At 62.7% G+C, this 57671-nt stretch carries 47 protein-coding genes, 1 other RNA gene and 9 pseudogenes (2 of these 57 only partly in view); 34 read left to right on the top strand and 23 right to left on the bottom strand.

Going from position 1 to position 57671, the window contains the following annotated elements:
• The 14 genes and pseudogenes from ABIC03_RS29155 to ABIC03_RS29085 all read left to right on the top strand — a co-directional run.
• Positions 1–570, top strand: the 3' portion of a protein-coding gene (locus ABIC03_RS29155; protein ID WP_354063146.1) for a SctD/MshK family protein. Its footprint begins 324 nt before the window's first position; only the last 570 of its 894 coding nucleotides appear in the window; the start codon falls outside the window, past its left edge; the stop codon is at positions 568–570.
• A 33-nt stretch (positions 571–603) separates the two neighbouring features.
• Positions 604–1143, top strand: a complete 540-nt coding sequence (locus ABIC03_RS29150) for a hypothetical protein (protein ID WP_354063144.1) — start codon at positions 604–606, stop codon at positions 1141–1143.
• A gap of 2 nt (positions 1144–1145) precedes the next feature.
• A complete protein-coding gene (locus ABIC03_RS29145; protein ID WP_354063142.1) occupies positions 1146–1574 on the top strand; it encodes a histidine kinase in 429 nt (142 codons plus the stop codon).
• 9 nt (positions 1575–1583) lie between these two features.
• Positions 1584–3671 carry a type III secretion system export apparatus subunit SctV gene (gene sctV / locus ABIC03_RS29140; RefSeq protein WP_354063140.1) on the top strand — a complete coding sequence of 696 codons (2088 nt, stop codon included), beginning with the start codon at positions 1584–1586 and terminating at the stop codon, positions 3669–3671.
• A 102-nt stretch (positions 3672–3773) separates the two neighbouring features.
• The gene (locus tag ABIC03_RS29135) at positions 3774–4289 is read left to right on the top strand and encodes a tetratricopeptide repeat protein (RefSeq protein ID WP_354063138.1); all 516 of its coding nucleotides are present in this window, start codon (positions 3774–3776) and stop codon (positions 4287–4289) included.
• Positions 4290–4589: 300 nt separating this feature from the next.
• Positions 4590–4745: pseudogene (locus tag ABIC03_RS29130) on the top strand (phage integrase N-terminal SAM-like domain-containing protein); the annotation flags it as partial.
• A gap of 77 nt (positions 4746–4822) precedes the next feature.
• The gene (gene tnpA, locus ABIC03_RS29125; RefSeq protein ID WP_354063136.1) at positions 4823–5245 is read left to right on the top strand and encodes an IS66-like element accessory protein TnpA; all 423 of its coding nucleotides are present in this window, start codon (positions 4823–4825) and stop codon (positions 5243–5245) included.
• Positions 5242–5595 carry an IS66 family insertion sequence element accessory protein TnpB gene (gene tnpB / locus ABIC03_RS29120; RefSeq protein WP_354063134.1) on the top strand — a complete coding sequence of 118 codons (354 nt, stop codon included), beginning with the start codon at positions 5242–5244 and terminating at the stop codon, positions 5593–5595. The genes tnpA and tnpB overlap by 4 nt, the downstream gene beginning before the upstream one ends.
• 125 nt (positions 5596–5720) lie before the next feature.
• Positions 5721–7263: pseudogene (gene tnpC, locus ABIC03_RS39315) on the top strand (IS66 family transposase).
• 155 nt (positions 7264–7418) lie between these two features.
• Positions 7419–7821: pseudogene (locus ABIC03_RS29105) on the top strand (helix-turn-helix domain-containing protein); the annotation flags it as partial.
• Between the two features lie 822 nt (positions 7822–8643).
• A complete protein-coding gene (locus ABIC03_RS29100) occupies positions 8644–11385 on the top strand; it encodes a Ulp1 family isopeptidase (protein ID WP_354063130.1) in 2742 nt (913 codons plus the stop codon).
• Between the two features lie 644 nt (positions 11386–12029).
• Entirely contained in the window at positions 12030–12524 is a 495-nt protein-coding gene (locus tag ABIC03_RS29095) for a DUF5695 domain-containing protein (protein ID WP_354063128.1), read from the top strand.
• A 229-nt stretch (positions 12525–12753) separates the two neighbouring features.
• Positions 12754–13296 (top strand): annotated as a pseudogene (locus ABIC03_RS29090) (IS630 family transposase); the annotation flags it as partial.
• Positions 13297–13307: 11 nt separating this feature from the next.
• Positions 13308–13541, top strand: a pseudogene (locus ABIC03_RS29085) (IS110 family RNA-guided transposase); the annotation flags it as partial.
• A 367-nt stretch (positions 13542–13908) separates the two neighbouring features.
• On the opposite strand, the pseudogene ABIC03_RS29080 reads toward ABIC03_RS29085, so the two are convergent.
• Positions 13909–14489: pseudogene (locus ABIC03_RS29080) on the bottom strand (DUF932 domain-containing protein); the annotation flags it as partial.
• Between ABIC03_RS29080 and ABIC03_RS29075 the strand changes: the two are divergent.
• A pseudogene (locus ABIC03_RS29075) lies at positions 14476–15047 on the top strand (recombinase family protein); the annotation flags it as partial. The pseudogenes ABIC03_RS29080 and ABIC03_RS29075 overlap by 14 nt on opposite strands.
• Positions 15048–15062: 15 nt before the next feature.
• Here the strand turns inward: ABIC03_RS29075 and ABIC03_RS29070 are convergent.
• The 3 genes and pseudogenes from ABIC03_RS29070 to ybgC all read right to left on the bottom strand — a co-directional run.
• A pseudogene (locus tag ABIC03_RS29070) lies at positions 15063–15290 on the bottom strand (thiaminase II/PqqC family protein); the annotation flags it as partial.
• Between the two features lie 355 nt (positions 15291–15645).
• On the bottom strand, positions 15646–15846 hold the full coding sequence (locus ABIC03_RS29065) for a hypothetical protein (protein WP_057848204.1): 201 nt from the start codon (positions 15844–15846) through the stop codon (positions 15646–15648).
• A 477-nt stretch (positions 15847–16323) separates the two neighbouring features.
• Positions 16324–16767 carry a tol-pal system-associated acyl-CoA thioesterase gene (gene ybgC, locus ABIC03_RS29060; RefSeq protein ID WP_354063217.1) on the bottom strand — a complete coding sequence of 148 codons (444 nt, stop codon included), beginning with the start codon at positions 16765–16767 and terminating at the stop codon, positions 16324–16326.
• A 1024-nt stretch (positions 16768–17791) separates the two neighbouring features.
• On the opposite strand from ybgC, the gene ABIC03_RS29055 reads away from it, so the two are divergent.
• On the top strand, positions 17792–19495 hold the full coding sequence (locus ABIC03_RS29055; RefSeq protein ID WP_354063126.1) for a recombinase family protein: 1704 nt from the start codon (positions 17792–17794) through the stop codon (positions 19493–19495).
• On the opposite strand, the pseudogene ABIC03_RS39310 reads toward ABIC03_RS29055, so the two are convergent.
• From ABIC03_RS39310 to ABIC03_RS29020, 8 genes and pseudogenes are all read right to left on the bottom strand, one after another.
• Positions 19474–19554 (bottom strand): annotated as a pseudogene (locus tag ABIC03_RS39310) (acyl-CoA thioester hydrolase); the annotation flags it as partial. The gene ABIC03_RS29055 and the pseudogene ABIC03_RS39310 overlap by 22 nt on opposite strands.
• Before the next feature lie 21 nt (positions 19555–19575).
• Positions 19576–19764: a type II toxin-antitoxin system VapB family antitoxin gene (locus tag ABIC03_RS29050; RefSeq protein ID WP_354063124.1), complete on the bottom strand. Its 189-nt coding sequence runs from the start codon at positions 19762–19764 to the stop codon at positions 19576–19578.
• A gap of 56 nt (positions 19765–19820) precedes the next feature.
• The gene (locus ABIC03_RS29045) at positions 19821–20738 is read right to left on the bottom strand and encodes a metallophosphoesterase (protein ID WP_354063122.1); all 918 of its coding nucleotides are present in this window, start codon (positions 20736–20738) and stop codon (positions 19821–19823) included.
• A 128-nt stretch (positions 20739–20866) separates the two neighbouring features.
• Positions 20867–21919 (bottom strand): Holliday junction branch migration DNA helicase RuvB, encoded by a 1053-nt coding sequence (gene ruvB, locus ABIC03_RS29040; protein WP_354063120.1) that lies wholly within the window; start codon positions 21917–21919, stop codon positions 20867–20869.
• Positions 21916–22392 (bottom strand): hypothetical protein, encoded by a 477-nt coding sequence (locus tag ABIC03_RS29035; protein WP_354063118.1) that lies wholly within the window; start codon positions 22390–22392, stop codon positions 21916–21918. The genes ruvB and ABIC03_RS29035 overlap by 4 nt, the downstream gene beginning before the upstream one ends.
• Before the next feature lie 50 nt (positions 22393–22442).
• A complete protein-coding gene (gene ruvA / locus ABIC03_RS29030; protein WP_275174274.1) occupies positions 22443–23060 on the bottom strand; it encodes a Holliday junction branch migration protein RuvA in 618 nt (205 codons plus the stop codon).
• The gene (ruvC, locus tag ABIC03_RS29025; protein WP_354063116.1) at positions 23057–23584 is read right to left on the bottom strand and encodes a crossover junction endodeoxyribonuclease RuvC; all 528 of its coding nucleotides are present in this window, start codon (positions 23582–23584) and stop codon (positions 23057–23059) included. Before ruvC ends, ruvA begins: the two co-directional genes overlap by 4 nt.
• A gap of 73 nt (positions 23585–23657) precedes the next feature.
• Positions 23658–24404, bottom strand: a complete 747-nt coding sequence (locus tag ABIC03_RS29020) for a YebC/PmpR family DNA-binding transcriptional regulator (protein WP_275174278.1) — start codon at positions 24402–24404, stop codon at positions 23658–23660.
• Positions 24405–24609: 205 nt separating this feature from the next.
• Here ABIC03_RS29020 and ABIC03_RS29015 point away from each other — a divergent pair, with 205 nt between their 5' ends.
• From ABIC03_RS29015 to ABIC03_RS29000, 4 genes are all read left to right on the top strand, one after another.
• Positions 24610–26358, top strand: a complete 1749-nt coding sequence (locus ABIC03_RS29015) for a methyl-accepting chemotaxis protein (protein ID WP_354063114.1) — start codon at positions 24610–24612, stop codon at positions 26356–26358.
• A gap of 109 nt (positions 26359–26467) precedes the next feature.
• Positions 26468–27892, top strand: a complete 1425-nt coding sequence (locus ABIC03_RS29010) for a methyl-accepting chemotaxis protein (RefSeq protein WP_354063112.1) — start codon at positions 26468–26470, stop codon at positions 27890–27892.
• Between the two features lie 274 nt (positions 27893–28166).
• Entirely contained in the window at positions 28167–28520 is a 354-nt protein-coding gene (locus ABIC03_RS29005) for a hypothetical protein (protein WP_354063110.1), read from the top strand.
• Between the two features lie 59 nt (positions 28521–28579).
• Entirely contained in the window at positions 28580–28723 is a 144-nt protein-coding gene (locus ABIC03_RS29000; RefSeq protein ID WP_354063108.1) for a hypothetical protein, read from the top strand.
• 534 nt (positions 28724–29257) lie between these two features.
• On the opposite strand, the gene ABIC03_RS28995 is transcribed toward ABIC03_RS29000, so the two are convergent.
• Both ABIC03_RS28995 and ABIC03_RS28990 read right to left on the bottom strand, forming a co-directional pair.
• Positions 29258–29506 carry a hypothetical protein gene (locus tag ABIC03_RS28995; protein ID WP_275174284.1) on the bottom strand — a complete coding sequence of 83 codons (249 nt, stop codon included), beginning with the start codon at positions 29504–29506 and terminating at the stop codon, positions 29258–29260.
• 108 nt (positions 29507–29614) lie between these two features.
• The gene (locus tag ABIC03_RS28990) at positions 29615–29878 is read right to left on the bottom strand and encodes a hypothetical protein (RefSeq protein ID WP_354063106.1); all 264 of its coding nucleotides are present in this window, start codon (positions 29876–29878) and stop codon (positions 29615–29617) included.
• A gap of 177 nt (positions 29879–30055) precedes the next feature.
• On the opposite strand from ABIC03_RS28990, the gene ABIC03_RS28985 reads away from it, so the two are divergent.
• From ABIC03_RS28985 to ABIC03_RS28965, 5 genes are all read left to right on the top strand, one after another.
• Positions 30056–30391 carry a hypothetical protein gene (locus ABIC03_RS28985; protein ID WP_354063104.1) on the top strand — a complete coding sequence of 112 codons (336 nt, stop codon included), beginning with the start codon at positions 30056–30058 and terminating at the stop codon, positions 30389–30391.
• A 295-nt stretch (positions 30392–30686) separates the two neighbouring features.
• Positions 30687–32507 carry a sensor histidine kinase gene (locus ABIC03_RS28980; protein ID WP_354063102.1) on the top strand — a complete coding sequence of 607 codons (1821 nt, stop codon included), beginning with the start codon at positions 30687–30689 and terminating at the stop codon, positions 32505–32507.
• Positions 32508–32809: 302 nt separating this feature from the next.
• Entirely contained in the window at positions 32810–33274 is a 465-nt protein-coding gene (locus ABIC03_RS28975; protein ID WP_275174292.1) for a (2Fe-2S)-binding protein, read from the top strand.
• An 8-nt stretch (positions 33275–33282) separates the two neighbouring features.
• Positions 33283–35460: a xanthine dehydrogenase family protein molybdopterin-binding subunit gene (locus ABIC03_RS28970; RefSeq protein ID WP_354063100.1), complete on the top strand. Its 2178-nt coding sequence runs from the start codon at positions 33283–33285 to the stop codon at positions 35458–35460.
• Positions 35457–36800, top strand: coding sequence for a c-type cytochrome (locus tag ABIC03_RS28965; protein WP_354063098.1), 1344 nt, complete (start codon positions 35457–35459; stop codon positions 36798–36800). The genes ABIC03_RS28970 and ABIC03_RS28965 overlap by 4 nt, the downstream gene beginning before the upstream one ends.
• Positions 36801–37018: 218 nt before the next feature.
• Here the strand turns inward: ABIC03_RS28965 and ABIC03_RS28960 are convergent, their stop codons facing one another.
• The 5 genes from ABIC03_RS28960 to ABIC03_RS28940 form a co-directional block, all read right to left on the bottom strand.
• Entirely contained in the window at positions 37019–37843 is an 825-nt protein-coding gene (locus ABIC03_RS28960; protein WP_275174298.1) for a TIGR00282 family metallophosphoesterase, read from the bottom strand.
• Positions 37821–38417, bottom strand: coding sequence for a 5-formyltetrahydrofolate cyclo-ligase (locus tag ABIC03_RS28955; protein ID WP_354063095.1), 597 nt, complete (start codon positions 38415–38417; stop codon positions 37821–37823). The genes ABIC03_RS28960 and ABIC03_RS28955 overlap by 23 nt, the downstream gene beginning before the upstream one ends.
• Positions 38418–38609: 192 nt before the next feature.
• Positions 38610–38769: non-coding RNA, 6S RNA (gene ssrS, locus ABIC03_RS28950), on the bottom strand.
• A 48-nt stretch (positions 38770–38817) separates the two neighbouring features.
• Positions 38818–39201, bottom strand: a complete 384-nt coding sequence (locus tag ABIC03_RS28945) for a cell division protein ZapA (RefSeq protein WP_007599950.1) — start codon at positions 39199–39201, stop codon at positions 38818–38820.
• Positions 39198–39518, bottom strand: coding sequence for a DUF4164 domain-containing protein (locus ABIC03_RS28940; RefSeq protein ID WP_026232773.1), 321 nt, complete (start codon positions 39516–39518; stop codon positions 39198–39200). Before ABIC03_RS28940 ends, ABIC03_RS28945 begins: the two co-directional genes overlap by 4 nt.
• A gap of 402 nt (positions 39519–39920) precedes the next feature.
• On the opposite strand from ABIC03_RS28940, the gene tkt reads away from it, so the two are divergent.
• From tkt to ABIC03_RS28900, 8 genes are all read left to right on the top strand, one after another.
• Entirely contained in the window at positions 39921–41906 is a 1986-nt protein-coding gene (tkt, locus tag ABIC03_RS28935) for a transketolase (protein ID WP_275174301.1), read from the top strand.
• 146 nt (positions 41907–42052) lie between these two features.
• On the top strand, positions 42053–43060 hold the full coding sequence (gene gap, locus ABIC03_RS28930) for a type I glyceraldehyde-3-phosphate dehydrogenase (RefSeq protein ID WP_027515515.1): 1008 nt from the start codon (positions 42053–42055) through the stop codon (positions 43058–43060).
• Positions 43061–43186: 126 nt separating this feature from the next.
• Positions 43187–44383 (top strand): phosphoglycerate kinase, encoded by a 1197-nt coding sequence (locus ABIC03_RS28925; RefSeq protein ID WP_354063092.1) that lies wholly within the window; start codon positions 43187–43189, stop codon positions 44381–44383.
• A 67-nt stretch (positions 44384–44450) separates the two neighbouring features.
• Positions 44451–45518: a class II fructose-bisphosphate aldolase gene (gene fba / locus ABIC03_RS28920; RefSeq protein ID WP_354063090.1), complete on the top strand. Its 1068-nt coding sequence runs from the start codon at positions 44451–44453 to the stop codon at positions 45516–45518.
• Positions 45519–45730: 212 nt separating this feature from the next.
• A complete protein-coding gene (locus tag ABIC03_RS28915; RefSeq protein ID WP_354063088.1) occupies positions 45731–46756 on the top strand; it encodes a class I fructose-bisphosphate aldolase in 1026 nt (341 codons plus the stop codon).
• 3 nt (positions 46757–46759) lie between these two features.
• Positions 46760–47449 (top strand): thiamine phosphate synthase, encoded by a 690-nt coding sequence (locus ABIC03_RS28910; RefSeq protein ID WP_354063086.1) that lies wholly within the window; start codon positions 46760–46762, stop codon positions 47447–47449.
• Between the two features lie 8 nt (positions 47450–47457).
• Positions 47458–48555, top strand: coding sequence for a tetratricopeptide repeat protein (locus tag ABIC03_RS28905; protein WP_354063084.1), 1098 nt, complete (start codon positions 47458–47460; stop codon positions 48553–48555).
• A gap of 112 nt (positions 48556–48667) precedes the next feature.
• Positions 48668–49453: an inositol monophosphatase family protein gene (locus tag ABIC03_RS28900; protein ID WP_354063082.1), complete on the top strand. Its 786-nt coding sequence runs from the start codon at positions 48668–48670 to the stop codon at positions 49451–49453.
• 33 nt (positions 49454–49486) lie between these two features.
• On the opposite strand, the gene ABIC03_RS28895 is transcribed toward ABIC03_RS28900, so the two are convergent.
• The 4 genes from ABIC03_RS28895 to ABIC03_RS28880 form a co-directional block, all read right to left on the bottom strand.
• On the bottom strand, positions 49487–50614 hold the full coding sequence (locus ABIC03_RS28895) for an AAA family ATPase (protein ID WP_354063215.1): 1128 nt from the start codon (positions 50612–50614) through the stop codon (positions 49487–49489).
• A 261-nt stretch (positions 50615–50875) separates the two neighbouring features.
• Entirely contained in the window at positions 50876–54028 is a 3153-nt protein-coding gene (locus ABIC03_RS28890) for a multidrug efflux RND transporter permease subunit (RefSeq protein WP_354063080.1), read from the bottom strand.
• A gap of 6 nt (positions 54029–54034) precedes the next feature.
• Positions 54035–55228, bottom strand: coding sequence for an efflux RND transporter periplasmic adaptor subunit (locus tag ABIC03_RS28885; protein ID WP_354063078.1), 1194 nt, complete (start codon positions 55226–55228; stop codon positions 54035–54037).
• Positions 55229–55459: 231 nt separating this feature from the next.
• Positions 55460–56479 carry an SAM-dependent methyltransferase gene (locus ABIC03_RS28880; RefSeq protein WP_354063076.1) on the bottom strand — a complete coding sequence of 340 codons (1020 nt, stop codon included), beginning with the start codon at positions 56477–56479 and terminating at the stop codon, positions 55460–55462.
• Between the two features lie 219 nt (positions 56480–56698).
• On the opposite strand from ABIC03_RS28880, the gene ABIC03_RS28875 reads away from it, so the two are divergent.
• A protein-coding gene (locus ABIC03_RS28875) for a flagellar motor protein MotA (protein WP_354063074.1) crosses the window boundary here: on the top strand, positions 56699–57671 show its 5' portion. 50 nt of this gene lie beyond the right edge of the window; only the first 973 of its 1023 coding nucleotides appear in the window; its start codon is at positions 56699–56701; the stop codon falls past the right edge of the window.

The raw sequence follows: 57671 nt of genomic DNA, 5'->3' as shown, positions 1-57671 counted from the left end.
TCTATCGACGGCTGGCGTGTACCGATTGCGGTACTTGCGATCGTCCTCATAAGCTCCGTCGCGATCGGCACAGTCTCAACTCTTTTCGTCCACACCGACACCGCTGCGGCGCTCAGCACCGATTCGCTCCCGGCCGTAGAAGTTGCGCCCAAACCGGCGTTCGGCGCTCCTGATGCTCTGACGACCGATGCAGCTGCCGAACGGCTGCAAGAGGAGGTTGATAGAGCGGGCCTTCTCAACATCAAAGTCGGTTCTCGGCCGGATGTTGTCACCGTTCATGGCACCATTACGCCCGCCTCTGTTACAAAATGGCAGGACGTCCAGCAACGGTTCGATCACCATAGTGGTGGCGCTTATACGCTCCTCAACACAGTAGCGGTCAAGGAGGAGAAGATGCCCTCCTCAATTGCCGTTCAGGCTGTATGGCGCGGAAAGGATCCTTATCTCGTCATTGGCGATCAAAAGTACTTCTCGGGCGCGCTGTTGAATAATGGATGGACCGTTGATCGGATCGAGGAGGGACGCGTGCTGCTGAGCCGTAATGGCCAGCTTGCTGCCCTCCCCTACTAGAGTGTCACCCTCGCAGGTAAGAAGGAATTTATCATGACTAGGCTGCCCCGGCATTCTGTAGAGCTTGGCACCTCTTTTCAGAGGGTCGACCTCGGCGATCATACACCTGCCGCTCAGCCGACCATCTCTCAAGCCGATGGCATCGAGATCGAGGCGGCGCAAGTAGATGATGGCAAGAGGCACGCGCCATCTTTTCGGGATAGGCCGTCGCAGGATCTGCCGGTTGGGGCCACAATCGAGCCCGCGGTGGAGCTTGACTCTGTCGATCCAGTCTCGCGCGTCAATTTCAACATGACGCGCGGCCAAGTAGGTGAGACCGCGCCATGTTCAGAACTGGCTCGGTTAAATGGCCCCAATCTCGCAGGCAACCTGCTCTCGTTCGTCACACCTCGCTTACGTCATTGGGACGTCCTGCGTGCAGACAAACATGGCCTTCTTCTCCAAACTCTGGCTGTTGCGCTGTCGGCGGCGCCAGAGGATTCGGTGTCACCTGAAGGGATAGGTGTGCTGCAGCAGGAGCTGCGGCGGCTAGTTCTGCTCCGGCAGAATCAGAACGGCTTAATCAAAGGCTAGCAATGGTCGAGGTTGACCGGGGGCAACACCTCACGCGTATTCCACCGCCAAACGTGTCCAAAGACCGTGAGGTGCCGCTGATCTCCGAACAGGAGCTTGAGTTGCTCTGCGCGCTTTCCTATGTCCACCTCGCTTGCGGGAACAGCGCCGAAAGCTTGGCTCTGCTGCGATTCGTAGCTCACGAGCGCTCTCAGAACGTCGACCTGCTGCGCATTCTGGCCTACGCTCTGGTCTCAGAGGGCAGCGGCCATGAAGCTCTGACGGTATTGGAAAGGCTGGACAGTGTTGACGGCCAGCCGTCTTCGCGCCTGCCTCTGATGCTCTTGCGCAGTCACGCCCTGCGCAAGAGTGGCCGCATGGCTGAGGCGCGAGCCACCTTTGCACGCTATGTTTCGTTGCGGGGCAGCGCAACTCGGTTCGAACAACAATAGGGGCTGCTCATGGCCAACGTCCTACGCAACCTTATTGCGCGCGCGCCGGCCCATCCGGACTTGATGGTCGCGTTGGTTCTGCTTCTGGCGATCGCCCTGATGATCATACCGATCCCGATCGTAGCGATCGACACGCTGATCGGCTTCAACCTTGGCTTGGCCATATTGCTGCTGATGGTCGCTCTGCATCTCAACACGCCAGTCGACTTTTCGTCCTTGCCGGGCGTGATCCTTATCTCTACCGTCTTTCGTCTTGCGCTTACTGTCGCAACGACGCGGCTGATTCTAGCTGAGGGTGATGCCGGTAGCATCATTCACACGTTCGGCGACTTCGTCATATCAGGCAACATCGCCGTCGGAATTGTCATATTCCTAATCGTGACGATGGTGCAGTTCGTGGTTCTCGCCAAGGGCGCCGAACGGGTCGCAGAAGTGTCGGCGCGCTTCACACTCGATGCGCTGCCCGGCAAGCAGATGGCGATCGACGCGGAGCTGCGCAACGGCCACATCGATCAGCACGAAGCCCGCAGCCGGCGCGCCGTGCTTGAGCAAGAAAGCCAGCTTCACGGCGCCATGGACGGCGCTATGAAATTCGTCAAAGGTGACGCCATCGCCGGGCTGATAGTCATCTGCATCAATATGCTAGGTGGGATCAGCATCGGCCTGCTTTCCAGGGGAATGTCGCTCGATGAGGCGCTGCATCAATATACGCTGCTGACCATTGGTGATGCGCTAATCTCACAAATTCCAGCACTGCTGCTGTCGATCACAGCCGCAACTATCGTCACCCGCGTCAACGGGCCCACCAGGCTCAAACTCGGTGCCGATATCGTCAACCAACTTACAGCGAGCACACAAGCACTACGGCTGGCCGCCTGCGTGTTGCTTGTGATGGGATTCGTGCCCGGTTTCCCCCTGCCTCCATTTGTTATCCTGGCCGCATTCTTTGCCGGCGCAAGCTATTTCAAGGTTGGTGCGCAAGGCGGGAAGATAGCCGCCAAAACGGACGCACAAGCCGAGAAGCAAACCGTCCCTACGGAGGCACTCCCGATCACGCTATTCCTCGCACCCAATCTGACACATGCAATCGATAAAGGGGAGCTCGAGCAATGCATTGGACGCGTTTCGGCGCTGGTCTCAGCCGATCTTGGCATCACCATTCCACGCATCCCCGCCCAACTCGATCAGCGCTTAGCCGAATCGGAATTTAGGGTGGATGTCGAAGGAGTCCCAGTTGAAGCGGATTTCGTTGATCCGGCGCAGCTCATGCTTAACGATGACGTGGCGAACATTGAATTGAGCGGGATCCCGTTTCGGCAGGAGCCGGACACAAACCGGATCTGGATCGAACAAGAGCATGCGCCGGCTCTCAAAGCCGCCGGAATAGGGTATCATAGTCCGAGCGAACTCGTCGGCTTACGCGTCCATTCGACATTGACACGGTACGCACAGCGCTTGCTGGGCATTCAGGAGACGCGTCAATTGCTCAACCAGATGGAGCAGGAGTACGCTGATCTGGTGAAGGAGGTGCTACGCACGACGCCGGTTCCCCGGATCGCCGACGTCCTGCGCCGCTTACTGGACGAGGGCATCCCCATTCGCAACACCCGCCTGGTGCTGGAGACGCTGGCCGAATGGAGCGAACGCGAGAAAAGTGTCGTGCTGCTCACCGAATATGTTCGCTCCGGTCTGAGGCGGCAGATCTGCCATCGCTATGCCAATGCCCACCGTGTGGTGGCCGCCTTTATCATCGAGCGGGAGACTGAGGAGATCGTGCGTGGTGCGCTGCGTGATACCGCTGTTGGCCCCTACCTCGTTTTAGAGGATTCGCAAACCGAGGAGCTGCTTTCCCAATTCCGTCGGATCAATGCAAGCATCGCATCGGGTCAGAGCCGGCCGGTCATTCTGGGTTCAATGGATATCCGGCGTTTCGTCCGCGGTTTTCTCACCCGCAACAGTATTGATCTACCTGTTCTGTCCTACCAGGATCTCGCCTCCGATTTCACGATCCAGCCGGTTGGATCCGTCACACTCACGGAAACCAGGGAGACGGTTCCGTCAGCGGAGCGTCGCGGCCCGGTGGCCGCGGCCGGTTGATAGAGCACAGCAGTTGATCGTGGGATGGACCTGATGAGACAACCACAAGCAGGGCAGCAGCAGCGCTCCGTTGGCGCGGGCTCGTGCTCTAGGCTCCTCGCAATGCTCGCTGTTCTGCTGGTCGGCGGTTGCACTAGCTCGAATAAATCAGCTATTGGAGTAGCGGAGGCGCCAGGACCAGAGTTATCAGCTACCAAGGATGTAGATCCTTCCGTGCGCGAGCGCGTTGCGCACGCATTTTACCAGGATGCTGGTGAGGACACTCTGCGCGCTGCTTTGAGCCAACGGCCCGGCAACGTTGATGTTGCGATCCCTCTTGCGCGGACCTTACTGGCGCGAAAGCACACGGATGAGGCGCTTCAGATACTGGACAGCGTTTTGATTGCCACACCCGGTGATCTGCGTGCACTGAACGCGAAAGCCGTGGTCCTCGACACCGAGGGACGCCACTCTGAGGCACAAGCGCTGTATCAACGTGCACTTGCAACGGAGCCAGACAACGAGATGTTGCGCAACAATCTGAACCTTTCGCTCGCACTCAATGGCAAAGCCGACAGCGGAAACGCCAGTTTGCGGGCGCCATCCGACGAGGCTCATCCGTTGATAGACTGGAAATAACCAGCGCCTCAGACATGCGCTGGCATCGCTAACCGCCGTGAGCAGCACGTCGGCTGCATCGTCTCCATCCTATTTGCCGAGCACGGGTTGCAGTGCCCTTAGTACGGATTGTCTGTTTTTCAGATGCGGAGGCATTTGAGATTGCAGGGATTTGGGGGTCGAGAACCCCAAACTTGCAATTTCGTTTTGTGGATTGAACGAAGCCGCTGCCGCGGCGTGAGGGGCAAGGTAGCGTAGATCGCCTCCTGGCTGAGAGGATGTGGGTGTTGGAGCCCATCCCCCTCAGACAGGAGTATCGAGATGGCCGATTTGAGCCCTCTTCGCCGCCGCATGATCGAAGACATGACCGTCCGCAATCTGTCGCCGGCGACGCAACGATCCTACATCAGCGCGGTTTCGAAGTTCAGCCGCTATTTTGGCCGATCGCCTGACCGGTTAGAGCTGGAAGACGTCCGTAAGCGCGAAGCCGATACCCTTGCTTCAGAATTCGAATGAACGTGCGAAGAAGCCTCCGACTTGGACGGAGGTTTGGGATGGGATTGGACAGCAAAAAGGACGTCCATTTGAACGGCTCGTCGGTAGGGCCGGTGAGCCGGCTGGAGGTCCTTGAAGGACCGTCGGGACGCCGCGTGCGTTCGGAGGCTGAGAGAGCTCGGATCGTCGCCGAGAGTCTGCTACCCGGTGCCCAGGTGTCAGAGGTGGCGCGCAAGCATGGAGCGACGCGCTGGCAGATCTACGATTGGCGACGGCGCTTTCGACAGCGAGGCATGTTGCCGCCGTGCGAGGCGTCGCAGCCGACATTCGCGCCGCTGGTCGTGGAAGGTGCGTTAGAGGAGCGTCACGTTCCGGCGATCAAGCTTGAGATAGCGATCGGCGATGTCGTGGTGCGGACGGACACGGCCATAGATGGCGAGCAGCTGTCTCGGGTGATCCGCGCGGTACGAGCGTCACGATGATCGCGCCCGGTGCTGATCTGAAGATTTACATGGCGACGCGGCCGATTGACTTCCGCTGTGGCCATGATGGGCTTGCTGCGAAGGTGCAGGAGATGCTTCGTCTCGATCCGTTCAGCGGTGCAGCCTTCGTGTTCCGATCGAAACGAGCGGACCGGATCAAGATTTTGGTCTGGGATCGAACGGGCCTGGTGTTGGTGCACAAGCGCCTCGAATGCTGCAAGTTCGTTTGGCCAACGATCGCAGACGGCGTGATGCGCATATCGCCGGCGATGTTCGCAGCCCTGTTCGAGGGGCTGGATTGGAGGTTGGTCCGCCCGCAAGAAGCGCGGCGTCCGCAGGCGGCGGGATAACTGCGGCAGAGTGACTCGGAAGGTATTTTGCACGTGACGCACGCGGCGGCGGTGTGCTCGAATTAGCACATGATCATCGCGGCGCTGCGCGACGAAAATGAACGACTGAAGGCGCTTTTGGCCTGATGCTCGCTCAAGGCCGCCTGCGTTTGCGGGGGGCGCTGGCGGCGTCGGAGGAAGCGCGGCGTCGGCTGGAGGTCATCCTCGGCGAATTGCGACGCGAGAAGTTCGGCGCGAAGTCCGAGAAGCTGCGGCCAGATCAGTATCACTTGCCGCTGGAAGACGTGGAGATCGCGCAAGGCATCCTGGACGCGGCGCAGGAGAGAGCCGAGGCTGTGATCCAGGGCCGATCGCGGAGTGTGCCGGATCAAGGTTCTCATCGCAATCGCGGCTGCTTGCCTGCCCATTTGCCTCGGGTGGAACGGATCATCGAGCCTGCGAGCACGCTCTGTCCGTGTGGTTGCGGCGCCATGACGAAGATCGGCGAGGACGTCAGCAAACGCCTCGACGTGATCCCGGCGCAATGGCGCGTGCTGGTCACGCGCCGCCCGAAATACATCTGCCGCCGCTGCTCGGGCCGTGTCGTGCAGGCCCACGCGCCGGAACACGTCGTGCCTGGTGGACTGCCGACCGAAGCGGCGATTGCGCACGTGATCGTCTCCAAGTTCGGCGACCATACGCCGTTTTACCGTCAGGCGGAGATCTATACGCGCCAGGGGATCCGACTTGATCGGGCGACACTGGGCAACTGGTCCGGCCGCGCTTGCTTCCATCTCCAACCCGTAGCGGACCACATGCGCCGCCATCTGGAGAGGGCAGATCGTCTGTTCATGGACGAAACCACGGCACCGGTGCTCGATCCCGGGCGTGGCCAAACGAAGAAAGGCTACTTCTGGGCGATCGTCTCCGACGACAGCGGCCACAGCGGCCCAAGTCCTCCGGTCGTGCTGTTCCGATATGCCCCGGTCGCAGCGGCGCCTTCGCGGAGCAGTTCCTGCATGGCTTTAACGGACGCTTCCTGCAATACGATGCCTATGACGGTTATGACCGGCTGACCGAAGTCGCTCGACCGCAGGGGCCGTGGACGCTTGGACGCTTGTGCATTGCTGGAGCCATTTGCGCCGGCGCTTCGTCAAATTGGCCCGCAACAGCAAATCGCCGATCGCCGAGGCTGCGGTTCGGCACATCGCACAGCTTTACGCCATCGAAGCCATGGTACGCGGTTCATCGCCGGACATCCGGCTGGCCGCGCGCAAGGAGCACTCGCTGCCTATCGTCGCCGCGTTAAAGCCGTGGTTCGAGAAACAGCTGTCGATGATCTCCAGTGGTTCGAAGCTCGCCGAGGACATCCGCTACGCGCTCAATCACTGGCAAGGGCTGACCCGCTTCCTCGAAGACGGGCGCCTCGAGCTCGACACGAACCCGGTCGAGAACGCCATCCGGCCAGTCTGCCTGACCAGAAAAAATGCGCTCTTCGCCGGTCATGAAGTCGGCGCGGAAAACTGGGCCTTGCTCGCGTCGATCGTCGCCACCTGCAAGCTCAACGACGTCAACCCGGCCGCCTACATCGCCGAAACACTCGAGGCGATCATCGACGGCCATCCCGATAGCAGGATCGAAGACCTCATGCCGTGGCGATTCCGCAAAACGTCAAGCCAGTCTCAATAGGGTTGCGGCTAAGCGCTTACGTTCAATCCGGCTTCAATGAGGTCGCACAACTGCACCTGCCGCATCGCGTGGGCGCGACCTCACAGAACCCTCCAGATTCCCCTGAGGGTCGGTTTGTGATTCAAGATGTTGGCTGGGTTGGGGGCCAGCATCTGATGAGCCGACCTCTTTCCAATGATCTACGTGAGCGTGTCGTTGCCGCGGTGACTGGTGGTGAGAGCTGCCGGGCGGCGGCGACCCGATTTGGCGTTGCAGTGTCCTCGGTGGTGAAGTGGTCGCAGCGCCATCGGGCGACTGGTTCGGTGGCACCGGGCAAGATGGGCGGGCACCGCAAGCCGTTGCTGGAACCCCATCGCGCGTTCATCAAGGAGCGGATCAGCCAGACGCCGCATCTGACGCTGCACAAGCTGAAGGACGAACTGGCCGCGCGTGGGGTTAAGGTCTCGCACAATGCGGTCTGGATGTTCCTGCGGCGCGAAGGACTGCGGTTCAAAAAAAACACTATTCGCCCTTGAGCAGGCGCGCTCTGACGTTGCGCGCCGGCGTCGCCGCTGGCGCCTGATGCTCGCTCAAGGCTGCCTGCGTTTGCGCCAAAGGCGCCTTCAGGCGTTCGTTTCGTTGCGCAGCGCCGCAATGCCCATTTGACGCGCTTAGCTGCAGATCATCAAAATGCAAGAAGCGAGGCGCTCTATCACATCCTGAAACGCGGATGCAACCCAACCAGCCTCGCCACGACGGCCGCCAGAAAGGACTTGAAGCCTACGTAGCGTCAGGTTGTACAGTCTAAATCATACAGGCGGTCATCGTCTCAGAAGTTTCGTGATCGCAAGCAGGGGTTTCAATGTCTCGAGTTCTAAGGTGCGCGCGAGTCTGTTGCTGCGCAGGCCTGAATCGAAGTCGGCTCGTACGGAATGTGGGGGCGGTCAATTGAAGCTGAAGCAGCACGTGCAGTTCGAGATCAAATCGGGGCGCCTTTCCGCAGCCGGGCGGCCGCAAGTTCAATCCCGATGTGCCGGATGCCGCGCTTTCGTGCAGGGAGCGCCAACGCTGTTGCTTTCCGATCGGGCAAATATCTGTCCTTCCCAGTCTCCGGCTGTTGCGAGTGCAAGCCGCGACGAGAATCCAGGCCTCTTTCATGATGGGATCGTCGTTTTTTTTGGCGCGCGCGGCCACCTGCTGCCCAGGAGGCCAAGCGGGTTCGTCTGCGGCAGCTAAGGCTGGCGCTGGTGTGAGTAATGCGCGAACTCGGAGCGGCGCGCGACGACAGTCCTCTTATTGTTCTGGTTGCTGGTCTCGGCAATCGGCTTTCTGAAGCTGGAGTCTTACCCGAGTTTGGCTCTGGGGCAGCTATGAAGAGTCATCTCATCTAGGGAGAGTGGTATGGAACCGAGCTATAACGGTCCGAACTATCGGACGCATTGGTACGCTGACCAGCAAGAGCTGCAGCGTGCGCGGCAAGAGTCGGATAATGAGCCTGCGGGTCAAGTTGGCTTTGAGCAGCAGTTGGGCGAGCTGCAACTCGGCTCCCCTGATGAGAGCTCGGCTGAGCTAAGTTCCCCAGCGTCAGTTGTGGTCTATTCAGAGCTTCGTATCGATTGCTACAAGCGCAGCCGCGCATCCGAAGAGGACGCGCCCCTCATTTCCGAGTTCGCGCGATGGGCTGCAGGCAAGTATGCTCCCAATAGCATTGAGAAGATGATGCAACATCTGGGCCGGTTCTGCGAGTTTTTAAAGTCCAACAACTTGACACTGGCTAGCCTGCTTGAAAACCCTATTCAGTTGAAGGCCCATGCGAATGAATTTGTGAATGCGGGGGGCACAAAGCGAGTGCATGCCGCATTGAAAGCGCTTCGGAAGTCCCGCGCCGGCGGTTCTCCTCCTTCTCCGCCGCCCCTTACCGGAGACGCGCTACTCATTCGCCAGTACGCGGCAGCAGCCCGGGCACATAATGTTCCCGACAGAACCTTCGGAAGGCATGCGGATGTTCTTACGCACTTTGCTGAGTGGCTCACAACCAAACAGAAGCCATCCCTGACTTCTCGGTTTCGAACTGACGAATTAGCCGAGGACATCATGGCCTACGGCGAGGAGAATGACCACAGGGACCGCCTCTTCGTTGCCCTGAATCATCTCCGAAGGCTTCAGCCTGACGGGGGAGGGTTCGAAACACTCGGACCGGGGCCACGCGTCATGGGGCGCCGTACTTTGGGTGCTGATGAGAGCGACGCCAGCATCATCGACGGCGCCACTGAAGTAGCCTTGGGCAAGCTTAGACCCGAAGCGACTGCCAAAGAGAGGGCGCCTATCCTCAACGTCGCCAGCGGTCAGCGCAGGCTTAGTGAGTGGCTGAAAAGAGAGGGCAAGGAGACTATAGCGAGCCGACTCAACGGCAGTGAGGAGCAGGAAAAACAATTGGAGAAAGATATCTCGGAGTTCAAGCGAGACATTGGCTATCCGAAAATCAGCTTGGGGATCAACGACCTTCGGGAGTACCTACGCGGCGAGCTCCAGCACGGGCTTCATCCTCTTCATCCTCGCCGGCTTCATCCTGATGCCGACGACGCCAGCATCATCGATGGCTTGGCCAAGGAACAGCTAAGCAAGCTCGGATCCGACCCGGCTTCCCAATCGAAAAAGATATATGTGCGGAATACTGCTTCGGCGCAACGTAGCTTCAGTGATTGGCTCCGAACCACGGGTAAAGAGAGCATAGTGAGTCGAATCAACGGCAATGATCAGCAGCAACGGTCGTTGAACGTAGATTACCGGGAATTCACTCAAGCCAAACGGAACATCCGCCTGAGTTTGAACAGGCTACTCAGCCAGCTTGGGCCGTACCTACGGCTCGTCGAAGCAAACAGAGCGCTGGGAGTGGCCTTCCCTGAGCGGCCGAGGCAGGAATCGCCGCTTGCGGGGTCGAGCTTATCGTGGCCGCGAGTGCCGTCCGACTTCGGCCCCAGTGAGTGGCTGCCGCTCGCGCCGGCTTGGTCGCCGCGAGGGCTGTCCCCGTCCGAATTCAGCCTCGGTGATTTGCCGACGCCGCCTGACTTCGGTCCAAGTGAGTGGCTGCCGCTGTCGTCCGACTATGGGGCGAGCATCCGGCCAATTCCGGCCGCGCCAGCTCGGTCGTCGGAGATCTACCGCGGTCTTGATTCCCTGGTTGATCTGCCGTCTACGCCGCAGGAGATGCGTGACGATGCTCAGTCTGCGCTGGCGCCTAGCTCCGGCGTCAGATCGCCGTTCTTCATCGGGCCATCAGGCGCACCTCAGGAACTAGAGGATATCGGACATCTCGTCGGTAGGGATTGGCAGCATGGTACCCAGCCCGTCCCGGATTTCCTGGTTGATGTGCTGGACAACAGAATGCTGTTGCCGAATTTGCGCATCGTTCCACAGCCGGTCTCTATCAACGGTGAGACCTACTCGATCATGTTGGGACCGCGAGGGCGCCTCGATTCTCAATTTATCCATCATCCTCGTCCATCCTTGGCTCCGGATGCTCAGATCGGCGCGTTGGCTACGGGTGCCTCTTCTTCCCGCGACCGCAGCGGACGGGTGCTCGACACCCAGCAGTGGCTGGGCGACGAGCATATCCAGCGGGATTACGAGCTCCTGGCGCAGGAGTTGCGGGGGAGTAATCCGGATCTCGCCACCCGGACACGGTTCGTGGATCCCCTGATCGCCTTTCAGCTGAGCCATGGCGCCGATAGCGACGCGCTACGCGCGCTCCATCGCCTTGTCGATGATCGGAATGGTAACGATATAGTCGATTTCCTGTTCTTGCCAGTTAGCGATGCCAGCCCTACGGACCGCGCTCGCCGCGGCGAACATTGGTCGCTGCTGCTGGTTGATCGCCGCGATCGGGAGAGGCCGGTCGCCTATCACTACGACTCCGCCCCGGGATTCAATGATTGGCCTGCACAACGGCTCGCAGAACGGCTGGGCGCCAACCTGCAAGCCGCCAGCATGCGCCGGCAGAATAACGGTTATGATTGCGGCGTCTTCGTAGTGGATGGGACCCGAGCGCTGGTGAGCCGGATGGCGGTAAGACGGCAGGTAAGCCTGAACCTCGACAATCTCGTCGTCGATCGGCGGGCACTACAAAATCGACTGAGGGGCTGACGCCGGCTTCGACTGATCGTGCGCGCCAGCTGGTTCGAGCGGCTTCTCGCCGGCCCGACCAGAACGCGCAATCACCGCCCTCGCAGAGCATCATGGTGGCTCGCAATGTGGAGCAGATACCGGACTAAGGGCCAGTCCGCGAACAAGTGAATCGTCGTCCGTGAACAAGGTTCTAAGCGATTGAGCGGGAGTCTGTTTTTCGGATTCGAGACGGTTTGAGATTGCAGGGAATGGGAGGTTGAGGCCGCCAAACCCTGCAATTTCGCTTTTGGATTGAACGAAGCCGCTGTCGTGGCGTGCGTGGCGCGGTGGCGTAGATCGCCTCCTGGCTGAGAGGATGTGGGCGTTGGATGTCACAGATCGCTGCTATCGCCCGGCCGTCTGTTCGGCAGAGTCCCGGATAGAAGTAAGCCATGTCTATTTAGGTGATCTGGAAAACTCAGACGGGATGCAGGGGTCTCCAACTGGCCAACAAGTAGCGTTCTATTTCCGAATTGGTCGGGGCTTCGGCCTTTGTTTGGGGTTCCGGAGATATTGATCCGCGTTTGCCGGAGTGGGTCGGCCGTCTGCAGGCGCGCCTTGGCTCAGCAGCCCGCGATGCCGGCGTCCTTCTCACGACCCGCCTCGCAGTCGACGAGGCTGGATTGACGATCATCTTCTGGATTCGTGGCAACAGCACCGGTCCCTTCCTCATGCTCTTACCGGAAGCGGAAACGTCACTGGAATATTGGAATGTCCACAAGGATTCGGCCGAAGCCAGTGGGACGTGGTGCGCCTACATCTTGGGCGGGGCGGCCGCCAGCGAGGCAGTCGCGGGCGGGACTCGCTGGCGACAGCCGACCCATTCCCTGTCCCTGTCGCCGGCCGAGGAACGGCGTTACCGTCTCCGCTTCCAGTGGGTTGCCGATTATGAGGCGGCGCGCAGGGCTGTCGCGGACGCCGGGCTGGTGGACGTGGAGGTAATGCCGGGCATGACGGTTCCCAACGACCTGCATGTCGACATCGCGCTCGCGTCCTCCATTCCGGTGGAGCGAATCGAGGCGGAATTTGCCAGAGACACGCTGGCGGAACGGTTGCCGGATCGGGCTGGCAGGCGATATGGCGGGTCCGGTTTTCGCGATTGGGCGAGAACCGGCTGACCCTGTGCTGATTCCGATGATCTCGCCCAGGTTTGATCTCGCCCAGGATTCCGAGATGATCTCGCCCACCGTTGCGATTTGATGTCGCCCGGGGCGCGAGGCGTTCTGGCTGTCTGGTTTCTGGCATCGGCGAAGCCGCGTGGTCAACCTTAAATCGCGGCTTGAAAGTCTTCTTCGTCTGCTGCTGTGGGCATGTGGGCAACGCTCTTGCGTTGTCCAAGCGCAGTCGTGGCAGGCCGGCCTGGATCCCCAGCGTCTCGTCTTCATCGACGAGACCTGGATCAAGACCAGCATGGCCCCACTACGTGGGTGGGGACCGAAGGGCGAGCGGGTGCGGGGTTTTGCCCCGCACGGCCATTGGCAGACGCTGACCTTTCTCGGCGCGCTGCGCTGTGACAGCCTCATCGCCCCTTGCGTCTTCGACGGGCCGATCAACGGCGAATGCTTCCGAGCCTATGTCGAACAGCAGCTCGTTCCAGTTCTCAGGCCCGGCGACATCGTCATCATGGACAATCTCGGCAGCCACAAGTCGGTTGCTCTGCGTCGCCTCATCCGCGGGGCCGGCGCCAGGCTCTGGTACTTGCCACCTTACTCACCCGACCTTAATCCGATCGAGCAGGCCTTCGCCAAGATCAAGCACTGGATGCGCATCGCTCAGAAGCGCACCCTCGAAGACACTTGGCGATATCTCGGTCACCTCGTCACCACCATCCAACCTTGCGAATGCAGCAACTACTTCCAAAATGCCGGATATGCTTCCGTCAAAATGTGAAACGCTCCAGTGGCAAGATATCCCGCTGGGGCGACAGGCTTCTCCGAACCTACCTGTTCGAGGCAGCGACCGTCCTTCTCTATCGAACCAAAAAATGGTCCTCCCTCAAGGCCTGGGGAATAAAGCTCGCGAAGCGGATCGGTATGAAAAAGGCAAAGGTCGCCATTGCGCGCAAGATCGCTGTGATCCTCCACTGCATTTGGGTCGATGGCACGGCGTTCGACTGGGGCCACGCGCCGGCCTAACCTTATTTTGCAAGTTCCGGTCCCGGTCCGCCGGGCCCGGTGATGTCCCGCCGGGACGGTGGTCGTGGTGACCTCGGTCAATCGGCTGGTGGCGGGCTCGCCCGCACGCCGTTGCAAACGATGAGGCACCCGATCCGGACATCATCATGAGGCGCTTGCGACCTCGGAAAGGACCATGACCCAGCGACGGGCAGCTGATCGCATTGAGATTTCTAATCGGCCTACGACTACCGAGCTGGCTATCGATCTACCAGCCGCGCTCGCCCCGTCTCCGCAACCCCGACCCGCTCCGACGGGTCGAGCGCTACCGTCTTTCCGAATGGCTTCAAAAAGAGAATTGACATCAATCCGCAATTAAAGGGCCGATTGACACCATGCCGAGCGTCTTCGCTCCCACCTCGGAATTCCAGCAGTAGAAGCCGCGAAAGTAGAGGTCCGGCGAGCCATCACGCAGCCGGCCAGCCTCGATCGGGTTAAGGTCGTCGACAGGAACAGAAAGACATCACGATCGGACGCGTAGAGCGTCGTCGTGTCCTGGGTGGTGTCGACGCGCGGGTTGTAGACGCCGGTCGTCCAGTCGAGCACGCCCGGCACCTTCCAGCGTGTATCGCCCGTGCCATTGCCGGCGATGCGCTACACGGCCGCCACCAAATCGTGGTCGAATATCCTGCCATAATCGGGACCCGTCACCTCTCGCAGTTCGAGGCGGCCGTTCTCTATCTCCAGCGTCTTGACTTGTTCGGCGGAATGTGAGGCCAGGCCGTATTGGAGATTGATGCCAGCGAGCGGCGCCGGGAGCTGACGCAGGTAGGCCGCCGGCGCTCCGACCAGACTGGCGAGTTGGCCGAAACTCCAATGGGTGGGCGCGACCGGCGCGTCGAAGCCGGGCAGCATTAGGGTTAGGTGCTCGGTGTTATCGCGGCTGGCTTCCACGCGGATCGTCACGCTGTCCGAAGGCGACGTGACACATCTGCATGTCGGTCTCAAGGGCACGATGAACGCCCTCTTCCTGAAAGATCTGGCCGACAAGACGCGCCGCGGGCTGCGCGGCCGCGTCGAGGACGGCAAGTCCGGTGGCGGGCTGTGCTTCGGTTATGATGTGGTGAAGCAGTTCGCGCCGAATGGCGAGCCGATCCGCCGCGATCGAACGATCAACGAGGCCGAGGCTACCGTCGTCCGCCGTGTCTTTGCTGACTACATTGCCGGCAAGTCGTCGCGCGCCATCGCCTTTGAGCTGAACAAGGAAGGCGTGCCTGGGCCGCAGGGCGCCGAATGGGGGCCCTCGACGATCCATGGCAATCCGAAGCGCAGCGTCGGCATCCTCAACAACGAACTTTATGTCGGCCGCCTCGTCTGGAACCGGCTCCGCTATCTGAAAGACCCGGATACAGGAAAGCGGGTGTCGCGTATCCTGAATCCGAGTGGGTGATTCAGCAAGTGCCGGAGATGCGCATCATCGACCAGGAAGTCTGGGATGCGGTGAAGGCACGCCAACAATCGCTCGCCTATGAGACGTCTGTCTGCGAGGCCGGCCGCCGCTTCATGCATATCGGCAAGCTTGGGCGACTTGCAGACCGAGAGCGCGTAGGCGCGAGCAAACTCGATGAGGAACAGGTAGTCCTGAGCGAGGTAGTGACGAAACGCCGCCTCGGGGAGCGAGCCGTCAGCCAACCCGTCCGTGAACGGATGCTCGGTGTAGGCCCGCCACTCAGCGGATTCTTTTGTCTTTAGACGCTCGAAGAAACTCACTATCTATTTCGCCTGACTAGCTTTCCCATGAACCCTTTTTGCTCGCTACCGATAGCGCAAGAACCGGGACGCTGACCTACAGGCGCGCGGGGATCAGCCGGCACGATGGCGTACGGAATTCGCTTGCCGTCGGTCGCCGGGACTGATTTGCGTTCTAACGTTATAGCTCGCCACTAGGCGTATCTCTTTTCTGCTGCCAAGGTGTTCTTCTAGCCAACCGCAACTGCGGCTGCCCAGCTGAAGTCATAATGAGCGCCCAACAACTTCATTGTGACAACAGCGACAAGAACGCAGATGATCTGCAACAACGTTTTGGTCGAGAACACTCTATTGAAGCGCGTCATGATGCCGCCTTCTAGCGCTGATGACCGAGCCGGATTCCAAGCTTGAGCGCCTTTTGGCGGAGTGAGCCTTCTGAGCGCTTTGTGAGCTTCGCAATTTTCGCAACCGGAGTCTTCGCTTTCGAATGAGCGCGCAGCTCCTTCACGTCAGCCTTCGTGTATTCACGACGCACAGGTTTCTTCTTCGTAGCCGTCTTCTTTGCCTTCTTCGCCACTCTTAGCTCCTCGATTCGAGAGTGGGCGTACTAGCACAGCTACATTGAGGCGCAACTCTCCATCAGTTGACACTATCCGCTGGTCCGATGCGTGAACTCGCTCATGATGTCAGTTTTGCCGGCGATTTGATGCCGGAGAGATTCGGTCTGTGCCCGAAGTTCAAGCACGCACTAATGCGCTGCGGGCGGCGGGTGCGACCACCGGTGCGGCCAAATTCATCCACGACGAAGCGCGGCATCCAGACGTTTGGAAAGGCCCCGGGCCGGGCGCTGGCGCGCCTTAACGCCGACCTTCGTCTTTTCTTTGCACACGGGGCCAAGTGAGCACGGGCACGGCGTGCTACGAGCTTGCCAACAGCGCATCCGGTCTGTCCGATTTGCACGCTACAGCGCACAGGAGTTATGCTCCTCCGATCCGCGGCGCGACGCACCTCTTCGTTTGTCGCCGGACGGCCAAGGCTTGAATGGGGAGCAGATTCATCTATGCCCTTCCATAGCAAACCGCAGCGCCTTCGGGATACGCTGCGCTTTTCCGCCTGAGATAAACGCCACACGTACACGCGCCGTGACCAAGAGATCTTCTGCGCGCCTGCATTCCTGCAGTAAGGTAATTGACGCGCCTCTCACCTCTTGCGGGAGAGTAACGACGTCAAGCACGTCGTCCAAGACCGCCGGCTTTAGAAAATCGATTGTCATCGACCGGACGACAAAGGTAAAGCCGGGCGCATCGTTCTGCGCCTCTTGGAGCAGCGCGTGCTGACTCGTTCCGAGCAGGCGCAAGTAATTCGTCCTGCCGCGTTCCATGAAGCGCAGAAAATTCGCGTGATACACAATTTGGCCGGAATCCGTATCTTCGAAATAGACGCGGACCTGCATCTGATGGCGTCCATCGCGAATTTCGCCGTCAAGAGAGGCTGTCAAGTGCGATTCCCCTTGTTGGGTTTTCGAGAACTCGTTCTCTTGCACGGACGCGCTCTTCCAAGCAATCGTCAAAATCTTGGGCATTGCAGCGCCTTGTTGTTCGCGCTGTGCGCGTCGGGCGGGCAAGCGCCGAAGGGGTTCTCGCCCGCAGTGCGGGTACGTTGTTCAATATGATATCTGGAAGGGGGTGGCAGGTCCAATAGCAGTCAGCTGCTTGGCGTCGTCTCCCGCAGGGCAGGTGACGGCTCCGATGCTTGCCAGGAGTTGGCATAGGATTGGCGTCGCAGGCGCGCGCAAGCAGTTAGATCCATCCGGTCGCGGAGTCGCACGCCAGTGGGTCGGTGCGACTCCGACGTGTCTTGCGTCCGGTTCAATGACGTTCGTCCTGTGATGACGCGAAAACGGCGTCGTCAAGCTATGAACGGGATCAATCGGATGTCTCGCACCCTCAGACACAAGTATTTCTACTCCGCTTTGCTCAGCAAATTCCCTCCGGCCTACGATTATCTTCGCAGCGACACGCTCGCGCCCGACATTCGAAGAATCTCATTTTCATTCACGACTGCAACCGTCAACATGAATAGACTCGCCATTGCCGATTGAGACTTCCATGAGCGCTGCAGGAGCAAAAGTCATCCGTCGCCCTGTCGTGACTCTTGTCAGGTCATGCCGCTTGCCGACCGAGGCTGCTGCTGGATGGCAATCCGCATCGGGCGAAAGCCGAATGCAGGGGCTTCGATCGAGCCTCCGAACGGAGCATGCGAACGCCGCACGTGATCCCTGTCGCTTATCCATAGCGCGCGCTGGAAATTTACGGTAGCTTGTGAAGGCTTTGCTGTAATGCGTACCCGAATCCGATCGCCTCAGGGCCAAAAGGCGATCATCCGACCGCTTGATCCTTCTCACCTGCAAAGTTGGGACAATCCCAACAATGAGGAAATTTGGCTCGAGCTGGCGCGTGCCATTGGACGGCAGCTTGCGCGGGATGAACAAGGCGTTTCGGGGCAGTCGATAGGGGAACGGGATGGCGACACCATCACAAAAAAAGAGGGCCGCGATATACGCCCGCTACTCGAGCGACATGCAAAGAGTGACCTCGATTGATGGTCAGCTATTACTCTGCCGGAAGGTCGCCGCACGCAATAGCCTCGATGTCGTTGGTGAATTTGTCGACGCGGCAAAGTCTGGCCTTACCGAAGACAAGCGCGATGGCTATCAGCGTTTGCTCGAAGGTGTGCGTAAGCAAGACTTCGACGTGATCATCGTCGAGCATTTCGACCGCTTGTCGCGCGACCCCGCCACAATCCAGCGGCTCAAGCAGGTGTTTGAGTTCAACCGCGTTGAGCTGATGGATCAGAAAGGCGTTTATGCGACGGCGACTGACATCAGCATCGCAAGTCTGTACAATACGATCTACAAGCCACAGCTCGCCGACAAGGTTCGGCGCGGGCACGATAACGCTGTCAGCAACGGAAGAATTCCCGGCTCATACGCCTATGGTTATCGGCCGAGGCCGGGCGCGCCTGGCGAGCGGATGATCGATGAGAGCGAAGCGAAGATCGTGCGCCGTATCTTCATCGAGTATACGTCGGGCCGTTCAACGCGAGATATCGCCGCCGATCTCACCCGCGAAGGCGTGCCCTCGCCTGGGGCCACTCGTCATAAGAACAAGGCTGGTCGTACCACCTGGAATCATCAGTGCATCACTGGCGGTCGCCATGGTCGCGGCATTATCGGCAACGAACTGTATATCGGCGAAATACATTGGAATGTTCGCTCAACAATTCTCAATCCGGAAACGCAGAAGAAGCAGAAGCGCCGCAATCCGGAAGAACGCCACATCATCGTCAAAAACGCCGAGCTGCGGATCGTTCCCCAAGCGCTCTGGGATAGAGCGCAGAAGGTTCGCAGTGAGCGCGCTATCCACATGTTCGGACCGACCGGCAAGCCGCGGCGCCGACCCGTGGTCCCGCGCAACAACGAGCATCCGCTTGCAGGAGTCCTTCGGTGCGGCGTTTGCCACGGCCATATGCGAATCGCTCAATCCTCCCGGAATGGCGGACCACGCGCCGCATGCGCCAACGCGCATCAGCGAAGCACCTGCGAGCATACCCGCAGCTTTGATATGGACGTTCTACTGAAGGATGTTGCGGAGAAAATGGAAGTAAGATTGCTTTCTCCGAAAGCCATTGACGAGGCGATGCGTGCCTGGAAGGAGGAGCGGAAGAGCGATCAGCAAAAGAACAGCGAACGCTCTAACCTAGAGCGTCGGCGCCATGTGCTGAACACTGAGATCGAACGCTTGTCATATGCGATCGCGAACAGCCGTCGCAAGCCGGAAGAGTTGGTCAAGCGGATAGATGAATGTGATGCGGAGCGGGAAACTGTCGAGGAGCGCCTGCGGTTGCTCGGCAACGGTGGCGAAAACGTGATCCCGTTCGACCATCCGAGGTTTGGTGACCGATATTGTTCGGAGGCAAAGATACTGGTCACCGCGCTCAAGACAAATCCGAAGGCGATCGAGACTCGTGTCGCTTTCCGTAACTTGGTCGACTGCATTATAGTGCATCCAGTGCGCAAGCGGATGCCCTACGAATACACCCCGTACTTGAACGCCGCAGCCCTTTTCAGCACGCAGCTTTTCCCAGAAAACTGTCCCAAAACAGGGAACATCAGCACGTTTATCTGTTACGACAACGTCCAGTCAGAGAAATCCGTGTCCTCGTAGTAGACGCGGACCTGCATGTGGTGGCGGCCGTCGCGAATCTCGCCGTCGAGATGAGACATGAAGCTACTACTCATGGAATATCAGGGGCGACGACGTGGCGGCGCATGCGCATCAGATTGAGTCCCTCCTGCGCGCGCAAGACGGCGTCTAGCTTCCATCTGGACGAACGCCCTCAATACCTGCTCGATGACGGCAGATGACTCTCCAAGGCCGGTAAACTGCCGTGCCTTTGCGAAAAGCTCGTCGTCAATTGAAATCGTGGCAATCATGAGCGCTCCTCCACATCAGATGTAGCATCATCTGACGTAGTTTTCACGCCCCGTCGTCAGGACACCACGGCCCCACGCCCCAGCGTCACCTCGACGATCTCCGGCGGCACACCGACGCGGAGCGGCATGATGCTGCAACCGAGGCCGCCGGAGATGATGACGTCGCACTTCAGCCGGACATGACCGTAGGCGAGCCGGATGCCGTGCTGCGGCGGAACCGCCGGCGACCAGCCGAGCAGGCGGACCTGGCCGCCATGGGTGTGGCCGGACAATTGTAGCGCGACGCGGGCGGGCACGCGCGGCGCGATATTGGGCTCATGCGCGAGCAGGATGATCGGCGCATCGTCGGTGACCTTGGCAAGCGTCGCGTCGAGATCGTCGGCGCCGAAGCGCCCCGTGCTCCGGAAGCGTCGCGCCGGCAGAAAGGCAAGCTGATCGCCGAGGCCGGCGAGCCAGAACGCGCGGCCGTCCTTGGTGAGCCGCACGACGTCGTTCTCGTAGACGGGAATGCCGGCCGCCTCCAGCGCGCGATGCGCGACCGTCGCCCCGTGCCCCACCTGCTGCACGGTCCTGTCGTCCCAATAATCGTGATTGCCCATGACGGCATGGACGCCGAGCGGCGCTTTCAGGCCGGCCAGCACCTTGGCCCATTCGCTCGCCGCAATGACACGCGTGACCTGGTGCAGGCCGGCGACATAGTCGCCGAGCAGCACGATGATATCCGCGTTCAGCGCGTTGGTGCGATCGACGATTGCCTCGATCCGCTCCAGCGACATCCAGGGATCGCAGGCATGGATGTCGGCGATCACGGCGATCTTCAGCGGGAAATCCGCCGGCCATTGCCGCGGGGTTGGATGATAGCGGGTGACCCGAAGCCGAAGCATCGGCTCGACGCCGACGCCATAGGCCGCGGTCGAGACGCCAAGGGCGGACAGGCCGCCGATGGAACGGAAGAAATGACGGCGCGTGATCATGGCAGCCCGATCGTGATGCGGCTTGTTGATGCGACCCTATTGGAGCGGAAATGGGGTGCGTTTGTGCAGACCCTCTGCACGAGATGACTGGAAATTCATACGGCCCGAGCAGTCTGCACTTGCGCAGATCAGTCGTCGCTCTCGTCGGTGCCGAACAGGCCGAACTGCGCCGCCGCATCGCGCGAGGGCTCGCTGATGCCGAGGTGGCGGAAGGCGTGCGAGGTGAGCAGGCGGCCGCGCGGGGTGCGCTGCAGATAGCCGCACTGGATCAGATAGGGCTCGATGATGTCCTCAATCGCATCGCGCGGCTCGGACAACGCGGCGGCCATCGTCTCGACGCCGACCGGGCCGCCGCCATAGTTCTGCGCGATGGTCGTGAGATAGCGGCGGTCCATGGCATCGAGGCCGGCGGCGTCGACCTCGAGCGCACTCAGCGCGTGGTCGGCAATCTTGCGATCAATCCTGTCGGCATCAGCCGCCGAGGCGAAATCGCGCACGCGGCGCAACAGCCGGCCGGCGATACGCGGCGTGCCACGGGCGCGGCGCGCGATCTCGTTGGCGCCATCCGCGCTCATGCCGACGTTGAGCACGCGGGCGCCCCGGGTGACGATACTCTCAAGCTCTTCGATCGTGTAGAAATTCAACCGGATCGGAATGCCGAAGCGGTCGCGCAAGGGATTGGTGAGCAGGCCGGCGCGGGTGGTGGCGCCGACAAGGGTGAATTTCGATAGCTCGATCTTCACCGAGCGCGCCGCCGGGCCCTCGCCGATGATGAGGTCGAGCTGGAAATCCTCCATCGCGGGATAGAGCACTTCTTCCACCGCCGGGCTCAGGCGATGGATCTCGTCAATGAACAGCACATCGCGCTCTTCGAGATTGGTGAGCAGCGCCGCGAGATCGCCGGCCTTGGCGATCACCGGGCCCGACGTGGCACGAAAGCCGACGCCGAGCTCCTTGGCCACGATCTGCGCCAGCGTGGTCTTGCCGAGACCGGGGGGACCGACGAACAGCACGTGATCGAGCGCCTCGCCGCGCTTGCGCGCCGCCTCGATGAAGATGGACAGATTCTTGCGCGCCTGCTGCTGGCCGACGAAGTCGGACAGCGATTGCGGGCGCAGCGCAGTATCGCCGACATCATCGCTGCGGCGCTCGGGCGTGACCATGCGGGGAGGCGTGCTCATGCGGGCAGGATAACACGGTGCAGCGGTTTCGCGAGCCACCAGCACAGGCTGGCCGGGATGACAGCGACGATGGCGAGCATGGCGGAAAGCTTCAGCGCCTCAGGCGCGGAACGGACACTCGGCAAGATCACCGCCGAAGTTTCGGCAGGAACAACGAACATGCCAAACCCGACGAAGCCGGCGGCGGCCACGGCTGCGGCGAGCCACGCCATCCAGATCATGTTGAGGTCGGCGTAGACCGCAGCCAGTGCGAAGATCAAGCCGGCGGCGACTGCAGGAAGGAACGAGGCGAGAATCGTGGCGATGGCCAGCAGCACGATCGCGACCGAAACCAGGGTGCGCAGTGCCTCCAGTTCGAGGAGCGCAAGAAACATCTGCAGCACCGCGGCACCAAGCGTCGTCACCATCACCGAGACCAGCGCGGCGACCGTCAGCGGCCCCACAACGGAGAAGATCGCGACGATGCCGGCCACGCGCGAAAGGCGACGAAAAAGAATGGCGACAGGATTGGCGCGGGCCGCACTCACTTCGACAGCTCCTTCAGGCCCAGCCGGATGAGCTGCGCGGTCTCGGCGGTCTCGCCCGCGCTGCGCGAGGCCGATGCGATCGCGGCGGCAGCTTGCGGCTGGCCGTAGCCGAGATTGACCAGTGCGGAGATCGCATCCGCCACCGGCCGCGGCGCGCGCTGGTCGTCGACGGCGCCGGCGAGGTGCACGACAGCCGGATCGACATTGGAAAAGGCCGGCGCCTTGTCCTTCAGTTCGGTGACGATGCGCTCGGCGACCTTGGGGCCGACACCGGGCGTGCGCGCCACCGCAGCCTTGTCGCGCAAGGCGATCGCGTTGGCGAGATCGGACGGCTGGAGCGTGCCGAGCACGGCGAGCGCGACCTTGGCGCCGACGCCCTGCACGGTCTGGAGCAGGCGAAACCATTCGCGCTCCTGGTCGCTGCGGAAGCCGAACAGTTTGATCTGGTCCTCGCGAACATAGGTCTCGATCGACAGCACGGCGGCCTCGCCCGGCGAGGGCAGATGTTGCAGCGTGCGCGTCGAGCAATGCACCTGATAACCGACACCGCCGACGTCGAGGATGACGAAATCCTCGCCGTAGGAATCGATCAGGCCCTTGAGCTTGCCGATCATAAGCCTGCCACTTTCAGCCGCAGCGCGGTGCTCTGGCGATGATGGGCGTGGGTGATGGCGATGGCGAGCGCGTCGGCGGCGTCCGCGGACGGCGGATCGGCTTTCGGCAGCAAAATCTTGAGCATCATCGCGATCTGCTGCTTGTCGGCGTGGCCGGCGCCGACCACCGTCTTTTTCACCTGGTTCGGCGCGTATTCGGCAACACTGATGCCGAACATCGCGGGCGCGAGCATGGCGACGCCGCGGGCCTGGCCGAGCTTCAGCGTCGCGACGCCGTCCTTGTTGACGAAAGTCTGCTCGACCGCGGCTTCCATCGGCTTGTGACCGGACAGGACGGCGGCGAGCCCCTCGTGGATCGCGAGCAGCCGGCTCGCCAGCGGCAAATCGTCCGGCGGCTCCACCGAGCCACAGGCGATGTAGATCAGGCGGTTGCCGTCGGCCTCGATCACGCCCCAGCCGGTGCGGCGCAGGCCAGGGTCGATGCCGATGATGCGAACGGGGCCACGAATCGGGAGCGTCGTCATGGGCCAGTGATAGCGGCTGACTGCCGTGGGGGAAACAGAAACAGAACGGAAGTAACAGGGGAAGTGCCGCCCCCTATCCGCCCATCTTCGCCAGCAGTGCGTCCGACACCTCGAAATTGGCGTAGACGTGCTGGACGTCGTCGTGCTCGTTGAGCAGGTCCATCAGCTTCAATAGCTTCTCGCCGGTCTCGTCGTCGACCGCCACCGTGTTCTGCGGCTTCCAGATCAGCGCGGCCTTGCGCGGCTCGCCGAACTTGGCCTCCAACGCCTTGGCGACGTCGCGATAGCCTTCGGTCGAGGCGTAGATCTCATGGCCGCCTTCGCTCGAGATCACGTCGTCGGCGCCGGCCTCGATCGCGGCATCCAGCACCGCATCGTCGGAGGCGACACTGCGGTCGTATTCGACGATGCCGGTGCGGTCGAACATGAAGGAGACCGAGCCGGTTTCGCCGAGATTGCCTCCGGACTTGGTGAAGAAGGAGCGGATGTCGGAAGCCGCGCGGTTGCGATTGTCGGTCAGCGCCTCGACGATGACGGCAACGCCGCCGGGGCCATAACCCTCGTAGCGGATCTCGTCATAATTCTCGCCGTCGCTGCCGAGCGCCTTCTTGACGGCGCGCTCGATATTGTCCTTCGGCATGTTCTCCTGGCGCGCCGCGATGATGGCCGCACGCAGGCGCGGGTTCATGTTGGGGTCGGGCGTCCCCAGCTTGGCCGCGACGGTGATTTCCCGCGCCAGCTTGCCGAACAGTTTCGACTTCTGGGCATCCTGCCGCCCCTTGCGGTGCATGATGTTCTTGAATTGGGAATGTCCGGCCATGCGTGATCTTCTCTAGGGACTCGTGCGCCAAGGTGAGCGTGGGAAGCGCGGCCTTATAGGCCGCCCCCCCACTGGAAAGAAAGAGGCTCTACGACTTTAAGGTAACACCGTACTGGACCGTGCCTAGATGTCAGGCATCGTTAACCCTGATTTCATTCCAGCCTGCGAAAATAGCGTCCGACCGTCCCCCGACAAGAGAGACCTGATGGCATTCGGACTATTTCGGAAGCGTCTGCCGGACATGGCTGCAACTGCGGCTGCCCCGCAGGCTGCGCAGCCGGTGGCCAATTCCGAGCCCGCGGCGGCCGTCGAAAGCGATTCGGCCAAGGAAATCCTGGAACTGCTGGAACTCGAGCTGGGCGCCATGATTCGCCAGCTTGAGCGCGCCGCCAATTCGGTGGCCGGCGGCGCCGAGGCCACCGCCACGACGCTTGCCGCCATCCGCGACCGCACCGACGCCCTGACCGGCCGGACCAACGCCGCGCAATCGAACGCCTCCACCTTCGCCCATGCCGCCGACAAATTCACCCAGTCGGCGCTGGGCATCGGGGCGCAGGTTCGCGAGGCCGGCAAGCTCGCCGACGAGGCCAGCGCCGCAGCACAGGAAGCTCGCGCCAACGTCGATCGTTTGCGCGAATCCTCGGCCGCCATCGGCAACGTCGTCAATCTGATCGCACAGATCGCGCGGCAGACGACGCTGCTCGCGCTCAACTCCACCATCGAGGCCGCGCGTGCGGGCGCTGCGGGAAGAGGCTTTGCGGTCGTCGCCACCGAGGTCAAGGCACTCGCCGTGCAGACCCAGGGCGCGACGGAGGAAATCACCAAAAAGATCGACGCGCTGCAGCGCGACGCCGCCGGCTCCGCTGATGCGGTGCACCGTATCTCGCAGGCGATCGAAGCGATCCGCCCGGTCTTCGAAACCGTCAACGGCGCGGTCGCCGAACAGAACGCCACCACCAGCGAAGTCTCAGGCAACGCGACCAGCGCGTCGGAATTCATCATCTCGGTCGGCGAAAGCGCAGCCGAGATCGATGCCGCGACCAAGGCAGCCGAGAACCACGGCGAGAACGTCGCCAGCGCAGGCAAGGCCGTGACCGCCTTCGCACAGAAGCTGAAATCGCGCTGTGCCGTGCTGCTCCGCCAGAGCGAGCACGACGACCGCCGCAAGACCGAGCGGCTGCCCTGCCATCTCAAGCTCGAAACCGCCCGGGGGGTGCTGCCGGTCTACGAGATATCGATGGACGGCGTGCTGATCGGCGGCTCCGACGCGGGCCGCCTTGCATCGCAAGCCATGGTCGAAGGCACCCTCGAAGGCGTCGGCGCCTGCCGCCTGCGCGTGGTCGAGCAATCCAAGGCCGGCGCCCGCGCGCAATTCGTCAATCCCGATGCCGCGCTCAGCGAGAAGGTCGAGGACCGGCTCTGGTCGATCCACGAAGAAAACACCGAGTTCGTGACCCGCGCCATGGAAGCGGGCAACGCGCTGACCGCGATCTTCGAGCAGGCGGTTGCCCGCGGCGAGGTGAAGATCGATGACCTCTTCGACACTGACTACGCCGAAATCGCCGGAACCGATCCGCAGCAGTACCGCACCAGATATCTGGACTGGGCCGACCGCGCGCTGCCGGCGTTCCAGGAAGCCTTTTTGGCAAAGGACCCGCGCTTGGCGTTCTGCGCCATGGTCGATCGCAACGGCTTCCTGCCGGTGCACAACAGGATCTATTCGCATCCGCAGCGGCCGGGCGATTCCGCCTGGAACACGGCCAACAGCCGCAACCGGCGGATCTTCAACGATCCGGCGGGGTTGGCTGCCGCGCGCAACCTGCGCTCGTATCTGGTGCAGAGCTATGCGCGTGACATGGGCAACGGAAATACGGTGATGATGCGCGAGATCGACGTTCCGATTCGCGTGCAGGGCCGGCACTGGGGCGGATTCCGGACGGCCTACAAGCTCTAGTGCGCGCTCAGGCAAGACGCCAAAGCGCGAATCACCTCTTAAGATCGGAATTGGAATGGGAATGCCGCGGAGAGCCGGCGAACGGCTCTGACTGGAGGACTCTCAAGACATGTCCGTCGTACAACTTGCAGTACTGGACACTGGCTCCAACCGAACGCTTGCCGAACGGCTGATCGATCAGCTCGCCGATCGCATCGGCGGCCTCGGCGTGGAACTCGCCGACATCGCCGGCAACGTCCAGGAAGTCGCAAACCGCGTCGCGAACCAGTCGGAACGGTTTCATCATCTCCAGGAAACCGCCGAGACGATGGTGTCGGCCAATCACGACATCGCCAATGCGTCGCAGGCTGTGCAAACCACCACGTCAGCGGCGGTCGGCGAGATCGCGCAGTCGCGCGGCGCAGTCGACGCCGCGGTCAGCCACATCTCCGAACTCGTTGCAGCCGTCGAACGTATCGAGGCGCGGCTGAGCGCAGTCGGCTCCGCGCTGGCACAAGTCGCCAAAGTGTCCGGCTCGATCGAGGCGATCGCGAAGCAGACCAACCTGCTCGCGCTCAACGCCACCATCGAGGCAGCACGCGCCGGCAATGCCGGCCGAGGCTTCGCAGTGGTCGCAAGCGAGGTCAAGAACCTCGCGGAAGCCACCCGCCAGGCCACACACCAGATCTCCGACACCGTGCGCGATCTCGATGGCCAGATCGAAGGCCTGATCGGGGAGAGCAGCGATGCCTCGCAGCGCGCGAAGACCGCCGGCGAAGGCGCCCAGCGGATCTCCGGCATCATCTCGCGGGTCCAGCAGGGCTTCGCCTCCGTGGAAGCGGAGATCGGCAGCGTCACGCGCGCGGCGACCTCCAATCTCGGACATTGCGACACCGTCATCAGCGAGCTCAACGAGCTTGCCAGGGGCGTCGACCTCTCGTCGCGCGATCTCAAGAACGCCGATCAGCGCGTGACCAAACTGCTCGACACGTCTGAAGGCCTGATCGCGCTGATCGCCGACAGCGGCGTCGAGACGTCGGATGCACCGCTGATCCGAATGGTCGTCGAGACCGCCAAGCGGATCTCGGACGAGTTCGAAGCCGCCATCGGCCGCGGCGAGATCACGCTCGACCAGTTCATGGACGAGAACTACCGGGAAATCCCCGGCACCGATCCCAAGCAATACAACACTGACTATGTCGAGTTCACCGACCGCGTGCTGCCCGCGATCCAGGATCCGATTCAGAAATCCGATCCCCGCATCGTGTTCTGCGTCGCCTGGGCCAAGGGCGGCTATCTGCCGACGCACAACCCGAACTACCGCCTGCCGCAGGGCAAGGACCCGGTCTGGAATAACGCCAATTGCCGCAACCGCCGCCTGTTCACCGATCGCGCGGTGCAGAAGGTCGCGGCCAACACCAAGCCGTTCCTGCTCCAGACCTATCGCCGCGACATGGGCGGCGGTCAGTTCGTGCTGATGAAGGATCTGTCTTCGCCGATCATGATCCGCGGCAAGCACTGGGGCGCCTTCCGGATGGGCTTTCGGCAAAACTGACGGTCGCCGCGGCGCACTTACGGCGGCGACGAATGGCCTCCCTGAATCAAAAGTCTCGAAAACAACCCCATGCACAGTAGCCGGGGCGAGCAGAATCAATGGCTTAAGCGCCTGATGAATCCGTCGATCCAGGCGCCTCGTGCGGCGTTGCGCCGTCGGGCAAAACAGGCGTAGAGTGCCGTTATTCCGAAATCCACACCCCCTCCTTGCAGAGGATCATTAGGAGTGAAACTATTTACGTTCATCCAATCCGTGCAGACGGCGAAGAACAGCCATGCGCTATTTCCCCGGCAAGGACCTCGAAGAAAGCCACCGCAGCACACTTGACGAGCATCCGCACGCAACGGGCGCCGTGCAGCAGCAGATAAAACGCTCACGCGCACAGATGGCCGCATCTCAAGAACTTCTGCATCGATCAGCAGTCGGCGGCACCGGACCTGCTGCGATGCCCACGGCCGCAGCTTGCCTGGAATTTGCCGCTGCGTTCAGATGCAAGGCCGCCAAACCCGGCACACCCGAGCGAACAGTGAACATCCTGAAGAACATATCCCGCAGTTTTACCGGCCTCGCGAGCCAGCTCGCGATACTGGAGGCTGCGGATAGGGCAGACCGCAGCGCCTCTATTTAGAGGCACGCTGTTGCCCATTTTGATAAAACCTTTTTCCGGTACGCCGCGTACTAAGGGGAATGGACGATCCTGACGAAAGCCCTGCGGGCAACGACGCGCCGGAGCGGAAACAATCACGTATAGAGCAGGCGCGGCAGCTATTTGCCGAACACATTGACGACCTGCGCGCCCTCGTTGAGAAGCTCCGGCGCAAGATGAATTAAGGTCGTTTTTCAGGCTGGATACGATAGGGGCTCGGCAGCTGTCTGGTAGCCCGGCGCTGGCGGCGCGCTGTAGGGCCTTCCGGGCCTCCGTTGAGGCGGCCCGGTCGCTGTGCTTTGCCCGATGAACGGCCTACTTTTTCTGCTCTGTGGTCGTCGTGGCGGCCGGGGTGCCATCGCGAGCGTCCCGTCGCTCGTCGCGTCCTGTACGCCTCTCTTGGCGCCGCTCCGTGCGGCCGGTCCGGCGTTCCTGTCGCCGCTCGGTTCGACCGCTGCGCCGCTCCTGGCGGCGTTCTGTGCCCGACTTGGGCGCCTCCGCAGGCGGCGTGGTGGCCGTGGCGGTCGGCGCCGTGGTCTGAGCTTCCGCCGTTGACAGCGTCAAACTCACGGGCGAGGCCACTAGCCCAAAGACCGCTGCGCATCCCATGAAAGTGAGTGCGTTGCGACGACAGACCTGTTTCGGCTCCGAACGTTCATTCATGTTCAGGCTCCCGGTTGCTGCCCCCTCAGAGCATGTCACCAGCGTCGGTGGCCTCCTTATTGATCTGGATCAACTTGGTTCGGTGCTTCAAGCCATTTTGGGATTTCGGTCGATGGGATCGACACTCTCGGAAAGTGAGGGATGATAGTCCCTGCAGTGACGACCAGTCCGTCGTTAAATTTGGTTCGCGCAAAATCCTTGGCTGCTGCTTCGCTTTCAAACGTGTTGGTCAGGCGCGGATGTCGCCGTCGTGACAGTGTGCCGTCCGGCGGCACCTCAAAAGTGACGTACCAAGTGTGTTTCATGCCGTAATGCCGCCCCGGCGGTACCGGTGGCCTATCCCCGCCAGAGAAAGAAAAGCCGCCACCGGGACGAAACGATGACGGCTTCTTCCTGGCTTGTGAAACCGGCCTTTACCGCCGGGCTCCAACGCGATTGACGCCACCATTCGCATTGCCACCGGCGTTATGACGGACTGCGGCGCGCGCCACCGGGCGCGGGCTGAGCACGACGCCTGCCCGGGCAACGCAGCCCGCCGGGTAAGCAGTGTACTGGCAGTACACGACCGCATTGGCCGGGGCTGGAGTGAGGGTGAGACCTGCAAGCCCGAACAGGGCGCTGGCAGCAATCCCGGCAACAGTCGCGGACTTGATCGAAAGAAGCTTTCTCGAATGCATGGCGGACCTCCCTTTTCGCACTTGCGTCACCGAAAGTGACGGAAGCCGCCTCAGGTGCGGCTGAACATAGCGTAGGCGTCGCATTGCGCGGGTTCGATTGATCTACATCAACCTCATGCGCGGAGTGAGCCGCAATCTCGCGCGCGGGGCTCAATGAATTCATGGAAGGGTTCCATCATGCTCCGCTATATTCTCGCTCCTCTTGCCGCTTTCGTTTTGCTCATCGTCTGCTTGATCCCTGATGATGCCGAGGCTCGGCGCGGCGGAGGTGCCTATCGGGGTGGCGGCGGTTACCGCGGCGGTGCGGTCGCGGTTCGAGGACCGCGGGGCGGCGGCGCTGTTGCAGTGCGCGGCGCAGGCTACCGTGGCGGCTATCGCGGCTATGGCTATCGCGGCTATGGCTATCGGGGCTACGGTGTAGGGGCGGCAGCGGTAGGCGCGGCTGCCCTTGGCACTGCTGCGTACCGCCGCAGCTGCTACGATGCTTACGGGAACTATATTTGCGCCTATTAATCCGTGGCGACGCGCGATCGCGCGGCTTCGCACTCTGCGGGTCCTTTCGAGGGCGTGGCTTTGTGCGGACCGCGCGACGGCCTGTTGCGAGGATATTCAAGAATCATCCCCCTAAATTACATAGATCAGTGTACACAACGCAGCGCGCGGGTCTTGCGGACCTGCTTGTGTCAGAATTGCCCCGCAGTTTCCCCTTGTTGCTAATCTAATCGAGCGGTTACGGTGCTCCACCTGGATCGGGGCTTGGAGTGCGATGCTTTTCTGGCTGCCTCCCTCACCATGGCGGACCCGTCCCGTGCGGAACCTCACCGCTGCGTTGACCGTCGCATTGTTGGTCGCGACGACAGGCCAAAGTTATGCAGCTGATCCAGCGCCGAAACGTGTTCTGATGCTGCATTCGTTCGGCCTTCGGTTCAAGCCTTGGACCGTTTATGCAGAGGCCATTCGATCTGAAATAAGTCGGCACAGCAAAGTGGAGTTTCAGGACCACTCGCTTGTGGTTGCTCGCCTGAATAACGACAAATCAGATGGTCCGTTCGTCGATTATCTTCACGCCCTTAATACCCAGAACCCGCCCGATCTGATCATGTCCATTGGCGCCCCAGCCGCCAATTTTGTCCAGCGGCACCGAAAAGAGCTTTTTCCAAATACGCCGATGGTCTTGACGGCTGTGGAGCGGCGGCGCGTGGCCTTCGATAAATTGGGCGAAAATGACACCGTGGTAGGGTCTACCAACAACACCATCGAGTTCTTCGAAAATATTCTGAGCGTCTTGCCTCTAACAACCACAATTGCAGTCGTAATTGGAGCATCTCCAAGCGAAACGTATTGGCTGGAAGAGACGCGCCGACGAACCGCGCCGCTGGCGGGGAGAGTACAAATTCGATACTACAATGAACTTTCATTTGAAGAAATTCAGAAGGACGCAGCGACCCTCCCGCCACATAGTGCGATCTTCTGGCTCTTGCTGAATGTTGACGCCGCGGGCGTGGCGTATGAGGGGCCCGGCGCGTTACTCCAACTTTCCAAGGTGGCCAACGCGCCGATCTTTACTCACGACCAATCTTTTTTTGGAGACGGCATCGTCGGTGGCCCCATGCATTCCGTGGTTGAGCAAAGCACCAAAGCCGCCACGGTCGCGCTTCGCATCCTCAATGGCGAAAAGATCGCCGACATCAAGCCATCATTCGTTGACGTTGCATCTCCCATATTCGACTGGCGACAAATGCAGCGATGGGGAATTGCCGAGCGCGATCTGCCGCCCGGTAGCGCCGTCTACTTCCGGGAGCCCACGTTGTGGGAGCGATATTGGTGGCAAATCACGTTCACTATCGCGCTTGTCCTCGCGCAAGCGGGACTGATCGCACTTTTGTTATTTGAGCATCGTCGGCGTCAATTCGCCGAAGTACAGTCGCGACAGCGGATGGCTGAACTGGCCCACGTCAATCGCTTCGCGACCGCTGGTGAACTGACCGCCTCGATTGCTCACGAGATCAACCAGCCGCTTGGGTCCATTCTGACGAACGCCGAAACCGCAGCCGCGATCCTGCAATCGCAGCGTCCCGATATCGCTGCACTTTCTGATGTTGTTGAACTCAGGGAAATTGTGAACGATATTGTACAGGATGACCGGCGTGCCACCGAGGTCATTCGCAGGATGCGCAGCCTCCTAAAAAAGGCGCCGTTCGAGTTGAAGAAATTGGACCTCAATGAGGAAAGCCGCACTATCAGCATCCGTACTGCGCGCGCCGATCAGTTTGCCGAGCTATCCGTATCAGATCGCGGACCCGGCATTCCAGAAGACAAGTTGAAACAGGTTTTCGAGCCGTTTTACACCAGCAAAGCCGAAGGCATGGGCATGGGCTTGTCCATTGCGCGCACCATTATCGAAGCGCACAACGGGTTCATATCAGCGAGTAATCGGGGAGCACGGCGGTGCCTCGTTCACGATCAGGCTTCCGTTTGTCGGTTGATTCAAAACGGCGCCCATACGCGGAGACCGACCCCTCACCAGAGTGAGCCTGCGTCTACCGGCGTCGCTGCCCTCTCCCACAAGGGGAGAGGGCACAACAATGAGCCGCTGCAATTGATCGCGTCAGAAGTGCTCGCCGTCTGACTTCCATAATCGCACGAGTTTCGTCATCGCATGATTTTGCGCATTCGCACGATCATCTGCGGCGATCAATGACGCTCGCGACGAAAAAACGTCAGAAAATGACGATTATCATATCAATTAGCCCAAAATCACCGCAGCGATCGCCGCACAAATTCGTGAACGTCATGGCCTGACGCTCACGCTCCGCAAATATGCATTGCCGGACATGTCGACGCTTCATCGTTTCGCATCGATATGATTATTGTGCGCGCGAATTCGCTGACTAGATCGCCGTAAGCGATCGAGCGAGCAAGGGGATGCATATGGCAACTGTTCTCACCATCAACGGCGAAACGAAATCGTTCGACGCGCCACCTGAAATGCCGCTGCTGTGGGTCCTGCGCGACGTCCTCGGGATGACCGGCACCAAATTCGGCTGCGGCATCGCGCAGTGCGGCGCCTGCACCGTGCACGTCGATGGCAAGGCAGTCCGCTCCTGCGTCTTGCCGGTCAGCGCGGTCGCGAACCGCGCCATCACCACGATCGAGCATGTCGGCAGCACGCCGGCCGGCGCAAAGGTGCAAAAGGCCTGGCTCGATGCCGAAGTGATCCAGTGCGGCTACTGCCAGTCCGGCCAGATCATGGCGGCCGCGGCACTGCTGGCGGCAACGCCCAGCCCTGACGATTCCGACATCGACGCCGCGATGGCCGGCAACATCTGCCGCTGCGGCACCTATGTGCGCATCCGCGAGGCCATCAAGCAGGCCGCCTCCGGCCGCCAGTCATGAGGTCCGCCATGATCGCAGACAAGACTCTTCCCGACGTTTCCCGCCGCTCGCTGCTAACTGGCGGTCTCGCGACCGGATTCCTGCTCGCCTTCCATCTGCCGCTGCGCGCCGCCGTCAACGAACCGGAGCAGCCGCGTGACACCACCGATGGCAAGTTCGCCCCGAACGCCTTCATCCGGATCGAAGACACTGGCCGCACCGTCCTGATCATGCCGCAGGTCGAGATGGGCCAGGGCATTTATACCTCGATCTCGATGATCCTGGCCGAAGAGCTCGACGCGGATTGGGCAAAGGTCGCGGTGCTGCACGCGCCGCCCAACGACCAGCTCTACGCCAATCCCGCCTTCGGCCTGCAGGCCACGGGTGGTTCAACCTCGATTCGTGCCTGGTGGAAGCCGCTGCGCACTGCCGGCGCCAGCGCGCGCGCGATGCTGGTGCAGGCCGCAGCGACGCAATGGCAGGTCGAGCCTGCAAGCTGCACCGCGTCAAAAGGCGAGGTCGTGCACGCCGCAAGCGGCCGCAAGCTCGGCTATGGCGAACTGGCACTGGCCGCACAGGGCAAGACGCCGCCGAAGGACGTGCCGCTCAAGGACCCCAAGGATTTCGTGATCATCGGCCAGCCCCTGAAGCGGCTCGACACGCCGGACAAGGTCAACGGCAAGGCCGTCTACGGCATCGACGCGATCCTTCCCGGCATGAAGATCGCCGCGATCGCCAATTGCCCGGTCTTCGGCGGCAAGGTCGGCAAGGTCGACGACAGTGCGGCTGTGAAAATCCCGGGGGTGCGCAAGGTCGTGGTGCTCGAGGACACGGTCGCCGTGATCGGCGACCACATGTGGGCCGCCAAGAAAGGCCTCGATGCACTCAAGATCGAGTGGAACGAGGGCCCGAACGCGAAGCTCAGCACAAATGACATCTGGCAGCATCTGCGCGCCGCCAGCGAGAAAGATGGGGTGGTCGCGAAATCGGTCGGCGACATCGCCAAGGGGCTCGCGAGCGGCGACAGGTTCGAGGCGAGCTTCGAACTGCCGTTCCTGGCGCACGCCTCGATGGAGCCGATCAATGCCACCGTTCACGTCAGGCCGGATGCCTGCGAGATCTGGACCGGGACGCAGATCATGACGCGCGTGCAGTCGGAGGCGGCGAAGGCCGCGGGCCTCCCGGTCGACAAGGTGATCGTCAACCAGCATCTGCTCGGTGGCGGCTTCGGCCGCAAGCTCGAGCCGGACATGGTGGTGGCCGCCGTGAAGATCGCAAAACAGGTCGACTATCCCGTCAAGGTGATATGGACTCGTGAGGAGGACATCCAGCACGACGTCTATCGCCCGGTCTACCGCGACCAGGTCACGGCGTCGCTGGTCGACGGCAAGGTCGCGGCCTGGAAGTATAAGGTCGCCGGCTCCGCCGTGCTGGCGCGCTGGCTGCCGCCGGCGTTCCAGAAAGGCATCGACATCGACGCGGTCGATGCCGCGGTGGATGCGCCCTACGACTTCGCCAACTTCCATGTCGAATATGTCCGCGCCGAACCGCCGGCGGTGCCCACCGGCTTCTGGCGCGGCGTCGGTCCGAACAACAACGTGTTCGCGGTCGAATGCGCGATGGACGAGCTCGCGCGCAAGGCCGGCAAGGATCCGGTCGAATTCCGCCGCTCGATGCTGACGAAGAATCCGCGCATGCTCGCGGTGCTCAATCTCGCGGCCGAGAAATCCGGCTGGGGCCAACCGCTGCCACCGCGCGTCGGTCGCGGCGTCTGCGTCCAGCCGTCGTTTGCAAGCTTCCTCGCCACCGTGGTGGAAGCGGAGATCGACGATATCGGCGAGATCGTGCTCCGCCGCATCACCTCGGTGGTCGACACCGGCATCGCGGTCAATCCTGATACGGTGAAGGCGCAGATCGAGGGCGGGCTAGTGTTCGGCCTCACCGCCGCGCTCTATGGCGAGATCACCATCGAGAAGGGCCGCGTGCAGCAGTCGAACTTCCACGACTACCGCATGATGCGCATCAACGAGACTCCGAAGATCGAGGTCTTCGTCGTCAAGAGCGGCGAGGCGCCCGGCGGCATCGGTGAGGCCGGCGTCAATGCTGGACCGCCGGCGCTGCGCAACGCCATTTACGCGGCAACCGGCGTGGCGCTGCGGCGCCTGCCGATCGATCAGAAACTGCTGGCTGCGGGGAAAAAGGCATGAGCGGCAAGATGCGTATCCTCACTGGCATCGTCGTGATCGCCATCGTGCTGGCGGGACTCGGCGTCTGGTTCATCCGCGGCCCCGGCCCGCTCGACTTCGCCGGCGGCCCCAAGGTGGCGCTGGCGGATTATCGCGCGGGCAAGCCGGCCGGCGTGCCGGCGAAGCTGGAGAAGGCTGGCATCGTCGAGCGCGGCGAATATCTCGCGAAGGCGGCCGATTGCATGGTCTGCCACAGCAAGCCGGGCGAGAAGGACTATTCCGGCGGGCTCGGCTTCAAGCTGCCGTTCGGCACGCTCTATTCGACCAACATCACGCCGGACAAGGACACCGGCATCGGCAATTACAGCGACCAGGATTTCCTCAACGCGGTCCAGCGCGGCAAGCGCCATGACGGCGCCCGGCTTTATCCGGCGATGCCGTACACGTCCTACACCTACATGACCGACGAGGACGTGCTGGCAGTGAAGGCCTATCTGTTCAGCCTGCCGGCGGTGCGTGCGAAGCCGCCCGAGAACACGCTGTCGTTCCCGTTCAACCAGCGCTGGGCCATGATTGTCTGGTCGGCCGTGTTCAATCCCGACACGCGCTTTGCGCCGGATACGTCGAAGAGCCCGGAGTGGAATCGCGGCGCCTATCTCGTGGAGGCGCTGGCGCATTGCGGCGAATGCCACACGCCGCGCAATCTCGGCTTTGCGTTGGACAACCGCAAGAAATTCGCAGGCGCAATCACGGCCGGCTGGCGCGCCTTCAACATCTCCTCCGACAAGGCCACTGGTCTCGGGAACTGGCGCGACGAGGACCTGATCTCCTATCTGTCGCTTGGCCATGCGCCGGGCCACGGCTCGGCGTCGGGTCCGATGGGTGAAGCGGTCGACCACAGTTTCAGCCAGTTCGCGCCTGAGGACATAAGCAGCATCGTCGCGTACTTGCGCAGCGTGCCGCCGCAGCCCTCGCCCGACCTGCCCGCAACCACCGCACCCGTTGCGCCCGCCTCGCACAAGGACGGTGTCACGGCGGACGCGCGCGGCAAGAAGATGTTCGCCAGCGCCTGCGCCAGCTGCCATGGCTGGAGCGGCGAGAGCCCGGTCTCGCCGATGGCGACGCTGACCGGCACCTGGGCCGTCAACGACCCCGCCGCCACCAACGTCGCGCAGATCGTGCTGTCAGGCACCAAGCGCCACACGCCGGATGGGGCACTGTCGATGCCCGCGTTCGGCAAGACGTATAGCGATGACGAGATTGCCGCGGTCGCGAATTACGTCACGGCGCGGTTCGGGACGAAGGGCTCGAAGCTCACGGCGAAGGATGTTGCGGAGTTGAGGGAGCAGACGGCGGAGTAGTGGCGCAGCGGGATTGATGCGCAATCGCGCGTCAATCTCTACTGTCGTCCCGGACAAGCGCAGCGGAGCGGAGCGCAGATCCGGGACCCATACCCACAGGAAGTCGTTTGGCGAAGATTCGGAGTGGGAGCTGTGCCTCACACTACTCCCTGGGGTTATGTGTCCCGGCCCCCGTGCGCAATTGCGCACTAGGCCGGGACGACACTGAATTTGTCGCTTCAGCTCAACCAGAATTTCGGCGTCGCGGGCTCCAGCCGGCCGCCCGCGCGCACCGGCGCGATGCGCAGTGCTAGCCCCGTCGCATCATCCGTCTCCACGGCCACGCCGCTGAGCGTCGCGGCACCCGCTGCCGGCTCGAACCTCCCCGACGGGATCCCTGACGTGAACCTCCGCAGCGGCTCCTCCTTCTGCATGCCGATGATGGAATCGTAGTCGCCGGTCATGCCGGCATCGGTCATGTAGGCGGTGCCGCCCGACAGGATCTGGTGGTCGGCGGTCGGCACATGGGTGTGGGTGCCGACGACGAGGCTGGCGCGGCCATCGCAGAAGAAGCCGATGCCCTGCTTCTCGCTGCTCGCCTCGCAATGGAAATCGACGACGATGGCGTCCGCGGCAACGCCGAGCGGACAGGCACCGAGCTCGCGCTCCAGCGCTGCGAAGGGATCGTCGAACGGGGTCATGAAGACGCGGCCCAAAGCGTTGACGACGAGCGCGTGCTTGCCGTTCTTGGTCTCGACCAATGCGGCGCCGCGGCCGGGCGTACCGCGCGGATAGTTCGCCGGCCGCACCAGGCGCTCGGCGCGCTCGATGAACACAAGCGCTTCGCGCTGGTCCCAGGAGTGATTGCCGAGCGTCACCGCGTCGGCGCCGGCGTCGAGAAACTCCTGATAGATCGCTTCCGTGATGCCGAAGCCGCCGGCGGAATTCTCGCCGTTGACGACGACGAGATCGAGCGACCAGTCCTTGACCATGCCGGGCAGATATTCGGCGATGGCATTGCGCCCGGCACGGCCGACGACATCACCCACGAACAGAATGCGCAACTTCAGAACTCCGGAAATCGAATACGTCCGATTCCGTTAGCACATAATCCAGCGCTACGTCGTGGGATAGTGCCGGAACCGCCTTGATCTCCTGCGCTGCAAAAGCGAGCCCGATGCCGACGATAGTCTTGGCTTTTCGCAGATGCGCGAAAGTGTGGTCGTAATGCCCCGCGCCATAACCGATGCGATGGCCGAGACGATCGAAGGCAGCGAGCGGCGTCAGCATGATGTCGGGAATGACTTCAGCGGCCCCAGGCGACGGCTCGGGAATGCCGAGCGGGCCGAGCATCAGGCGATCGTTCGGATGAAAGACGCGGAAGATCAGTGCCTGGCCGCGGGCGGTGACGCAAGGCAGCGCCAGCCTGGCACCCTGCTCGGCGAGCTTCTTCAGCAGCGGCATCGGATCGATCTCGCTGCGGATCGGCGAATAGCCCGAGACGATGCTGCCAGGCAGGAGCTGGAACGGCAGCCCGCGCTTGGCGAGCTTGGCGGCGGCCGCGGTGCGTTTCTTTTCGCTCAGCGCATCGCGCGCCGCGAGGGCCTTGGCACGGAGTTCGGCTTTGGTGTTGGTCATGCGCGCTTGCTCCGAAGGCTGAGCCTTGCTCCGCCGTCATCGCCCGCGGAGGCGGGCGATCCAGTATTCCAGAGACGCCAGTAATCAAACGTCGACGCCGCGGCGTACTGGATGCCCCGGTCAAGCCGGGGCATGACACTGCCGGTTTGTCGTGGGCCATTCGACAAGAACGCATTGCCAAGCAAACAAAAGTGCGAAGCCGCGAACGCCGTTGAAGCACTCGATCCCGGAGTTCCCTACGAAAGTAGGTGGGCACCATATGTCCGAGCCCACGGGCCCGGCCAGGGACAGTTCCCTAAAGGATCGATAAGGCCCCGGGGATAATGGCTCCTGACGCGCGTCGCAGCCTCGCTCGGGCAATGTAACAACGATACTGACGAATCGCCAGCCCGGTGAAGGGTCAGCCGATGGCGATCCCGTTGCCGACGGTCCGGTTCAGGACCTGGGTCGACTTCTCGATGCGCTCGGCCGCAGAGTTCAGTGCGTTCACGACGGCGGTCTGGGTCAAGCGGGCGCGCTCGACGGCGGCGTTGCGGAAATCCCGCAATTCGGTCAGCTCCTGCTCCATGGTCCGGATGCGGTTGCCGGCGTCAACCAATTCGTCGCAGACGGTCAGCGCCGCCATCACGGTGAGCCTGGCATCACCGATCTCGCCGAACTTTCCGCGCAGCGACTGAATCCGCGTCTCCAGGCTTTCGGCGAGCTTGAGCAGCCGCACCTCCTGGCCTTCCTCGCAGGCCATGCGGTATTGCCGGCCGTTGATGGTGACGTTGATGTGGCTCATCCGTCCTCTCCGGTATCGAGCACCGAACGTATCGTGACGATCGCGGAATCCAGCCGATCGGAGATCTCGCGGCTGGAGCGCTCGAGCTTGCGCGCCTTCACCAGCGCGCCGTCGAGCTCGTCGGCAAGCCGCGAGCGGTCCGCGCCCAGCGCCTGAATCCGCGCCGCGAGCTCGTTCTCGTCGCGATCGGCGTCACGCCGCCGCTCCACCGCGCTTTCGAGCGAGTCGAGCGCCGCCATGAGCCTGCGGGTCGCGATCTCGATCTCGACGGCCGAGGACTCGGTCATGGCAGAGCTGTTGGATACGCGATCGTTCATGCAGTCAGCGGCGGAACCTGTGGCCTTGCCCTTGGGCTTTTCCTTTGGGCATTTACCTTGGAGCTTGCCGTCCGGCAAAAGACTCGGTTCGGCAAGCGGTTAGAAGCAGAAATTTACGTGGCAAGCTAGCGGAGCGCAACGCCGCCACGAAACTATGCACTGATAGATCGGGATGGGCTTCACCCCGATCTATCAGTTCCTGCCGGGCATGATCTGGCCGGAAAACCGGCCTCCACTTTTCCGGATCATGCCGTAAGCAACTTTTGCGGCCAAACCGGCGTTTGATTGCCTTGGCCTGCCGGAACCGAGATGCTATCCCAGCCGCGACCCCAGCGGCCGAAAGGCTCCTTCCGGCGCGGCGAATCCAGCCACAAGCGCCTCATTTCAGACGGATTTTCAGACATGACGCAGGTCGATCACAACCGTATGGCCAATGCGATCCGCGGCCTTGCCATGGACGGCGTCGAGAAGGCGAAATCGGGTCATCCGGGCCTACCGATGGGCGCCGCCGACATGGCGACCGTGCTGTTCACGCAATTCCTGAAATTCGACGTCGCCGCGCTGGACTGGCCGGACCGCGACCGCTTCGTGCTCTCGGCCGGGCACGGCTCAATGCTGATCTATTCGCTGCTGTATCTGATCGGCAGCCCCGAGATGACGATCGACCAGCTCAAGGACTTTCGCCAGCTGGGATCGCTGACACCCGGACATCCGGAGCACGGCCACACCAAGGGCATCGAGACCACCACCGGTCCGCTCGGCCAGGGCATTTCCACCGCCGTTGGCATGGCGCTCGCCGAGAAGATGCTCGCCGCCGAATTCGGCAAGAAGATCGTCGATCACCACACCTATGTGATCGCTTCCGACGGCGATTTGATGGAAGGCGTGTCGCAGGAAGCGATCGCGATGGCCGGGCACTGGAAGCTCAACAAGCTCATCGTGCTGTATGACGACAACGGCATCTCGATCGACGGTCCGACCTCGATCTCCGATTCCGTGGACCAGGTGAAGCGCTTCAAGTCGGCGGGTTGGGCGGCCGAGAAGATCGACGGCCACGACCAGGCCGCAATCGCCGCCGCGATCACGCGCGCGCAGAAATCAAACAAGCCCACGCTGATTGCGTGCCGCACCACCATCGGTTTCGGCGCCCCGCACAAGGCCGGCACCAACAAGGTCCACGGCGAAGCGCTCGGTGCCGACGAGCTCAAGGCGGCCAAGGAAAATCTCGGCATTTCGCTGGAGCCGTTCTCGGTGCCCGACGACGTGCTGAAAGCTTGGCGCGCGGCCGGCAGCCGTGGCGCGGCGGCACGACAGGAATGGGAAGCAAGGCTCGGTGAACTCGGCAGCCGCAAGCGCGCCGAGTTCGAGCGTCGCCTGCGCCACGAGCGCCCGGCCGCGCTGGCGAAGGCGTTCAAAGGCTACAAGAAGGAGCTGCTGGAAAAGCCGATGACCGCGGCGACCCGCAAATCCTCCGAAGCCGTGATCGAAGTGATTGCCGGCGCGATGCCGATGGAATTTTTGGCGGGCTCGGCCGACCTCACCGGCTCCAACAACAACAAGGCGAAGTCGGCAACCGCGTTCTCGGCCAAGACGCCGAAGGGCCGCTTCATCCATTACGGCATCCGCGAACACGGCATGTGCGCGGCGATGAACGGCATCTTCCTGCACGGCGGTTTTGCACCGAACGGCGCGACCTTCCTAGTGTTCACGGACTACGCGCGGCCCGCGATGCGGCTCGCCGCGTTGATGGGGACCGGGGTCGTTTACGTCATGACCCATGATTCCATCGGTCTCGGCGAAGACGGCCCGACCCACCAGCCGGTCGAACATCTCTCGGCGCTTCGCGCCATTCCCAACATGCGCGTGTTCCGTCCCTGCGATTCCATCGAGGTTGCCGAGTGCTGGGAGCTCGCGCTCAACCGCATCGACGGCCCGACAGTGCTGGCGCTGACCCGGCAGAACCTGCCGCAACTGCGCACCACCGCACCGAACGAGAGCCCCTGCCGGTTTGGTGCCTACGAACTGGTCGCCGCCCAAGGCGAAGCCAAGGCGACGCTGTTCGCCTCGGGCTCCGAAGTGGAGATGGCCGTGGCCGCCCAGAAGCAGCTCGCCGAGCGCGGCATTCCGACCCGGGTGGTTTCGGTTCCCTCGCTCGAGCTCCTGCTAGCGCAACCAAAGGAGCGCCGCGACGAGATCATCGGCAACGCCCCGGTCAAGGTCGCGATCGAGGCCGCCGTGCGCTGGGGCTGGGACGCCGTGATCGGCCAGGATGGCGAATTTATCGGCATGCACTCCTTCGGTGCCAGCGCCCCTCTCAACAAGGTATTCCAGCACTTTGGCATTACCGCCGAGGCCGCGGTTAACGCCGTTCTGAAACGCGTTTCCTGAGAGTTGAGATTGCCGAAAAAAAGGACTACCTAACTCTCATATGATCAAGCCCCGCCCGGCCGAACCGGGCGTCCGCCCTAAAAAAACCCTTGCAGGCGCGCTAGCGCGTTGTGCGGGATGACAACGGTCATTGAAGGAGACGAAACATGGCAGTCCGCGTCGGAATCAACGGTTTTGGCCGCATCGGCCGCAACATCCTGCGGGCCATCGCTGAGTCCGGCCGCAAGGACATCGAGGTCGTCGGCATCAACGACCTCGGCCCGGTCGAAACCAACGCCCATCTGCTTCGCTTCGACAGCGTCCATGGCCGTTTCCCCGGCACCGTGACCGTCGATGGCGACACGATCAGCCTCGGCGGCAACAAGATCAAGGTGACCGCCGAGCGCGATCCCTCGAAGCTGCCCTGGAAGGATCTCGGCATCGACATCGCGATGGAATGCACCGGCATCTTCACCTCGAAGGACAAGGCCTCCGCGCATCTGACCGCCGGCGCCAAGCGCGTGCTGGTGTCCGCGCCCGCCGACGGCGCCGACGCCACCATCGTCTACGGCGTCAACCACGACACGCTGACCCGGGAACATCTGGTCGTCTCCAACGGCTCCTGCACCACCAACTGTCTTGCGCCGATCGCCAAGGTGCTGAACGACCTGGTCGGCATCGAGACCGGCTTCATGACCACGATCCACGCCTACACCGGCGACCAGCCGACACTCGACACCATGCACAAGGATCTCTATCGCGGCCGCGCGGCTGCGATGTCGATGATCCCGACCTCGACCGGCGCCGCCAAGGCGATCGGCCTCGTGCTGCCGGAACTGAAGGGCAAGCTCGACGGCGTCGCGATCCGCGTGCCGACCCCGAACGTCTCGGTCGTCGACCTCAAGATCGTCGCCAAGCGCGCCACCGATCCGAAGGAAATCAACGAGGCGATGAAGCGTGCCTCCGAGCAGCAGCTCAAGGGCATCCTCGGCTACACCACCGCGCCGAACGTCTCGATCGACTTCAACCACGACCCGCACTCCTCGACGTTCCACATGGACCAGACCAAGGTGCAGAACGGCACGCTGGTGCGCGTGATGTCCTGGTACGACAACGAGTGGGGTTTCTCGAACCGCATGGCGGACACCGCTGTCGCGATGGCGAAGGTGATCTAACTCCGCAGCTGTTTCGTCATTCCGGGATGGTCCGAAGGACCAGACCCGGAATCTCGAGATTCCGGGTTCGCGCTGTGCGCGCGCCCGGAATGACCTCCTAGAGGCCCGGGACAAGAGAGCCCAGAGATGACCAACAAATTCCGCACCCTCGACGACGTCGACGTGAAGGGCAAGCGCGTGCTGCTGCGCGTCGATCTCAACGTGCCCATGGAGAACGGGCGCGTCAGCGACGCGACCCGGCTCGAGCGCGTTGCGCCGACCATCACCGAAATCTCGGACAAGGGCGGCAAGGTCATCCTGCTCGCGCATTTCGGCCGGCCGAAAGGGCGCGATGCCAAGGACTCGCTCAAGCCCGTTGCCGAGGCGCTCGCCAAGGTCGTGAAGAAGCCCGTCGCCTTCGCCGACGACTGCATCGGCGAGCCCGCAGCCAAGGCCGTTGCCGGACTGAAGGACGGCGACATCCTCTGTCTGGAAAACACCCGCTTCCACAAAGAGGAAGAGAAGAACGATCCCGCCTTTGTCGCGGAGCTCGCAAAACTCGGCGACATCTGGGTCAACGACGCGTTCTCGGCCGCGCACCGCGCCCACGCCTCGACCGAAGGCCTCGGCCACAAGCTGCCCGCCTATGCCGGCCGCACCATGCAGGCCGAACTGGTCGCGCTGGAGAAGGCGCTGGGCTCACCGACCAAGCCCGTCATCGCAATCATCGGCGGTGCCAAGGTCTCGACCAAGATCGACCTGCTCGAAAACCTGGTGACCAAGGTCGACGCGCTGGTGATCGGCGGCGGCATGGCCAACACCTTCCTGCACGCCCAGGGCGTCGGCATCGGCAAGTCGCTGGCGGAGAAGGATCTCGCCGCGACCGCGCTGCGCATCATGGAAAAGGCGGAAGCCGCCAACTGCGCCATCATCCTGCCGGTCGACGCCACCGTCGCCTATCATTTCGCGGCCAACGCGCCGTCGCACGCCTATGGCCTCGACGCGATCCCGGCCGACGGCATGATCCTCGACGTCGGTCCGCAATCGATCGCGCGTGTCCATGCCGCGATCGACGATGCAGCGACGCTGGTCTGGAACGGACCGCTCGGCGCCTTCGAGATGCAGCCATTCGACCGCGGCACGATGTCCGCCGCCAAGCACGCGGCCGAGCGCACCAAAGCCAAGAAGCTGATCTCGATCGCGGGCGGCGGCGACACCGTGGCGGCGCTCAACCAGGCCCATGTGGCCGGTCATTTCACCTATGTCTCGACCGCCGGTGGCGCATTTCTTGAATGGATGGAAGGCAAGCCCCTGCCCGGCGTCGAAGTTCTGCGCACCAAGTAATCGGTCGGCAATTCGTCAGCCGCCTTCAAGCAGTGGCCTTGCAGGCCCAAACGGGAGAAAAACACAGATGGCTCGGATCACGTTGCGTCAATTGCTCGACCATGCGGCGGAGAACGATTACGGCGTCCCGGCCTTCAACATCAACAACATGGAGCAGGCGCTGGCGATCATGGACGCGGCCAACCAGGTCGACGCGCCCGTCATCATCCAAGCCTCGCGCGGTGCGCGCTCCTATGCCAACGACGTCATGCTCAAGCACATGATGGACGCGGTGACCGAGATCTATCCGCACATCCCGGTCTGCGTGCATCTCGACCACGGCAACGAGCCGGCAACCTGCATGACCGCGATCCAGGCCGGCTTCACCTCTGTCATGATGGACGGCTCGCTCAAGGCTGACGGCAAGACCCCCGGCGACTGGGGCTACAATGTCGGCGTCACCAAGACCGTGACCGACATGGCCCATCTCGGCGGCATCTCGGTCGAGGGCGAGCTCGGCGTGCTCGGCTCGCTCGAGACCGGCATGGGCGACAAGGAAGACGGCCACGGGGCCGAGGGCAAGCTCAGCCACGACCAGCTCCTGACCAATCCGGATGAAGCGGTGAAGTTCGTCCAGGAGACCCAGGTCGACGCGCTCGCGATCGCGATGGGGACGTCTCACGGCGCCTACAAGTTCACCCGCAAGCCCGACGGCGACATCCTCGCCATGAACGTGATCGAGGAGATCCACCGCAAGCTGCCGAACATGCATCTCGTCATGCACGGCTCCTCGTCGGTGCCACAGGACCTCCAGGACATCATCAACACCTATGGCGGCAAGATGAAGCCGACCTGGGGCGTGCCGGTGGCCGAGATCCAGCGCGGCATCAAGAACGGCGTGCGCAAGATCAACATCGACACCGACAACCGCATGGCGATGACCGGCCAGATCCGGAAAGTGCTCAAGGACAATCCGGAAGAGTTCGACCCGCGCAAGTACCTGAAGCCCGCAATGGAAGCGATGACCAAGCTGTGCAAGCAGCGGCTCCAGGAATTCAATGCCGCAGGCCAAGCCTCCAAGATCAAGAAGGTGCTGACGACGGCCGAGATGGCCAAGCGCTACGCCAAGGGCGAGCTCGCCCCGAAGGTGGCGTAAGGCCTCAACCACATCCTTCCGTCATTCCGGGGCACGCGGAGCGTGAGCCCGGAATCCATGACCACAGCCTGCGGTTATGGATTCCGGGCCTGCGCCTTTCGGCGCATCCCGGAATGACAGCGGCGCCCCTGCGACGAACGTTAACTCGGCATTTGCCCGAGAACGGTCTATTTTCACCGGCAAGGGCAGAATCGTTTTGGGAGGACATCTCGATGAATCTGACTGAGCTCAACAGGATCGCGGCCGCCATGGTCGCGCCCGGCAAGGGCATCCTTGCCGCCGACGAATCCTCCGGCACCATCAAGAAGCGTTTCGACGCAATCGGCGTGGAATCGACCGAGGAGAACCGCCGCGATTATCGCGAGATGTTGTTCCGCTCGAACGAAGCCATGAGCCGGTACATCTCCGGCGTCATCCTCTACGACGAGACGATCTGGCAGAACGCGAAGGACGGCACGCCGCTGGTCAAGCTGATCGAACAGAGCGGCGCCATTCCCGGCATCAAGGTCGATGAGGGCACGCAACCCCTGCCGATGTGCCCGGGAGAGCTCGTCACCGTCGGGCTCGACAAGCTCGCCGAGCGTTTGAAGAAATATTACGAGCGCGGCGCCCGCTTCGCCAAATGGCGCGCCGTGATCGACATCGGCAGCGGTATTCCCTCGATGACCGCGATCAGCGTCAACGCCCACGCGCTGGCGCGCTATGCCGCGTTGTGCCAGGCCGCGCAGATCGTGCCGATCGTCGAGCCCGAAGTGCTGATGGACGGCGATCACGACATCGACCGCTGCTATGAGGTGACGAGCCGCGTGCTCAACAAGACGTTCCAGGAATTGCGCGTACAGCGCGTCGCGCTCGAGGGCATGGTGCTAAAGCCGAACATGGCCATCTCCGGCAAAAAGTGCGCGAAGCAGGCCTCCGTCGAAGAGGTCGCGGAGAAGACCATACGGCTGCTTAGGGCGTGCGTGCCAGCGGCGGTACCCGGCATCGCCTTCCTCTCCGGCGGCCAGTCGGATGAAGAGGCGACGGCGCATCTCAACGCCATGCACAAGCTCGGCCCGCTGCCGTGGGGCCTGACCTTCTCCTACGGTCGCGCACTCCAGGCCGCGCCGCAGAAGGCCTGGTCGGGCAAGGCCGAGAACGTCGCGGCCGGACAAAACGCATTCAGTCACCGCGCGCGCATGAATGGCCTCGCCTCCAAAGGCGAATGGCAAAGCAGCCTGGAAAAGAAAGCGGCCTAGATCTTGTCGAACAAATCTCCTCCGCCGCGCCCGGCGCCGCGCCTTTATCTCGCGACGCCTGTCGTCGACGATCCCGCTTCGCTTCTGGCCGAGCTGCCTGGCCTGCTCGCCGCCGCCGACGTCGCGGCCGTGCTGCTGCGGCTGAAGGTGACCGATCAGCGCACCATGATCTCGCGGATCAAAGCCTTGGCGCCGCCGGTTCAGAAAGCGGGCGCCGCGCTGCTCGTCGACGGCCATCCTGAGCTCGTCGCACGCGGCGGCGCCGACGGCGCGCATCTGCCCGGCATCGCCGCGCTGAAGGAGGCGCTGCCATCGCTGAAGCCCGACCGCATCGCGGGCGTCGGCGGGCTGACGACGCGGCACCATTCCATGGATGCGGGCGAGATCGGCGCGGACTACGTGCTGTTCGGCGAGCCCGACGCAAAGGGCCAGCGGCCGTCGTCGCAAGCGATCGCCGAGCGGCTGGACTGGTGGGCCGAGCTGTTCGAGCCGCCCTGCGTCGGCTTTGCCATCTCGCTGGAAGAGGCCCACGAATTCGCCGTCAGCGGCGCCGATTTCGTGCTGGTGGGCGACTTCATCTGGGCCGATCCGCGCGGACCCAAGGCCGCGCTGGTCGAGATAGATGCTGCTATCAAGAAGGCCCATGCGACTGCGCTTGCAGGCCAAAATCCTGCGGGTCAAGAGCACGGCTAGCGCCCGACATGAAGCTCCCGCGGATCACCCTCCTGGCCACGCTGCTGCTGCTGACGCCGCCCGCGGCCGCGCAGCTCCGGATCACGCCGCCCGTGGCAACGCCGAGCCCTTCGGCCGAGAAATCCAAGGACAAGCCGAAGGCCACGCCGCACACCATCACCAAGAAGAAGGAAGCGGCGCCGGCGCCCAAACCCTCAGCCTCCCCCAAGCCTTCAGCGTCCCCAAAGCCTGCTCCGGCCGCGACTGTGATTCCGGCGCCTCCGGCCGACAATCCCAACGTCGATCTGGTGTACGGCGCCTATCAGCGCGGCCAGTACAAGACCGCCTTCGATCTCGCCACGGCCCGTGCCGAAACCGGCGATGCCAAGGCAATGACCATGCTGGGTGAGCTCTATTCCAACGCCATGGGCATCCGGCGCGACTATGCCAAGGCGCTGCAATGGTACAAGCGCGCCTCCGACGCCGGCGACCGCGAGGCGATGTTCGCGCTCGCCATGCTGAGGATCTCCGGCCGTGGCGGCCCGGTCGACAAGAACGAGGCGGTCAAGCTGATGGCGTCCGCCGCCAAGCTCGGCGAGCCCAAGGCGGCCTATAACCTCGCGCTGCTCTATCTCGACGGGCAGACCCTGCCGCAGGACGTCAAACGCTCCGCCGAGCTGCTGCGCCAGGCCGCTGATGCCGGCCTGCCCGAGGCGCAATACGCGCTCGCGACCTTCTACAAGGAAGGCACTGGCGTGCCGAAGGATCTGGAACGGGCGGTGCGTCTGCTTCAGGTCGCCACTCTGACCGACAATGTCGATGCCGAGGTCGAATACGCCATCGCACTGTTCAACGGCACCGGCACGCCGAAGAACCAGCCGGCGGCCGTAGCCCTGCTCCGCAAGGCGTCCCGCCAGGGCAGCGCGATCGCGCAGAACCGGCTGGCCTGGGTGCTGATCAACGGCATGGGCACGGCCGTGGACAAGGTCGAGGGCTTTAAATGGCATCTGGTGGCCAAGACCGCCGGCAAGGGCGATCCGGAGCTGGACAAGCAATTGTCGGATTTGCCGCCCGAGGACCGGGCCAAGGCCGAGGCTGCCGCCAGGAAATGGCTCGGGACCAAATGACTTGGCGCCGAATGAACTGAAGCAATGACTTGACGTTGGCCCCCTCGCAGGGCACCCCATCCTTCAAACAGGCGCGATTTCGCGCCATTTCCCCCGATCAAGACCAGAGCTCATGCTGTATTCCGCAACTATCAACGTCATGGTCAAGGCCGCGCGCCGCGCCGGCCGCAGCCTCAAGCGCGATCTCGGCGAGATCGAGCATCTCCAGGTCTCGCTGAAGGGACCGGCGAATTTCGTCTCGCTGGCCGACAAGCGCGCCGAGGAGATCCTCTACCAGGATCTCGCCAAGGCGCGGCCCGGTTACGGCTTCATCGGCGAGGAAGGCGGCACGCGCGAGGGCTCCGACGAGAGCCACACCTGGATCGTCGATCCGCTCGACGGCACCACCAACTTCCTGCACGGCATCCCGCAATTCGCGATCTCGATCGGGCTTTCGCGCGAAGGCACGATCATCGCCGGTGTGATCTACAACCCCGCCAATGACGAGCTCTACATCGCCGAGCGCGGCAAGGGCGCCTTCCTCAACGACCAGCGCCTGCGCGTGGCCGGCCGCCGCCAGCTCAACGAATGCGTGGTGGCCTGCGGCCTGCCCCATATCGGCCGCGGCGACCACGAGGAATTCCGCCGCGAGATGACCGCGATGCAGGAGCGCGTCGCCGGCCTGCGCCGCTTCGGCGCCGCCTCGCTCGATCTGGCCTTCGTCGCCGCCGGCCGCCTCGACGGCTACTGGGAGCGCAACTTGCAATCCTGGGACATCGCGGCGGGCATGATCATGCTGCGCGAAGCGGGCGGCACGATCACCGACATCGACACGCCGGGCGATGCGCTGGTGACGGGCAATGTCGTGTGCGGGAATGAATTCGTGCACGGGGAATTGGTGAAGATCTTGCGGAAGTAGGCCGCAGTAGCACGACGGCTCCATCTGCCGCGGCTAATCGTCGTCCTCGTCGGGTTCGTCGTCGCGATATTCACCACCGATGGTCAGGCCCTCGATGGCCGTGGCGCCTTTCGACTTGATCACCCGGCGAAGCGGGACCGAACTCTCGCTTCGCAGCGCGTCCATCAACTGTTCCGAATGGGTGACGATCCAGATGTCGGCGCGGCGTGATGCCTTGGCGATGAGACGGGCCAGCGGCGCCAGCAGCGACGGATGCAGGCTGGTCTCGGGTTCGTTCAGCGCGATGAACGGCGGCAGCCGATAGCCCATGAACACCGCGAGCAGACAGATGTATTTGAGCGTCCCATCGGATAGTTCATGAGCCCTGAACGGCCGCGGCATATCCGGCAATTGCAGATCGAATTCACACCTGCCATTTTCTTCCCAAGCGCGGAGTTCGGCGCCCGGGAATGCATCCTGGATTGCGTCCTGCAGGTCGTTGGCGTCTTCCCGAATGACGTAGAGGGTCGCCAGGGTGGCAGCCAAATCGATGCCATCGGCGCTGAGCGAGGGCGTTGCGATCGCGAGACAAGGCTTTCGTATCGGTGACGCCGGATCGGTGCGAAAGTCATGATAGAATCGCCAGCCCAGCATTGCATTTCTGATCAGGTCGATTTCCGGGCACTGCTTGCCATCGGAAAAAGCCGCAAGCGCGGTCTCTGACGGCAGCACCGCATCCTTGTGAGCGATCCAGGCGCCGCTCTCGCCGCGGACGCTGATGAGCGAATTGACCCGCTCCATCAGCTTGACCGTGCGTTTGCCGCGCGTCATTTCGATCATTTCGGCCTTGATCATCGGCTCGCCGGAAAACGCGGCCTGAAGCGGGCTGGGAAACCCGAGCTCGATGAAATACCTCATGCTGTCGAATGTGGCCGACAGCCGCAGCCGCCCATCTTCGCCTCGTTTGCGTAGGCCGGAGCAGCAGACCGAATTCAATCCGCCTTCATCGGCGATCGTGCGGGTGATTTGACCGGTCGCCGCGTCGCGCAACAGCGATAAGGACTTGTAGAGATTGGACTTGCCGACTCCATTTTCGCCGACAAACACCGACAGGGGATGGATGGGTATGGAGAGCCGCCGAATGGAGCGATAGTTCGAGATCGCAATTTCGCTCGGACGCATGACATGCTTTCGATCGGCGGGTGCCTGTGCATTCGCGGCACAGTTCGAAGACGTTTTTTCAATCCAGGGATGCAGTCTGGATTGAGGCTCCCGAGAAAGCAAGCCGACCGATCCGGCGTTCAGTGGCCGCCTCTCACCAGAGCAAACCCGACTGTCATCATCCGCGAAGGCGGATGATCCAGTATTCCAGTGACGTCTGTTGGGTACGGAAAGGCCGCGGCGTACTGGATGCCCCGCCTTCGCGGAGCATGACGCCTCACCTTACAGCTTGGCCGGTGCGGGCGGCCCGTACATCTCGGCCTTCTTCGCCGCCTTCTCCCGATCTCCGCCCAGCACGCGCTGCACCGAGACGAAGAACACCGGCACCATCAGCAGCGCCAAAATCACCACCGCGATCATGCCGCCCATCACGATGCTGCCGAGCGCCTGCTGGCTGGCGCCGCCGGCCCCATGCGCGATGGCCATCGGCAGCACGCCGCAGATGAAGGCGAGGCCGGTCATCAGGATCGGGCGGAAGCGCAGGCGGCAGGCCTCGATGGTGGCGTCCACCAGCGGCTTGCCTTCTTTCCGCAGATCCTTGGCGAACTCGATGATGAGGATCGCATCCTTGGCCGCAAGGCCAATGATGGTGATCAGGCCGACGGTGAAATAGACGTCGTTGGGCAGGCCGCGCAGCATGGCCGCGACCACGGCGCCGACGATGCCGAGCGGCACGGTGAGCAGCACCGCGAGCGGAATGGTCCAGCTCTCGTAGAGCGCGGCGAGGCACAGGAACACCACGAACACCGAGAGCCCGAGCAGGAACGGCGCCTGCGAGCCCGACAGCTTCTCCTGGAGCGACTGTCCGGTCCATTCATAGCCGAAGCCGCGCGGCAGCTTGCCGGCGAGCCGTTCCATCTCGGCGATCGCATCGCCCGAGGTGAAGCCGGGTCTGGCTTCGCCGGAGATGCGCACTGCCGGATAGTAGTTGAAGCCGGTGATCTGCGTCGGGCCGCGCGCCCATTCCACGGTGGCAAAGGACGAGAACGGCACGAGCTGGCCGCGGCTGTTCTTGACGTTGTAGTTGAGGATGTCCTCGGTCCGCATGCGGTCGCGGGCATCGGCCTGCACCACGACGCGCTGCATGCGGCCGCGGTTCGGGAAGTCGTTGATGTAGTTCGAGCCGAGATTGGTCGAGATCGTGTTGTTGATGTCCTCGAAGGTGACGCCGAAGGCGCCGGCCTTTTCGCGGTCGATCACGAGATTGACCACGCCGGCCTCGGGCAGGCCCTCGACATAGACCTTCTGAAGCACAGCGCTCGCATTGGCCTCCGCGATCAACTGGTCGGCGGCGCGCATCAAGGCCGGATAACCCTTCTGGCCGCGGTCCTGGAGGCGGAACGAGAAGCCCGAGGAGTTGCCGAGATTGTCGATCGGCGGCGGCTGCAGCGCGGAGATCTTGGCGTCGCGGATCGACGACGACAAATCGCGGTTGATGTCGGTAACGATCGCCGCTGCCGAATCCTTCGGCCCGCGCTCCGACCAGTCCTTCAGGGTGATGAAGGCCTGCGCGGTGTTCATGCCCTGGCCGGAGAAGCTGAAGCCGGTGAGGAAGGTGACGTTGTCGACGCCCGGGCGCTGCGCCAGATATTTTTCCACTTTCTCGATCACCGCCTCGGTCCGGCCATAGGACGAATCCGACGGCGTCTGCACGTCGGTGGTGACGAAGCCCTGGTCGTCGACGGGCAGGAAGCCGCCGGGCAGATTGACGAAGGCCCAGGACAGGCCGGCGAGCAGCGCGACATAGACCAGCATCAAGCGGCCGGTGCGCTTCAGCGAAAAGCCGACGGTGCGGGAATAACCCTCCTTGCCGCCTTCGAGCATGCGGTTGAACCAGCCGAACACGCCCTTCTTGGCATGGCCATGACCGGCCGCGACGGGCTTGAGCAAGGTCGCACACAGCGCCGGCGTCAGCGACAGTGCGAGGAAGGCGGAGAAGCCGATCGCGGCGACCATGGTCACGGAGAACTGGCGGTAGATGATGCCGACCGAGCCCGGGAAGAACGCCATCGGCACGAACACGGCCATCAGCACCAGCGTGATGCCGATGATGGCGCCGGTGATCTGCGACATCGCTTTCCGCGTCGCTTCCTTTGGCGGCAGCCCCTCCTCGGCCATGATGCGCTCGACGTTCTCGACCACGACGATGGCATCGTCGACGAGGATGCCGACAGCGAGCACCATGCCGAACATCGAGAGCATGTTGATGGAGTAGCCGGCAAGCAGCAGCGTGGTACAGGCGCCCAGCAGCGCCACCGGCACCACGATGGTCGGAATGATGGTGTAGCGGATGTTCTGCAGGAACAGGAACATCACGACGAACACCAGCACGATGGCTTCGACCAGCGTTGACAGCACCTTCTTGATCGAGGCCTCGACCACGGGCGTGATGTTGTAGGGAATCTCGTAGCCGATATTGGCCGGGAAGAAGCGAGACAGCTCCTTCATCTTCTCTTCGACGGCGCTCGCGGTCGCCAGCGCATTGCCGGTCGGCGACATCAGCACGGAAAGACCGGCGGTCGGCTTGCCGTCGAGACGGGTGTTGAACTGGTAGCTGAGGCCGCCGACCTCGATGCGCGCAACGTCACGCAGCCGCACGGTCGAGCCGTCGGCATTGGCGCGCAGGATGATGGTGCCGAATTCATCCGGAGACGAGAGCTGGCCCTTGACCAGCACCAGCGCGGAGGTGCGCTGGGTCGAGGTCGACGGCTCGGCACCGATGCTGCCCGAAGCGACCTGCGCGTTCTGCGCGGCAATGGCCTTGTTGACGTCGTCGGCGGTCAGGCCATAGCCGACCAGCTTTGCCGGATCGACCCAGACGCGCAAGCTGCGTTCCGTCGAATACAGCGTGGCGCGGCCGACGCCGGGGATGCGGCGGATCTCGCCGAGCACGTTGCGTATCATGAAGTCGCCGAGGCCAACCTCGTCGAGGCTGCCGTCGGTCGAGTTCAGCGTGATGATCTGGAGCACCGCGCTGGAGGCTTCCTCGATCAGAATGCCCTGCTGGATCACCGCGCGCGGCAGCCGCGCCTCGACGCGCTTGATGCGGTTCTGCACCTCGACCGAAGCGGCGCTGGTATCGGTGCCCGGCACGAAATTGGCGATGATCTCGACCTGGCCGAGCGAGTCGCTGGTCGATTCGAAATTGAGGATGCCGGAGGCGCCGTTGAGTTCCTCCTCGATCAGCCGCGTGACGCTGTTGTAGAGGTTCTCGGGCGAGGCGCCGGGATAGCTGGTCGAGATCGAGATCGAGGGCGGCGCGATGATCGGATACTGCGCGATTGGCAACAGCGGAATCGAAATTGCGCCAACCAGACAGATGAACAGCGCGACCACCCAGGCGAAGATCGGCCTGTCGATGAAGAAGCTCGCCATAGCGCGTTACCGCATCAGCTTCTGGGCGTGCCGGTTGTCGGCGGTCGCATCCGCTTCCGACCAGGATTGCGGCTTGACCTTGTCGCCGGCGGCGAACTTCTGGAACCCTTCGACCACGACCTTGTCGCCGGCCTTCAGGCCCTCGGTGACGAACCAGATTCCGTCCTGCACCGAGCCGGTGCGCACCGGCTGCACCGCGATGTGGTTGTCGTCCTTGACGACGAACACCTCGCTGCCGCCGCCGCCATTGCGCTGGATCGCCTGCTGCGGTACCGCGATCGCGTCGCTATCGAGGCCCTGGTCGATGCGGACGCGGACATACATGCCCGGCAGCAGCTCGCGCTTGGGATTGCGGAACTCACCGCGCAAGGTCACCTGACCGGTATTGGCGTCGACCTTGGCATCCGAAAACAGCAACTTGCCGTCGAGCGAGTAGAGGGTGTTGTCGTCGAGCATGAGATGCACCTTGGCGGCATCGGGCGCGATGCGCTCGAGATCGCCGCTCTCGAAGGCACGGCGGAGCTGGTTGAGCTCGTTCACCGACTGGGTGAAATCCGCATAGATCGGGTCGAGCTGCTGAATGGTGGCCAGATTGGTCTCGTTCTGGACCGCGAGCGCGCCTTCGCTGACCAGGGCGGCACCGACGACGCCGTCGATCGGCGCGCGCACGGTGGCATAATCGAGATTGAGCTTGGCGCGCGCGAGATCGGCCTTGCGGCCCTCGACCTCGGCATGGGCCTGGCGTTCGGCGGCAATCGCCTTCTCGTTCTCGGCTTCGGGCGCCGCGCGCTGGCTGGTGAGCGTGGCGATGCGGCGCGCCTGCTGTTGGGCCTGCATCAACGCGGCCTCGGCCTTGGCGACCGCGGCGTCGTTGGCCATCACTTCGACCTCGAACGGACGCGGATCGATGCGGTACAGCGGATCGCCCGCCTTCACTTCGCTGCCTTGGCGGAACAGGCGCTCGACCACGATGCCGGACACGCGCGGCCGCACGTCGGACACCCGCGTCGGCGCAATGCGGCCCGGCAGTTCGCGCACCACGGCGCGCGGCTGCGGCTTGACGATGACGATGCTGACGTCGGGGTCGTTGGGCTGGGCGGCTGAAATGGCGGAGCTGGATTCGTCGCAGCCTGCCAACAGCGGCGTAAAGGCCGCGAGCATCATTGCAACGCATGCCGATCGCGCGCGAAGTCCTGACATGAAGTTAAGTGCCCCGATATTGTTGAAAACTGATCACGCGCCGCGGGACCCCGTTCTGGGTGATTCCGCGCGGCCGATGCCGCCAAAATAGAGGGGACTTGCTGCGACGCAACGCACGTTGCGGGCGGCCCAATGTCACACGGTCTAAGGTGCTGGGTTCACGACGTTTTTTGCGCCTCACCCGATTGTGAGTCCGGTTCCATCACCGCGTGCTGCGACGGAACATCGCAATTACCCCGCCGCCTTCATCCGGTAGTGGCTGACGCCCCACTCGGTTCCGTCGGCATAACCGAACAGGCCCGAGGTCGCGAGAAAGAACCAGCGCCAACGTCGCATCCGCTGGGCGGTCTCCTCGCCATGGATGTTGCGCAAGACCGCTTCGATGGAACAGCGATGCATGTCGAAATTGGCGAGCCAGTCGTTGGCGGTGCGCTGATAATGCGTGCCGCTCCACAACCATTCCTTCTCGACCGTGAAGAGATCGTCGAATTGCCTGATGAGATGATGGCTCGGCATCATCCCGCCGGTGAATACGTGCTGCGCGATCCAGTCGTCGCGATCGGCCCGGTCGAACAGGTGAGAGCCGGAGCGATGGGCGACGATGTGCATGAAGAACCGCCCCTCCGGCGCGAGCCACGATCGCAGGCGCGTCATCAGCTTGCGCCAGTTCATCACGTGCTCGAACATCTCGACCGACACGATGCGGTCGAATTGCCCGTCGGGCGCGAACACGTTGATGTCCGCGCTGACCACCCGCAGGTTGAGGAGACCGCGCTGCCGCGCCTCTTCCTCGATATGGGCGCGCTGCGCCTGCGAGCTCGACACCGCCGTCACCTTGGCGTGCGGAAACTGCCGCGCCATCCACAGCGACAGCGAGCCCCAGCCGCAGCCGAGCTCGAGGATGGTCTGGCCGTCGGCGAGAGCGGCATGCTCGGCGGTCTGGCGCAGCGCCTCCTCCTCGGCCTCCCGCAAGGTGGTCGCGTCGGTCTTGTAGAAGCAGGACGAGTATTTGCGGTTGGGACCGAGCACCTTCGCAAAGAACGAAGCGGGCACCTCGTCATGAACGACATCCGGGTCCTCGGCGATCGGCCGCAGCATCATCCGCCCGGCGAAGGCGGCATCGTCGGCCCCGCCCGGCGCGGACAGACGGGTCACCGTGCGCGAGCACAGACGCTGGATCGCCGCGCGGATCACGACATCAGGCAGCGGCACCCGTTCGGCAGTCCCGATGATTGCGGACACGACGCTCATGCGACGACTCCGTCTTGGGCGGCAGATCTTGGGCGGCCGGGGGAAAAGTGCGAACTGAACCTGTGGAATGCCGACGATTTGGAAAGTACGTCCTTACCAAAGCCCGGTTTCCGCTTTGGGTTCCCCAGCTCTCCCCGAAATCGGCGCATCCGGCGCTTTTTTTGGGCTGGCGCTGTGCCATAGTGCGCCCCGCAAGCAAGTTAACGGATGATACCGGCCATGCCGCCAGGCGCCTCGCCCCGCTCTTCCATCGACATCGAATATACCAAGCTATCCTCGCCCAGCGTCTTCCTGGTGCGGATGCTGGTCTTTCTGGTGCTCTGCGCCCTGGTGGGGGTGGTGCTCTACAAGCAGATCATCCAGGCCTTCTTCGCCAATCCCGGGCTCAATGCCCTGATCGGCGGCGTGCTGTTCATCGGCATCATCCTGGCCTTCCGCCAGGTGATCCGGCTCTACCCCGAAGTCTCCTGGGTCAACAATTTCCGCATCGCCGATCCCGGCCTTGCGCCCGCCCGCCACCCCAAGCTGCTGGCACCGATGGCGATGATCCTCGGCGGCGAGCGCACCGGGCGGATGTCGATCACCCAGACCACCATGCGGCACCTGCTGGATTCGATCGCGACCCGCCTCGACGAGGCCCGCGACATCTCCCGCTACATGACCGGGCTTCTGGTCTTCCTCGGCCTTCTCGGCACCTTCTGGGGCCTGATCGAGACGGTCGGCTCGGTCGGCAAGGTGATCGACGGGCTCAAGGTCGGGGGCGATTCCGGCGCCCTGTTCGACACGCTGAAGGAGGGGCTGGCCGCCCCGCTCGGCGGCATGGGCATCTCGTTCTCGAGCTCGCTGTTCGGCCTCGCCGGCTCGCTGATCCTGGGCTTTCTCGACCTGCAATCGAGCCAGGCGCAGAACCGGTTCTACACCGACCTCGAAGACTGGCTTGCCACCACCGTGCGCGAATATGGCAGCGGCGAGGTGGCTGTCGCCGCCGGCGGCGGTGGCGGCATTGCCAGCGGCGAGCTTCAGGCTGTCGTCGAGCGTTTGCGCACGGTGCTCGAGGAAGGCAGCGGCAGCCGCGGTACCACCGCGGCGATGGCGAGCCTCGCCGAAGCCATCCAGGCGCTGGTCTCGCATATGCGGACCGAGCAGCAGATGATCCGCGAATGGGCCGACGGCCAGGGCGAGCAGAACCGCG

Source organism: Bradyrhizobium sp. RT6a, from assembly GCF_040547675.1.
Classification (GTDB): domain Bacteria; phylum Pseudomonadota; class Alphaproteobacteria; order Rhizobiales; family Xanthobacteraceae; genus Bradyrhizobium.
This window is presented reverse-complemented; position numbering and strand designations above follow the sequence as displayed.

What these genes read in the sequence shown, in the direction of transcription:
- ABIC03_RS29000 (WP_354063108.1), top strand. Translation starts at nt 28,580, where the DNA reads ATGGACGATCCTGACGAAAGCCCTGCGGGCAACGACGCGCCGGAGCGG.
- ABIC03_RS28955 (WP_354063095.1), bottom strand. Translation starts at nt 38,417, where the DNA reads ATGACCAACACCAAAGCCGAACTCCGTGCCAAGGCCCTCGCGGCGCGC.
- ABIC03_RS29100 (WP_354063130.1), top strand. Translation starts at nt 8,644, where the DNA reads ATGGAACCGAGCTATAACGGTCCGAACTATCGGACGCATTGGTACGCT.
- ABIC03_RS28905 (WP_354063084.1), top strand. Translation starts at nt 47,458, where the DNA reads ATGAAGCTCCCGCGGATCACCCTCCTGGCCACGCTGCTGCTGCTGACG.
- ABIC03_RS29045 (WP_354063122.1), bottom strand. Translation starts at nt 20,738, where the DNA reads ATGATCACGCGCCGTCATTTCTTCCGTTCCATCGGCGGCCTGTCCGCC.
- ruvB (WP_354063120.1), bottom strand. Translation starts at nt 21,919, where the DNA reads ATGAGCACGCCTCCCCGCATGGTCACGCCCGAGCGCCGCAGCGATGAT.
- fba (WP_354063090.1), top strand. Translation starts at nt 44,451, where the DNA reads ATGGCTCGGATCACGTTGCGTCAATTGCTCGACCATGCGGCGGAGAAC.
- ABIC03_RS28880 (WP_354063076.1), bottom strand. Translation starts at nt 56,479, where the DNA reads ATGAGCGTCGTGTCCGCAATCATCGGGACTGCCGAACGGGTGCCGCTG.
- ABIC03_RS28975 (WP_275174292.1), top strand. Translation starts at nt 32,810, where the DNA reads ATGGCAACTGTTCTCACCATCAACGGCGAAACGAAATCGTTCGACGCG.
- ABIC03_RS29135 (WP_354063138.1), top strand. Translation starts at nt 3,774, where the DNA reads ATGCTCGCTGTTCTGCTGGTCGGCGGTTGCACTAGCTCGAATAAATCA.
- ABIC03_RS29055 (WP_354063126.1), top strand. Translation starts at nt 17,792, where the DNA reads ATGGCGACACCATCACAAAAAAAGAGGGCCGCGATATACGCCCGCTAC.
- ABIC03_RS28985 (WP_354063104.1), top strand. Translation starts at nt 30,056, where the DNA reads ATGCTCCGCTATATTCTCGCTCCTCTTGCCGCTTTCGTTTTGCTCATC.
- ABIC03_RS29010 (WP_354063112.1), top strand. Translation starts at nt 26,468, where the DNA reads ATGTCCGTCGTACAACTTGCAGTACTGGACACTGGCTCCAACCGAACG.
- tnpB (WP_354063134.1), top strand. Translation starts at nt 5,242, where the DNA reads ATGATCGCGCCCGGTGCTGATCTGAAGATTTACATGGCGACGCGGCCG.
- ABIC03_RS28885 (WP_354063078.1), bottom strand. Translation starts at nt 55,228, where the DNA reads ATGTCAGGACTTCGCGCGCGATCGGCATGCGTTGCAATGATGCTCGCG.
- ABIC03_RS29005 (WP_354063110.1), top strand. Translation starts at nt 28,167, where the DNA reads ATGCGCTATTTCCCCGGCAAGGACCTCGAAGAAAGCCACCGCAGCACA.
- ABIC03_RS28915 (WP_354063088.1), top strand. Translation starts at nt 45,731, where the DNA reads ATGAATCTGACTGAGCTCAACAGGATCGCGGCCGCCATGGTCGCGCCC.
- ABIC03_RS29050 (WP_354063124.1), bottom strand. Translation starts at nt 19,764, where the DNA reads ATGATTGCCACGATTTCAATTGACGACGAGCTTTTCGCAAAGGCACGG.
- ABIC03_RS28940 (WP_026232773.1), bottom strand. Translation starts at nt 39,518, where the DNA reads ATGAACGATCGCGTATCCAACAGCTCTGCCATGACCGAGTCCTCGGCC.
- ruvA (WP_275174274.1), bottom strand. Translation starts at nt 23,060, where the DNA reads ATGATCGGCAAGCTCAAGGGCCTGATCGATTCCTACGGCGAGGATTTC.
- ABIC03_RS29015 (WP_354063114.1), top strand. Translation starts at nt 24,610, where the DNA reads ATGGCATTCGGACTATTTCGGAAGCGTCTGCCGGACATGGCTGCAACT.
- ABIC03_RS29020 (WP_275174278.1), bottom strand. Translation starts at nt 24,404, where the DNA reads ATGGCCGGACATTCCCAATTCAAGAACATCATGCACCGCAAGGGGCGG.
- ABIC03_RS28990 (WP_354063106.1), bottom strand. Translation starts at nt 29,878, where the DNA reads ATGCATTCGAGAAAGCTTCTTTCGATCAAGTCCGCGACTGTTGCCGGG.
- ABIC03_RS28890 (WP_354063080.1), bottom strand. Translation starts at nt 54,028, where the DNA reads ATGGCGAGCTTCTTCATCGACAGGCCGATCTTCGCCTGGGTGGTCGCG.
- ABIC03_RS29145 (WP_354063142.1), top strand. Translation starts at nt 1,146, where the DNA reads ATGGTCGAGGTTGACCGGGGGCAACACCTCACGCGTATTCCACCGCCA.
- ABIC03_RS28900 (WP_354063082.1), top strand. Translation starts at nt 48,668, where the DNA reads ATGCTGTATTCCGCAACTATCAACGTCATGGTCAAGGCCGCGCGCCGC.
- ABIC03_RS28895 (WP_354063215.1), bottom strand. Translation starts at nt 50,614, where the DNA reads ATGCGTCCGAGCGAAATTGCGATCTCGAACTATCGCTCCATTCGGCGG.
- ABIC03_RS28945 (WP_007599950.1), bottom strand. Translation starts at nt 39,201, where the DNA reads ATGAGCCACATCAACGTCACCATCAACGGCCGGCAATACCGCATGGCC.
- tkt (WP_275174301.1), top strand. Translation starts at nt 39,921, where the DNA reads ATGACGCAGGTCGATCACAACCGTATGGCCAATGCGATCCGCGGCCTT.
- ABIC03_RS29150 (WP_354063144.1), top strand. Translation starts at nt 604, where the DNA reads ATGACTAGGCTGCCCCGGCATTCTGTAGAGCTTGGCACCTCTTTTCAG.
- ruvC (WP_354063116.1), bottom strand. Translation starts at nt 23,584, where the DNA reads ATGACGACGCTCCCGATTCGTGGCCCCGTTCGCATCATCGGCATCGAC.
- ABIC03_RS28925 (WP_354063092.1), top strand. Translation starts at nt 43,187, where the DNA reads ATGACCAACAAATTCCGCACCCTCGACGACGTCGACGTGAAGGGCAAG.
- ABIC03_RS28965 (WP_354063098.1), top strand. Translation starts at nt 35,457, where the DNA reads ATGAGCGGCAAGATGCGTATCCTCACTGGCATCGTCGTGATCGCCATC.
- gap (WP_027515515.1), top strand. Translation starts at nt 42,053, where the DNA reads ATGGCAGTCCGCGTCGGAATCAACGGTTTTGGCCGCATCGGCCGCAAC.
- sctV (WP_354063140.1), top strand. Translation starts at nt 1,584, where the DNA reads ATGGCCAACGTCCTACGCAACCTTATTGCGCGCGCGCCGGCCCATCCG.
- ABIC03_RS28970 (WP_354063100.1), top strand. Translation starts at nt 33,283, where the DNA reads ATGATCGCAGACAAGACTCTTCCCGACGTTTCCCGCCGCTCGCTGCTA.
- ABIC03_RS28995 (WP_275174284.1), bottom strand. Translation starts at nt 29,506, where the DNA reads ATGAAACACACTTGGTACGTCACTTTTGAGGTGCCGCCGGACGGCACA.
- tnpA (WP_354063136.1), top strand. Translation starts at nt 4,823, where the DNA reads ATGGGATTGGACAGCAAAAAGGACGTCCATTTGAACGGCTCGTCGGTA.